The sequence below is a fragment of the Paenibacillus sp. FSL H7-0703 genome (assembly GCF_038003485.1).
GTDB classification, from domain to species: domain Bacteria; phylum Bacillota; class Bacilli; order Paenibacillales; family Paenibacillaceae; genus Paenibacillus; species Paenibacillus polymyxa_B.
The window spans coordinates 3,015,072-3,062,500 of the sequence record NZ_JBBOPF010000001.1 but is presented as its reverse complement, the minus strand read 5'-3'; the positions used below and the strand labels follow the sequence as shown (position 1 = coordinate 3,062,500).

40 protein-coding genes, 9 tRNA genes, 1 rRNA gene and 1 other RNA gene (2 of these 51 cut by a window edge) are annotated in these 47,429 nt (G+C 46.3%); 49 read left to right on the top strand and 2 right to left on the bottom strand.

Annotated features, from left to right (window positions below; translation table 11 throughout):
• The 34 genes from MHB46_RS13470 to MHB46_RS13305 form a co-directional block, all read left to right on the top strand.
• Positions 1 to 1,443, top strand: a 23S ribosomal RNA gene (locus tag MHB46_RS13470); it begins 1,485 nt to the left of the window's first position.
• Between the two features lie 129 nt (positions 1,444 to 1,572).
• A tRNA-Ser gene (locus MHB46_RS13465) sits at positions 1,573 to 1,664 on the top strand.
• A 31-nt stretch (positions 1,665 to 1,695) separates the two neighbouring features.
• Positions 1,696 to 1,772 (top strand) — tRNA-Met (locus MHB46_RS13460).
• Positions 1,773 to 1,782: 10 nt separating this feature from the next.
• Positions 1,783 to 1,858 (top strand) — tRNA-Val (locus MHB46_RS13455).
• Positions 1,859 to 1,862: 4 nt separating this feature from the next.
• Positions 1,863 to 1,938: transfer RNA gene (locus MHB46_RS13450), tRNA-Thr, on the top strand.
• Positions 1,939 to 1,961: 23 nt separating this feature from the next.
• A tRNA-Asp gene (locus MHB46_RS13445) sits at positions 1,962 to 2,038 on the top strand.
• Between the two features lie 78 nt (positions 2,039 to 2,116).
• Positions 2,117 to 2,189, top strand: a tRNA-Phe gene (locus MHB46_RS13440).
• A 9-nt stretch (positions 2,190 to 2,198) separates the two neighbouring features.
• Positions 2,199 to 2,284: transfer RNA gene (locus tag MHB46_RS13435), tRNA-Tyr, on the top strand.
• Positions 2,285 to 2,291: 7 nt separating this feature from the next.
• Positions 2,292 to 2,364, top strand: a tRNA-Lys gene (locus MHB46_RS13430).
• 159 nt (positions 2,365 to 2,523) lie between these two features.
• The gene (locus MHB46_RS13425) at positions 2,524 to 3,666 is read left to right on the top strand and encodes a PucR family transcriptional regulator (protein WP_341162585.1); all 1,143 of its coding nucleotides are present in this window, start codon (positions 2,524 to 2,526) and stop codon (positions 3,664 to 3,666) included.
• A gap of 103 nt (positions 3,667 to 3,769) precedes the next feature.
• Positions 3,770 to 4,894 carry an ABC transporter ATP-binding protein gene (locus MHB46_RS13420; protein WP_165179522.1) on the top strand — a complete coding sequence of 375 codons (1,125 nt, stop codon included), beginning with the start codon at positions 3,770 to 3,772 and terminating at the stop codon, positions 4,892 to 4,894.
• Positions 4,895 to 5,243: 349 nt separating this feature from the next.
• Positions 5,244 to 6,182 (top strand): HPr(Ser) kinase/phosphatase, encoded by a 939-nt coding sequence (hprK, locus tag MHB46_RS13415; protein WP_013308232.1) that lies wholly within the window; start codon positions 5,244 to 5,246, stop codon positions 6,180 to 6,182.
• Between the two features lie 47 nt (positions 6,183 to 6,229).
• Positions 6,230 to 7,285 (top strand): prolipoprotein diacylglyceryl transferase, encoded by a 1,056-nt coding sequence (gene lgt / locus MHB46_RS13410; RefSeq protein ID WP_209949910.1) that lies wholly within the window; start codon positions 6,230 to 6,232, stop codon positions 7,283 to 7,285.
• Positions 7,282 to 7,935 (top strand): pyrophosphatase PpaX, encoded by a 654-nt coding sequence (gene ppaX, locus MHB46_RS13405; RefSeq protein WP_061830201.1) that lies wholly within the window; start codon positions 7,282 to 7,284, stop codon positions 7,933 to 7,935. The genes lgt and ppaX overlap by 4 nt, the downstream gene beginning before the upstream one ends.
• A complete protein-coding gene (locus tag MHB46_RS13400) occupies positions 7,932 to 8,426 on the top strand; it encodes an acyltransferase (protein ID WP_081330710.1) in 495 nt (164 codons plus the stop codon). Before ppaX ends, MHB46_RS13400 begins: the two co-directional genes overlap by 4 nt.
• A 146-nt stretch (positions 8,427 to 8,572) precedes the next feature.
• The gene (locus tag MHB46_RS13395; protein WP_341162584.1) at positions 8,573 to 9,724 is read left to right on the top strand and encodes an acyltransferase; all 1,152 of its coding nucleotides are present in this window, start codon (positions 8,573 to 8,575) and stop codon (positions 9,722 to 9,724) included.
• A gap of 341 nt (positions 9,725 to 10,065) precedes the next feature.
• On the top strand, positions 10,066 to 11,271 hold the full coding sequence (locus MHB46_RS13390) for an ATP phosphoribosyltransferase regulatory subunit (RefSeq protein ID WP_341162583.1): 1,206 nt from the start codon (positions 10,066 to 10,068) through the stop codon (positions 11,269 to 11,271).
• Positions 11,268 to 11,912, top strand: coding sequence for an ATP phosphoribosyltransferase (gene hisG, locus MHB46_RS13385; RefSeq protein ID WP_341162582.1), 645 nt, complete (start codon positions 11,268 to 11,270; stop codon positions 11,910 to 11,912). The genes MHB46_RS13390 and hisG overlap by 4 nt, the downstream gene beginning before the upstream one ends.
• A 68-nt stretch (positions 11,913 to 11,980) precedes the next feature.
• Positions 11,981 to 13,294: a histidinol dehydrogenase gene (gene hisD, locus MHB46_RS13380; RefSeq protein WP_341162581.1), complete on the top strand. Its 1,314-nt coding sequence runs from the start codon at positions 11,981 to 11,983 to the stop codon at positions 13,292 to 13,294.
• Entirely contained in the window at positions 13,278 to 13,886 is a 609-nt protein-coding gene (gene hisB, locus MHB46_RS13375; protein WP_341162580.1) for an imidazoleglycerol-phosphate dehydratase HisB, read from the top strand. The genes hisD and hisB overlap by 17 nt, the downstream gene beginning before the upstream one ends.
• Positions 13,887 to 13,889: 3 nt before the next feature.
• Positions 13,890 to 14,519: an imidazole glycerol phosphate synthase subunit HisH gene (gene hisH / locus MHB46_RS13370; protein WP_235306901.1), complete on the top strand. Its 630-nt coding sequence runs from the start codon at positions 13,890 to 13,892 to the stop codon at positions 14,517 to 14,519.
• 90 nt (positions 14,520 to 14,609) lie between these two features.
• The gene (hisA, locus tag MHB46_RS13365; RefSeq protein ID WP_023986478.1) at positions 14,610 to 15,341 is read left to right on the top strand and encodes a 1-(5-phosphoribosyl)-5-[(5-phosphoribosylamino)methylideneamino]imidazole-4-carboxamide isomerase; all 732 of its coding nucleotides are present in this window, start codon (positions 14,610 to 14,612) and stop codon (positions 15,339 to 15,341) included.
• Positions 15,342 to 15,352: 11 nt separating this feature from the next.
• Positions 15,353 to 16,111, top strand: a complete 759-nt coding sequence (hisF, locus tag MHB46_RS13360; protein ID WP_013308248.1) for an imidazole glycerol phosphate synthase subunit HisF — start codon at positions 15,353 to 15,355, stop codon at positions 16,109 to 16,111.
• Entirely contained in the window at positions 16,108 to 16,848 is a 741-nt protein-coding gene (gene hisIE, locus MHB46_RS13355; RefSeq protein ID WP_341162579.1) for a bifunctional phosphoribosyl-AMP cyclohydrolase/phosphoribosyl-ATP diphosphatase HisIE, read from the top strand. The genes hisF and hisIE overlap by 4 nt, the downstream gene beginning before the upstream one ends.
• Before the next feature lie 36 nt (positions 16,849 to 16,884).
• Positions 16,885 to 17,709 (top strand): histidinol-phosphatase HisJ, encoded by an 825-nt coding sequence (gene hisJ / locus MHB46_RS13350; RefSeq protein ID WP_341162578.1) that lies wholly within the window; start codon positions 16,885 to 16,887, stop codon positions 17,707 to 17,709.
• 237 nt (positions 17,710 to 17,946) lie between these two features.
• Complete coding sequence (locus MHB46_RS13345; protein WP_160788553.1) at positions 17,947 to 19,716, top strand: tetratricopeptide repeat protein; 1,770 nt, start codon at positions 17,947 to 17,949, stop codon at positions 19,714 to 19,716.
• Positions 19,717 to 19,755: 39 nt separating this feature from the next.
• Positions 19,756 to 20,709: a thioredoxin-disulfide reductase gene (gene trxB / locus MHB46_RS13340; protein ID WP_013308252.1), complete on the top strand. Its 954-nt coding sequence runs from the start codon at positions 19,756 to 19,758 to the stop codon at positions 20,707 to 20,709.
• Between the two features lie 294 nt (positions 20,710 to 21,003).
• On the top strand, positions 21,004 to 21,954 hold the full coding sequence (locus MHB46_RS13335) for an ROK family glucokinase (protein ID WP_013308253.1): 951 nt from the start codon (positions 21,004 to 21,006) through the stop codon (positions 21,952 to 21,954).
• A 66-nt stretch (positions 21,955 to 22,020) separates the two neighbouring features.
• Positions 22,021 to 22,920, top strand: coding sequence for an RNase adapter RapZ (gene rapZ, locus MHB46_RS13330; protein ID WP_013308254.1), 900 nt, complete (start codon positions 22,021 to 22,023; stop codon positions 22,918 to 22,920).
• Between the two features lie 12 nt (positions 22,921 to 22,932).
• Positions 22,933 to 23,919 carry a gluconeogenesis factor YvcK family protein gene (locus tag MHB46_RS13325; protein ID WP_023986485.1) on the top strand — a complete coding sequence of 329 codons (987 nt, stop codon included), beginning with the start codon at positions 22,933 to 22,935 and terminating at the stop codon, positions 23,917 to 23,919.
• 5 nt (positions 23,920 to 23,924) lie between these two features.
• The gene (whiA, locus tag MHB46_RS13320; protein WP_061830212.1) at positions 23,925 to 24,869 is read left to right on the top strand and encodes a DNA-binding protein WhiA; all 945 of its coding nucleotides are present in this window, start codon (positions 23,925 to 23,927) and stop codon (positions 24,867 to 24,869) included.
• Between the two features lie 136 nt (positions 24,870 to 25,005).
• Complete coding sequence (locus MHB46_RS13315; RefSeq protein ID WP_013368811.1) at positions 25,006 to 25,275, top strand: HPr family phosphocarrier protein; 270 nt, start codon at positions 25,006 to 25,008, stop codon at positions 25,273 to 25,275.
• Between the two features lie 274 nt (positions 25,276 to 25,549).
• Positions 25,550 to 26,311: an SIMPL domain-containing protein gene (locus MHB46_RS13310; protein WP_341162577.1), complete on the top strand. Its 762-nt coding sequence runs from the start codon at positions 25,550 to 25,552 to the stop codon at positions 26,309 to 26,311.
• A 240-nt stretch (positions 26,312 to 26,551) separates the two neighbouring features.
• Positions 26,552 to 27,661, top strand: a complete 1,110-nt coding sequence (locus MHB46_RS13305) for a PdaC/SigV domain-containing protein (protein WP_341162576.1) — start codon at positions 26,552 to 26,554, stop codon at positions 27,659 to 27,661.
• Positions 27,662 to 27,787: 126 nt separating this feature from the next.
• On the opposite strand, the gene clpP is transcribed toward MHB46_RS13305, so the two are convergent.
• Both clpP and MHB46_RS13295 read right to left on the bottom strand, forming a co-directional pair.
• Positions 27,788 to 28,384: an ATP-dependent Clp endopeptidase proteolytic subunit ClpP gene (gene clpP / locus MHB46_RS13300; RefSeq protein ID WP_013368815.1), complete on the bottom strand. Its 597-nt coding sequence runs from the start codon at positions 28,382 to 28,384 to the stop codon at positions 27,788 to 27,790.
• Positions 28,385 to 28,594: 210 nt separating this feature from the next.
• Positions 28,595 to 28,669: transfer RNA gene (locus tag MHB46_RS13295), tRNA-Arg, on the bottom strand.
• A gap of 269 nt (positions 28,670 to 28,938) precedes the next feature.
• On the opposite strand from MHB46_RS13295, the gene MHB46_RS13290 reads away from it, so the two are divergent.
• From MHB46_RS13290 to MHB46_RS13220, 15 genes are all read left to right on the top strand, one after another.
• Entirely contained in the window at positions 28,939 to 29,976 is a 1,038-nt protein-coding gene (locus MHB46_RS13290) for a sugar-binding transcriptional regulator (protein WP_341162575.1), read from the top strand.
• A gap of 94 nt (positions 29,977 to 30,070) precedes the next feature.
• Positions 30,071 to 31,081: a type I glyceraldehyde-3-phosphate dehydrogenase gene (gene gap, locus MHB46_RS13285; RefSeq protein WP_023986488.1), complete on the top strand. Its 1,011-nt coding sequence runs from the start codon at positions 30,071 to 30,073 to the stop codon at positions 31,079 to 31,081.
• 120 nt (positions 31,082 to 31,201) lie between these two features.
• Positions 31,202 to 32,383 carry a phosphoglycerate kinase gene (locus MHB46_RS13280; protein WP_341162574.1) on the top strand — a complete coding sequence of 394 codons (1,182 nt, stop codon included), beginning with the start codon at positions 31,202 to 31,204 and terminating at the stop codon, positions 32,381 to 32,383.
• 59 nt (positions 32,384 to 32,442) lie between these two features.
• Positions 32,443 to 33,195: a triose-phosphate isomerase gene (gene tpiA, locus MHB46_RS13275; RefSeq protein ID WP_023986490.1), complete on the top strand. Its 753-nt coding sequence runs from the start codon at positions 32,443 to 32,445 to the stop codon at positions 33,193 to 33,195.
• Position 33,196: 1 nt separating this feature from the next.
• Entirely contained in the window at positions 33,197 to 34,741 is a 1,545-nt protein-coding gene (gene gpmI, locus MHB46_RS13270) for a 2,3-bisphosphoglycerate-independent phosphoglycerate mutase (protein ID WP_341162573.1), read from the top strand.
• A 63-nt stretch (positions 34,742 to 34,804) separates the two neighbouring features.
• Positions 34,805 to 36,091 carry a phosphopyruvate hydratase gene (gene eno, locus MHB46_RS13265; protein ID WP_013308266.1) on the top strand — a complete coding sequence of 429 codons (1,287 nt, stop codon included), beginning with the start codon at positions 34,805 to 34,807 and terminating at the stop codon, positions 36,089 to 36,091.
• 340 nt (positions 36,092 to 36,431) lie between these two features.
• Positions 36,432 to 36,665, top strand: a complete 234-nt coding sequence (secG, locus tag MHB46_RS13260; RefSeq protein ID WP_013308268.1) for a preprotein translocase subunit SecG — start codon at positions 36,432 to 36,434, stop codon at positions 36,663 to 36,665.
• 195 nt (positions 36,666 to 36,860) lie between these two features.
• Positions 36,861 to 39,476: a ribonuclease R gene (rnr, locus tag MHB46_RS13255; RefSeq protein WP_341162572.1), complete on the top strand. Its 2,616-nt coding sequence runs from the start codon at positions 36,861 to 36,863 to the stop codon at positions 39,474 to 39,476.
• 269 nt (positions 39,477 to 39,745) lie between these two features.
• A complete protein-coding gene (gene smpB, locus MHB46_RS13250) occupies positions 39,746 to 40,225 on the top strand; it encodes an SsrA-binding protein SmpB (RefSeq protein ID WP_013308270.1) in 480 nt (159 codons plus the stop codon).
• A gap of 250 nt (positions 40,226 to 40,475) precedes the next feature.
• Positions 40,476 to 40,840: a transfer-messenger RNA gene (gene ssrA / locus MHB46_RS13245) on the top strand.
• Positions 40,841 to 40,880: 40 nt separating this feature from the next.
• Positions 40,881 to 41,600, top strand: coding sequence for a hypothetical protein (locus MHB46_RS13240; protein ID WP_341162571.1), 720 nt, complete (start codon positions 40,881 to 40,883; stop codon positions 41,598 to 41,600).
• An 857-nt stretch (positions 41,601 to 42,457) separates the two neighbouring features.
• Entirely contained in the window at positions 42,458 to 45,424 is a 2,967-nt protein-coding gene (locus MHB46_RS13235) for a DNA/RNA non-specific endonuclease (protein WP_341162570.1), read from the top strand.
• Between the two features lie 7 nt (positions 45,425 to 45,431).
• A complete protein-coding gene (locus tag MHB46_RS13230) occupies positions 45,432 to 45,917 on the top strand; it encodes an antitoxin YezG family protein (protein WP_341162569.1) in 486 nt (161 codons plus the stop codon).
• Positions 45,918 to 46,089: 172 nt separating this feature from the next.
• Positions 46,090 to 46,599 (top strand): hypothetical protein, encoded by a 510-nt coding sequence (locus tag MHB46_RS13225; RefSeq protein ID WP_341162568.1) that lies wholly within the window; start codon positions 46,090 to 46,092, stop codon positions 46,597 to 46,599.
• Positions 46,600 to 46,749: 150 nt separating this feature from the next.
• A protein-coding gene (locus MHB46_RS13220) for an AAA family ATPase (protein WP_341162567.1) crosses the window boundary here: on the top strand, positions 46,750 to 47,429 show its 5' portion. It continues 322 nt past the right edge of the window; only the first 680 of its 1,002 coding nucleotides appear in the window; the start codon lies at positions 46,750 to 46,752; the stop codon falls past the right edge of the window.

The following is a 47,429-nucleotide window of genomic DNA, read 5'->3' as shown; positions in this document are numbered from 1 at the left end:
GGTAGTGACGCGGACTGATGGATGTCCGTCTAAGCAGTGAGGCTGATGTGTAGGCAAATCCGCACATCGTTAAGGCTGGGCTGTGATGGGGAGCGAAAATTGTAGTAGCGAAGGTCATGATCTCAGACTGCCAAGAAAAGCCTCTAGCCAGGAGAAGGTGCCCGTACCGCAAACCGACACAGGTAGGCGAGAAGAGAATTCTAAGGCGCGCGGAAGAACTCTCGTTAAGGAACTCGGCAAAATGACCCCGTAACTTCGGGAGAAGGGGTGCCTCGGTAGGGTGAATAGCCCGAGGGGGCCGCAGTGAAAAGGCCCAAGCGACTGTTTAGCAAAAACACAGGTCTGTGCGAAGCCGCAAGGCGAAGTATACGGGCTGACGCCTGCCCGGTGCTGGAAGGTTAAGGGGAGTGGTAAGCCCTTCGGGGCGAAGCTATGAACCGAAGCCCCAGTAAACGGCGGCCGTAACTATAACGGTCCTAAGGTAGCGAAATTCCTTGTCAGGTAAATTCTGACCCGCACGAATGGCGTAACGACTTGGGCGCTGTCTCAACGAGAGATCCGGTGAAATTTTAATACCTGTGAAGATGCAGGTTACCCGCGACAAGACGGAAAGACCCCATGGAGCTTTACTGCAGCTTGATATTGAATTTGGGTACGATCTGTACAGGATAGGTGGGAGCCGTAGAATCTTGAGCGCCAGCTTGAGAGGAGGCATCCTTGGGATACCACCCTGATCGTATCTAGGTTCTAACTTGGTACCGTGATCCGGTGCGAGGACAGTGTCAGGTGGGCAGTTTGACTGGGGCGGTCGCCTCCTAAAGAGTAACGGAGGCGCCCCAAGGTTCCCTCAGAATGGTTGGAAATCATTCGAAGAGTGCAAAGGCAGAAGGGAGCTTGACTGCGAGACCTACAAGTCGAGCAGGGACGAAAGTCGGGCTTAGTGATCCGGTGGTACCGCATGGAAGGGCCATCGCTCAACGGATAAAAGCTACCCTGGGGATAACAGGCTTATCTCCCCCAAGAGTCCACATCGACGGGGAGGTTTGGCACCTCGATGTCGGCTCATCGCATCCTGGGGCTGAAGTAGGTCCCAAGGGTTGGGCTGTTCGCCCATTAAAGCGGTACGCGAGCTGGGTTCAGAACGTCGTGAGACAGTTCGGTCCCTATCTGTCGTGGGCGTAGGAAATTTGAGAGGAGCTGTCCTTAGTACGAGAGGACCGGGATGGACGTACCGCTGGTGTACCAGTTGTTCCGCCAGGAGCACCGCTGGGTAGCTATGTACGGAAGGGATAAGCGCTGAAAGCATCTAAGCGTGAAGCCCCCCTCAAGATGAGATTTCCCAATTAGTAAGACCCCTTGAAGACGACGAGGTAGATAGGTTGGGGGTGGAAGTGCAGTAATGCATGGAGCTGACCAATACTAATCGGTCGAGGGCTTATCCTAAAATAAAACGCAAATGAGTTTCGGATCCAGTTTTCAGGGTGTAACCTTGAAATTGCGCTTGATATTCCAAATCACTTTGGTGAGATACAGAATAACTTGCGGAGTTTTGCTAAGCGAGTCCATTTATATGGAGAGATACCCAAGTGGCTATAAGGGGACCCTCTGCTAAGGGGTTAGACTGCGAAAGTGGTGCGAGGGTTCGAATCCCTCTCTCTCCGCCATTTAGGACAAGCTAGCGAAATATTATGTTATGGCGGTGTAGCTCAGCTGGCTAGAGCGTACGGTTCATACCCGTGAGGTCGGGGGTTCGATCCCCTCCGCCGCTACCATACATACCCAGGAGGCTTAGCTCAGCTGGGAGAGCATCTGCCTTACAAGCAGAGGGTCGGGGGTTCGATCCCCTCAGCCTCCACCATTGTGCCGGTGTAGCTCAACTGGTAGAGCAACTGACTTGTAATCAGTAGGTTGGGGGTTCAAGTCCTCTCGCCGGCACCATTTTTGAATTTTGAAAAATCTAGGGAACTGTGGTGTAGAGGCCTAACATGCCTGCCTGTCACGCAGGAGATCGCGGGTTCGAATCCCGTCAGTTCCGCCATTTTTCAATTCAATAGTTTTTCCGTACTAAAGTGGGAAGGGGTATCCCTCCGCACTTTATTTTTTTGTTAATGGGTATGGCTCGGTAGCTCAGTCGGTAGAGCAGAGGACTGAAAATCCTCGTGTCGGCGGTTCGATTCCGTCCCGAGCCACCTTTATATGGAGGATTAGCGAAGTGGCCAAACGCATCAGACTGTAAATCTGCTCCCTTACGGGTTCGGTGGTTCGAATCCATCATCCTCCACCAGTTTTACGAGCCATTAGCTCAGTTGGTAGAGCACCTGACTTTTAATCAGGGTGTCGAAGGTTCGAGTCCTTCATGGCTCATCAGAAGTCATCAACCTATAGTTGATGGCTTTTTTTGTGTTGTTTTAAGTTATGTTTTTATATAGCTTTTTTATTTTACGGTATCGACAGGTTATAATGAGTTCATTATGTTCGCTTAGTGCTTATTCTATATTCTAAAAAAAGTGAAGTGGTGATCGCGTGACTCTGAATACAGAATGGATTCAGCAACAGCTTCAGAATATTATTCAAGCGCCTTTTACCATAGTGCCCTGGTGCCCGGAAATGATGGCAGAGGGAGAGACAGCCGATTCAGTTATACCGGATAGATCGTTTGTCCATGACAACAAGCTATATTTTCCGTTTCGTGCGTCGGCAGGTGAACTGGCTGCCTTTGTGGTAGAGGCCAGATATTTGACGGATCGAGAACGGAAACTGGTAGAAGCGCTATTGGGGAACATGGAGCAGGTCTGGCAGAACGGTCCACAATTGTCGGATAACCCAGTTTATAGCGAGGAAGAGCGGATGAATCGTTTTGGACAATGGCTCATACAGCAGGCTGCCAATCTAAACAGGGAAGAAGAGGTTCCTGATGAATTGCAGCTTCGTGATTCGCTATCAGCGTGTATGGTTCCGATTTTACTGAATGGCGAGGGAACACAGGAGGGGGCTATTACCTATACGCAGCTCCATCGATTGTTCGCGAGCTATTTTGGAGGGGAAGTGCTGCTTACTCCATTGGACGAACAGTCTTGGCTGATTATGGCTAAAAAGGAGCTTTTATTAGGAGCGGACGATGAACGGGATAAAGACACTGAATCCAGGGATGCAGATTTTACGGAATCGCTGGAGGAGGTTCTTACAGCTTTTAGCTTGGGCCTATATGAGCTTATTGCGAATGAGTGGGTGGGTGTATTCCATTTGGCGGTTTCTAAGCCTTCGATCCCTTTGCAAAGTCTTCCCCAAGAGCTGAATTTGTTATGGGAGACGATACATCTGGGCAAGATTTTTCATGTAACAGAGCACATCCACTTTTCATGGGAGCTTCATTTAGAAAGGCTATTAAGCCGCATTCCCAAGGAACAACGTGTACTATTTTTAGAACAGGTAATGAAATCATCTGTCATACTGGAAGACTCAGAAACGATGGCTACATTAGATATCTTTTTTCAATTGGATTGTAATGTGAGTGAGACAGCTAAGCGTCTGTATGTGCATCGAAATACGTTAATTTACCGTTTAGACAAGATCAAACAGGAGACCGGATTGGACGTGCGGACGTTTAATGATGCGGTTTTGGTCAAGCTCTATCTCCTATTGTACAAAGTGACAAAAAGGAAATAGCATTTTTGTGCAGTTTGCGAATAGCCACGCTACGTGGACTAGGGTAAGATACAAGTAAGAAATGTATTCGATTTCATAACTTGATCTTAGGGAGGCAAAAGCTATGGCTGGTGTACGCTTAGAGCATATTTTCAAAAAATATCCGGGTGCAGATAAAGCTACGGTTGTTGATGTCAATTTGGACATTCGAGATAAAGAATTCCTCGTATTGGTTGGTCCCTCCGGTTGCGGGAAGTCTACTACACTTCGTATGATTGCTGGTCTGGAGGAAATTTCAGATGGTAAATTGTACATTGGGGATCGTGTTGTGAATGACGTGGCTCCAAAGGACCGCGATATCGCGATGGTATTCCAATCCTACGCCCTGTATCCGCACATGAGCGTGTACCAGAACATGGCGTTCGGTCTGAAACTGCGCAAAGTGAAGAAAGAAGAAATCGACAAGAAAGTACGCGAAGCTGCCAAAATCCTCGATATCGAGCACTTGCTGGAACGTAAACCTAAGGCGCTGTCCGGTGGTCAACGCCAACGTGTCGCTCTGGGCCGTGCGATCGTCCGCGATCCTCAAGTCTTCCTGATGGATGAGCCGCTCTCCAACTTGGATGCTAAACTTCGTGGTCAAATGCGTGCTGAAATCACTAAACTGGTTAAACGCCTTGAAACCACTTGTATCTATGTAACACATGACCAGATTGAAGCCATGACGATGGGTGATCGGATTGTAGTTATGAAGGATGGTATTATCCAACAAGCTGCTTCCCCAGATGAACTGTACAACCGTCCAGTGAATCTGTTCGTTGCTGGTTTTATCGGCTCTCCTACGATGAACTTTATCACAGGTAAGCTGGTTGAAAAAGAAGGTGCATTGCATTTTACTGCGCCAGGTCTAGATCTGTTCGTACCAGAAGGTAAAGGACAGATTTTAAAAGCGAAGGGCTATATCGGCAAAGAAGTGATCTTGGGTATCCGTCCTGAGGACATTCATGAAGAGCCTGTATTCTTAGAGGCTTCTCCGAATACGATCTTTACATCCACTGTGGATGTAACGGAAAATCTCGGTCATGAAATGCTGTTGTACTTGAGCGGTGCCGGAAATGATACGATTATTGCCCGTGTAGACGGACGTTCCAATACTCGTGATGGTGTTAAAGCGAAGTTGGCTGTTGATATGAACAAGGTTCATATTTTTGATAAGGAATCGGAATTGAGTATTCTGGTTGGCGAATAAAATTTGCCTCTGGAAGAGAGTCGCAGTTTTCCCCAAGCGGAGAACTGCGACTCTTTTTGTATATCGCATACGGCTACTAGCTTCGGCATTGCATTCATTGGAAAATTCCGATACGATGGGTACAATGGTACAGGTCTAGATGCAGGCAAGGTTCGTTGGCAAGGGTCCTAGATGGGATCAATCCAGCTGTCGGAATAGAGTTAGCCTGGAACCATAGTGTTAAATCAAGTGGAGTGTGGATTGATGCAGTGCAGCATAGACTGGCGTTGGGCTGTATGGTTAATAGGGTAAAGCTACATAAATCAAATGACGTATAGAATCCGGTGTTGCAGATGAAGGGGAGAATACAATGGCTAAACAGGTAAAGGTATCCGAGCTTGTACAGCAGTTTCAAATGGAAGTTATTTCCGGTGAAAAAGGTCTGCGAAGACTGATCACAGTGGACGATTTGAATCGCCCAGGTCTGGAGATGGCCGGGTATTTTGAATATCATACACAGGAGCGGGTACAGCTTCTGGGAAGGTCTGAGTTGGCTTTTCTGGGGATGCTGCCACCTGAGGAGCGACGGGATCGGATGGAGCGTCTGTGTACAGAGCTGACTCCATGCATTATCATCACACGTGGTCTGGAGGTACCGGCTGAGTTAGTGGAGGCGAGCGCAGAACGAGATATTCCTGTACTGCGTACTAATATGGCGACGACGATTTTATCAAGCCGCATCACAGGCTTTCTCGAAAGAAAGCTGGCTCCTACGGCGACTATTCATGGTGTACTGTGTGACGTGTATGGCGTGGGAATGCTTATCACAGGAAGTAGTGGAATTGGTAAAAGTGAAACAGCACTGGAACTGGTTAAACGTGGACATCGCTTGGTAGCAGATGATGCGGTAGAAATTCGGCAAACGTCCGATTTTCAGCTGCATGGTACAGCACCTGAGCTGATCCGTCACCTGTTGGAAATTCGTGGCGTGGGCATTATTAATGTGATGACGCTGTTTGGTGCTGGTGCAGTTCGTAACAACAAACGGATTACATTGGTTGTCCGTCTGGAGGCATGGCAGCAGGACAAGCAGTATGACCGTCTTGGTCTTGATGAGGAAACGACACGCATTATTGATACAGATGTTCCACTGGTTACGATCCCAGTTCGTCCGGGCCGAAACTTGGCTGTTATTATCGAGGTGGCGGCGATGAACTATCGTTTGAAACAAATGGGCGTTAATGCTGCCCTGCAATTTACAAACAAGCTGACTGCTACGATTTCTGAAGATATGGAAGAGATGGATTAAGGTTGATTTGTTCGTTTGCAAGGAAGAACGAGGAGTGAGAGAAACATATGTCAACGGCAACATTACTGCTGAATCCGATCGCTTTTTCAATCGGGGCAATCAAGGTCCACTGGTATGGACTTATTTTGGGGCTGGCGGCGCTTGTGGGTCTATATCTTGCCATCCGTGAAGGAAAAAGATTCGGTATTCCGCAGGACTTTTTTATGGATATGCTGCTTCTGGGTGTTCCATCAGCAATTATTGGAGCGCGTATTTATTATGTAGCCTTCAAATGGGAAGACTACCGAGATAATCTATGGGATGTTTTCAAAATTTGGAATGGCGGTATTGCGATATACGGTGCCTTGATCGGGGCCATTATATGTGCGGTCATTTATTTCCGGTATAAAGGGTATAATTTCTGGCGTATCGCTGATATTTGCGCACCAGGTCTACTAATCGGTCAAGCGATTGGACGCTGGGGTAATTTTGTCAATCAGGAAGCCTACGGTGGACCGACGGAAGAGACTTTTTTGCGAAATCAACTGCATCTGCCGGACTTCATTGTGAATCAGATGAACGTTAACGGGGTGTTCCATCACCCTACATTTTTATATGAATCACTGTGGAGTATTGTAGGTGTGATTTTGCTGCTCGTCATTCGTCGTATGAAATTTGTACGTGCAGGCGAAATGTTTGCTTTTTACTTCATTTGGTACTCGATTGGTCGTTTTTTCATCGAGCGTGTACGGACGGACAGTTTGGCTTTTCAGGGACCGGATTGGCTGGCTTCCTTTGTGAATGCTTTGTGGTCTCCTATGGTGTGGTTAGGGTTTGAACCAGGGCATCTGGACCCGAGTTACGGTAATGTACGGATCTCGCAATTGCTGCCTATTTTCATTGTGGTAGCTGCCGTGATTTTCATTTTGGTTCGTCGCCGGAAGGGCACATCTGTTGCTCGGTATAGCGATCCGATTATCTCCAGTAAAGCGGGGATTGATCAGGTACCTGACGTGACGCCAGAACAGGTATCCCGTCCAGGACAGGACGTGGTTCCTCCAACAGCTACGGCGGATAAGCTACCTAAGGAAGACACGGACGAGGACAAGAAGGAGCATCTATGATAAATACGATTTTGTTTGATTTAGACGGCACCATCATGGATACGAATGAGTTGATTATCAGCACATTTCTACACATTTTGAATCATCCGGATGCTGATCCGCTGACGCGGGAGCATATTATTCCTCATATGGGTGGAACGCTGGACGATCAACTCCGTACTTTTTCGGGATTAACGGATGTATCTGGGTTAGTTAAGGACTACCGTGCTTATAATCAGATTCATCATGATCAAATGGTGAAGCCATTTCCATATGTCATTGAGGTTATTCAGGAGTTGCGTGCGAGAGGAATTAAGCTAGGGGTTGTGACCACTAAAATACGACCATCCACGATACGTGTACTTAATCTGTTCAATCTGACTTCCTCTATGGACTATATTGTGACGGTGGACGATGTAGAGCATCCTAAGCCACACGCTGAGCCAGTCCTTAAGGCCTTAGCAGGCTTGAATGCTGAAGCAAAGCATACATTGATGGTCGGAGACAGTTCTTTTGATATTTTGTCAGCTCAGGCAGCAGGTGTGAAATCGGCTGGTGTAGCTTGGTCGCTCAAGGGCGAGGAAACTCTACGCGGATATGGGCCTGACTACATGTTGCATGATATGCGGGATTTGCTGAAGCTGGAGCTTCAAGGTGTCAATGTATCGTGAGAAAGGTGAACCGCTATCCTGTAGAAGGTCCCAATGCGTTGTGGCAGATTTATCGGACGGTGAGCCGCTGGAAAGGCATTAAGAACTTTATTTTTATACAGATTGCCCGGTATTGTCCTGTGCTTTCTCTGAAAAACGTCATTTACCGCAGAATGCTGGGGATGAAGGTGGGGCAACATGCGGCCTTTGGCCTGATGGTGATGGTGGATGTTTTTTTTCCAGAGTATATTACGATAGGGAACAATTCGGTCATTGGATATAACACGACGATACTGGCTCACGAATACCTCATTGAGGAGTATCGTATCGGTAAAGTGGTGATTGGTGATCATGTGCTGATCGGCGCCAACACAACCATTCTGCCGGGTGTCACCATTGGTGACGGAGCTATCGTAGCGGCTGGAGCGGTCGTGCATAAAGACGTGCCCGCAGGTGCATTTGTGGGTGGCAATCCGTTGCGTGATTTAAGACGCTCTGGTGTGGATGAGTAGTAAATAGCACAATAAGGAAGGCCCCTTATGTATTAAGGGGTCTTTCTTGTGTTGTTTTTCTGTATAATAAGTGGGGTAATGCATGTTGATTATGTTTAAAAATTGATAAAAGACATATTTGCAAGGCGATATGGGAGCGTGTTGATTTGGTCAAAAAAGAACGTATACCAGAGCTTGATATTTACCGGGGAATATTAATTGCAGCCGTTGTTACCATTCATGCGACTTCAATGGCTTTAATTGATGCGCGTCATTCTCTATTGTTTTATCCTTTTTTATTTTTAAATGTGTTTAGTAGCTTTGCAGTGCCAGTATTTATTTTTGTGAGCGGGTTTGTTTTATTTTACAATTATGTCGATAGGCCGCTTCGTGGTAAGAATATGCTTGTGTTTTTCCGAAAAAGACTGATGTTTATTGTGTTACCGTACGTTTTGTTTTCTCTTGTGTATTATTTGACCTTGGTAACACGCGGGTTGATGCCGCTCAGTGATCTTCCGCTCGTGCTGTTAACGGGAAAGGCGTACACACATTTGTATTATGTCATCATCATCATCCAATTTTATTTGGTCTTCCCGCTGTTGTTGTGGGGAGTGCAGCGCTTATGTCATTGGATATCGAGTCCACGGAGAGCAGCCTGTATCATTTTGGCAGTAGGGTTAGTCATTCAATGGGGGTTTGTATTGCTGAACAAATACGTTTGGCAAGAGGAAAGAGGAAGTCTTGCGATTACGTATATCAGTTATTTTGCCTTGGGCGCAGCTGTAGCGATTGGATATGAAGGGTTTAAAAAGTGGCTTTTTCCAGTGTCAGGTACAGTAATTAGACGTGGTCAGTTGATCAGTTGGTGGGGGTTGTGGGCGGCTTGGCTACTCGTGGGTATAGCTTATGTACAAATATGGTTTGTAGCATATCGCAAAGGCATCTATGCAGACTCACTGATCTATGAACTACTCCGTAATGCACATGCCCTCGTATCTGCATTAGTGTTGTTTCAGTGCTCGGTTTTATTATATCGTCATACTAATGATAGGCTGCGAATGTTAATCAGTTGGTTGGGGGCATGTTCTTTCGGTATTTATTTACTTCACCCGGCGTTACTGCGGGTGTATCGCAAGTTAGATTTGCATGGAACACCGATAGAATATATCTTCTCCGTTGCCGGTGGATGGTTGTTGGCGCTGTTTGGCTCATGGCTGATTGTGACGTTGTGTTTTCGATATGTTCCATTTGCATGGATCGGTTTGGGCACGGTTCCGAAGTTTCCTTTCCGGAGTAAAGATGAACAGGTGAATAGCTAAATATTTTGATTTGGACTGTTAGCTTAAAGCTGGCAGTCTTTTTTTAGAGTATAGAGTTTTTAAATTTTCAGTGGAGCTGAACAACTCTATATGCACAAAAAAAATTAACGTAGGCGTGGTCTTGCTCCGTGAAAATACGTTGATAGATGTTTTTCATATAGGATTCATGTATTTTGCATTGGATAAAATATAGAGAGGGGCAGCAGCTTGGCGAATCTGTAAAAAAGGGCTGCGTCGTTCGGTTGACGTTCACAAGTAGAGCATGATAATATATCGAATATACTTTAGTTTGTTAGCACTTTACCATGATAAAGATATTGTGAAATCATGAGGTGATAGAGATGTCTAAGCCAAAAGGATTCGAGATCCCTGTAGGGGTTCGAGATTATCTTCCGCGTGCAGTGTCGAAGCTGCGGGCCATTGAACTGAATGTACTCGAATGCATGGAGCGTTGGGGTTACCGCCAGATTATGACGCCTACGATGGAATACTACGATACGGTGGGAGTGGCTAGTTCTACTTCCGATCGGAAGCTGTTTAAATTACTCAATAACCGGGGGACCACGTTGGTGCTGCGATCGGATATGACCGCTCCAATTGCACGGGTGGTATCTTCGTTGCTAAAGGAAGAGGAAGTACCTCTCCGACTTTCCTATCACGCAAATGTATTTCGGGCGATTGAGGAAGAAGCAGGAAGAGAAGCGGAGTTTTTTCAGACGGGTGTGGAGCTGGTGGGTGATGATTCGCCTGAGGCTGATGCAGAAGTTGTAGCATTGGCAATTGCATCATTACAGGCAGCAGGGGTGACCTCTTTTAAAATTGCCATGGGGCATGTAGGATTCCTGAACGGCTTATTTGAGGAAATCATTCCCGGCCGTCAGGCTGAACAACAAGCGCTAAAGGAACTGTTGCTCAGTCGTGATGTAGTGGGCTACCGAACAGCGATTGGAGCTTTGGGCTTGGCTCCCGAACATCGGGATAAACTTGAGGCTATTCTGCGGCTGCGCGGTGGAAAAGAAATTTGTGACCAGGCTACCCGTCTTAGTGTGGAGCAGCAGACGATTCAATCCATTGCACATTTGTGCGAGGTATGGGAAGTGCTGGAGGCTTACGGCGTATCTGAGCATGTGTTAATCGACCTTACCATGATCGGGGATTTTTCATATTATACAGGAATGACTTTTGAGGGCTATGCGGCGGAGATTGGGTTCCCGGTATGCAACGGAGGCCGCTATGACAATCTGCTTCAGCAGTTTGGTCGATCCGTACCTGCAACAGGATTTGCATTGAAAACGAACCGGATCGTCGATGGTGTGGATGGTATTCAAATGGAGGCGAAGCTTCCTGTACTTATCCGCTATGACGAACAGGGACGCCAAGAGGCGTTGTCCGTAGCGGCAGAGCTACGCGCAACAGGCCTTACTGTGGTAACAGGGCTCACGGACGGACCGGAAGATCGACGTCGTGAGCAGCGGGGCCTGTACGCAGAGGTATACAGCTATACAGCTGAAGGAAGACAGCCAGTACAAAGGAGGGAATTGCCGTGACGGAAACATTGAAGGTAGCCATGCCAAAGGGACGGATTTATAAGCAGGCTTCTGAGCTATTTCGCCGAGCGGGGGTTCCCATTCCGCTGGATGTGGACGAGACGCGCAAGCTGGTCATCCCACTGCCCGAGCTGGGCATGGAATTTATTATGGCGAAGCCCGTTGATGTTCCTACGTATGTGGAGTACGGGGCGGCGGACATTGGCATTGTGGGCAAGGATGTTTTGCTGGAAGAAAACAAGGATGTGTATGAACTGCTGGATCTCGGGATTGCCCGTTGTCGGATGTCGGTGATTGCTTTACCAGATTGGCAGCCAGGTATTCGTCAGCGGGTCGCTACAAAATATCCGAATGTGGCTTCCCAGTATTTTCGGGAGCAAGGCCAGCAGGTGGAGGTTATTAAGCTGAATGGCTCCATTGAGCTGGCGCCGTTAATTGGTCTGGCAGACCGCATTGTTGATATGGTAGAAACGGGGCAGACCTTGCGGGAGAATGGATTGGTCGAGCAAATCAGCATACTGGATATTACCAGTCGTCTGATTGCCAATCGGGTCAGCTACCGGATGAAAAACAGCTCGATTCAGGCATTGTGTGATCGATTGCATCAGGTGATTCCAAGTGCGGTGGCACCCCAGGAGTAAATGAACTAAAGGAATAAGCCAATGGTTAATGGGCATTCTGCAAGCTGCAAGTAAGGGGGAATGGACAAATGAAGATCGTATCAGCCCGTGATTTCAGTCTCCAACGGGAGGTGGATTACGGCACACCTGAGCAAAATGAGGCTGTGCGTACCATTATTCAGTCGGTACGCCAAGAAGGGGATGAGGCTGTCCTGCGGTATACGCAATCGTTTGATGGTGTATCGCTGATAGCAGAGCAACTTCGTGTGACGGAGGAAGAATTGAAGGCGGCATATGAAAAGGTAGAGCCTTCTTTTTTACAGGCGATTCGAGAGGCGGCGGATAATATCCGTGCTTTTCACATGAAGCAAAAACGTAATTCGTGGATGGATTTACAGCCGGATGGTAGCTTGCTCGGCCAAATTATCCGACCGTTGAAACGTGTAGGCGTGTATGTTCCGGGCGGTAAAGCAGCCTATCCATCCTCGGTGCTGATGAATGTTATTCCCGCTCAGGTGGCTGGTGTACCGGAGATTGTCATGGTGACACCCCCGGCGACAGGCGGCAAGGCAGGGATAGATCCATATACACTGGTAGCTGCGGCAGAGGCTGGTGTAACGGAAATATATAGGGTTGGCGGAGCGCAGGCGATTGCTTCTCTCGCTTACGGAACACATAGCATTGAACCAGTCGATAAAATTTGCGGTCCTGGCAACATTTATGTAGCACTGGCGAAACGCGAGGTTTACGGCGCGGTGGATATCGACAGTATAGCGGGACCAAGTGAAATTGTTGTGTTGGCTGACGATACAGCAAATGCCTCTTATGTGGCAGCTGACCTGCTTTCACAGGCAGAACATGACGAAATGGCCTCAGCCATACTGGTTACGCCTTCGCAACGCTTGGCCGAAGAAGTATCGGCTGAAGTACAGCGCCAATTGGCGGAGCTGCCGCGCAGAGATATTGCTGCTGCATCGGTGGAGGCATACGGGGCTATCATTGTCGTCGACACTTTGGAAGAGGGCATCCATATTGTAAACCGACTGGCACCGGAACATTTGGAAATTATGACAGAGCAGCCGATAGAGCATGTGGGTCTGATTGAAAACGCGGGAGCTATTTTCCTGGGAGCATACAGCTCGGAGCCAGTAGGCGATTATTTTGCTGGACCTAACCATATTATCCCGACGAATGGAACGGCGCGGTTTTCTTCGCCAGTGGATATTGATGATTTTATCAAGAAGTCGAGTATGATCTATTACAGCAAGGAAGCACTGCTGCGCAATGGAGAGACGATTATGCAGCTTGCCCGCCATGAAGGACTGGAAGGACACGCACGGGCGATACAAGTTCGATTGGACAATGAAAAGAAGGCGGTGGATGGCGATGGGGAACGAAAATAAAGTAACAGGACGTACAGGCAGCGTCAGCCGAAAGACGAACGAAACAGATATTCAGCTATCTTTTGCAGTAGACGGCACAGGGCAAGCCGAGATTGAAACGGATGTTCCTTTTCTGAATCACATGCTGGATTTGTTCACCAAGCACGGACACTTTGACCTGAATGTACAGGCCAGAGGGGATGTTGATATCGACGATCATCATACCGTAGAGGATATTGGTATTTGTCTGGGGCAAACCTTGCTGGAAGCGTTGGGTGATAAAAAAGGAATCAAGCGCTATGCCAGCGTCTTTGTACCGATGGATGAGGCGCTCGCGCAGGTTGTCATTGATCTGAGTAACCGCCCTCACTTTGAGTATCGTGCCGAGTATCCGTCACAGCAGGTAGGGAGCTTTTCGACGGAGCTGGTGCATGAATTTCTGTGGAAATTTGCGTTGGAGGCTCGCATGACGCTACACATCATCGTTCACTACGGGCAAAATACCCACCATATGATTGAGGCGGTGTTCAAAGCGCTGGGACGTGCACTGGATGAAGCGACATCCATTGATCCGCGGGTGACGGGAGTGCCTTCAACGAAGGGAGTGCTGTAATCCATGTCCATTGCCATTGTGGATTACGGCAGAGGCAATCTGCATAGTGTGAGCAAGGCCGTTGAACGTCTTGGCTATGAGGCTGTAGTAACGGGAGATGCCCAAGTGATTCGTTCCTCCAGCGGTGTGATTTTGCCAGGTGTAGGGGCATTCGGGGACGCTATGGAGCATTTGCGTTCCAGCGGATTGGATCGGGTAATTCAGGAGGTTGCTAGCGCTGGACAACCACTGCTCGGTGTTTGTCTAGGAATGCAACTATTGTTCACTCGTGGTGAAGAATACGGCAGTCACGAAGGGCTTAATATTTTACCAGGCGAGGTCGTTCGATTTGCTCCTGATCTGGGGGTTAAAGTGCCGCATATGGGCTGGAATCGTCTGTGTATGACTCAGCCGGATCACCCGTTGTTACAGGGCTTGGAGGAAGGACATGTGTATTTTGTACATTCCTATCATGCGAAGCCGGAGGTCGAAAGTGACCTGCTGGCGGTGACCGATTATGGTGGGCCCGTAACAGCTATCGTAGGCAGAGGCCATGTATATGGCATGCAGTTCCACCCAGAGAAAAGCGGGGAAATGGGGATGCGACTGCTTCGTCAGTTTTTGGAACTAGCGGAAGCGGAAAAGCGAGCGTAACGATTCATGGGTCTGCAGTTGGTGGCAACTTTGGTCGTTGATGGATGTAATGGCATATAGATGTTGAATAGCTCACAAGGGGGTCATACTTTGTTCACGATATACCCGGCGATTGATATTCGCGATGGCAAATGTGTACGACTAGTACAAGGAGATTATAACCAGGAGACGATATACAACGAAAACCCGGTGGAGGTTGCCCAAGAATGGGAGCGTTTGGGCGGCTCCTACATTCACTTGGTTGATTTGGACGGTGCTAAAGCAGGTCAACCGGTGAACGATGAGCTCATTGGGCGCATCGCTTCTGCGGTGCAAGTGCCTGTACAAGTGGGTGGCGGCTTGCGTACACGTGAACATGTAGAGCGACTGTTGTCGCTGGGCGTGAGCCGTGTGATCTTGGGTACGGCAGCGATTGAGGACCGTGCTTTTACGGAAGCAGTATTGGGTACCTACGGTGATCGGATCGCCATTGGTCTGGATGCACGGAATGGCTATGTGGCCACCCGCGGATGGCTTGAAACCTCGGAGGTTCGAGCGGACGAATTGGCTGCTGAGTTGGCCTCCAAGGGAGCGGAAACGTTCATTTTTACAGACATTTCCCGCGACGGAATGATGCAAGGTCCGAATGTGGAGGCGATCGTAGCGCTTGCGAAAAGCAGTGGACGAACCGTGATCGCTTCCGGCGGTGTCAGCAAGATGGACGATCTAATCACGCTGAGCACCTATGCGAAAGAGGGTGTAGGCGGTGCTATTGTTGGTAAGGCATTGTATACGGGCAGCATTGATTTACAGGTCGCCGTACAAGCTGTAGCAAAGGCATAGGGGGAGTAGGCATGCTGGCTAAACGTATTATTCCCTGCTTGGATGTAAAGGATGGCAGGGTGGTTAAGGGCGTTAATTTTGTGAACTTACGCGATGCAGGCGATCCGGTGGAATTGGCGGCACTTTATGATCGGGAAGGGGCGGACGAAATCGTATTTCTGGATATTTCTGCTTCAGTTGAAGGGCGTGCCACCATGGAAGAAGTAGTTCGTCAGACAGCCGGGGAAATCGCCATTCCTTTCACCGTAGGTGGCGGGATATCTCATGTCGATGATATGAAACGAATTTTGCGTGCCGGAGCTGATAAAATTGGCGTAAATACGGCAGCTGTCCGTAACCCTCAGCTGATTGCGGAGGGTGCGCGCAGCTTTGGCTCACAATGTATCGTTGTTGCCATTGATGCCAAGTACAACGAAGCGTGGGGCGAGTGGGAAGTGTATACGCACGGAGGCCGCACGCCATCTGGTATCCGAGCCTTAGCCTGGGCCAAGGAAGCTGAACAGTTGGGAGCCGGTGAGATTCTGCTGACCAGCATGAATGCGGACGGAACCAAGGACGGCTTTGACCTGCCGCTGACTTCCGCGGTATCGGATACCGTCGGGATTCCAGTTATCGCTTCTGGCGGAGCAGGCAAACAGGAGCATTTCTATGACGTGTTTACGGCGGGCAAAGCGGATGCTGGATTAGCAGCAACGATTTTTCACTATAAAGAAATAGGAATCCCTGAGCTAAAACGGGATTTGAAGCGCAGAGGAGTGGAGATACGATGAGCAACGAATTGAACCAACAGCTATCTCTGGAGCAGATACTGGATAATGTACGCTGGAATGAGGCAGGACTTGTCTCGGCGATTGTGCAGGATGATGCTACGCTTCAGGTGCTTACGCTGGCCTACATGAACCGCGAGTCGCTGAAACTATCTTTGGAGTCGGGAGAGACCTGGTTCTGGTCACGTTCCAGACAGGAGCTGTGGCACAAGGGGGCTACTTCGGGGAATACGCAAAAAATCACCTCCATCCAGCTGGATTGTGACGGTGATGCTTTGTTGGTACGTGTCATTCCGAGCGGTCCTGCCTGTCATACAGGAGCAACGAGCTGCTTTTTCCGTGATATTTCCGCGCCAGGAACGGCTGTAGCACCTGTTGCAGGGAATGCAGGAGACCACATGTTGGTAAATCAAACCGATCATATTTCCAGTGCTTCAGCAGACCGCTTTGAGGTGCTTGCCCAGCTGGAGGCGATTATTAAGGAGCGCGAAGAGACACGTCCTGAAGGTGCCTATACGACTTATCTTTTTGATAAAGGTGTAGACAAAATCTTGAAAAAGGTTGGCGAAGAAGCATCCGAGACAATCATTGCCGCCAAAAATAAAGATAATGACGAACTGCGCCTGGAGGTCAGCGATTTGATTTATCATCTACTGGTGCTGTTGCAGGAGCGCAAGCTACCGCTCGATGACGTGCTGGCTGAGCTGAATCGCCGTCATGAACGTCCTCGTCGTGATTAGTACGGTTTGTTGTAGTGTTGAAAGGGGGAGGGCCGCATGAAAATTGACTATCATACGCATCACGCCCGCTGCGGGCATGCCATAGGGAGTCTGGAAGAGTATGTACAGCAGGGAATTCGGCTAGGGCTGGATCAGCTCGGCTTGTCCGATCACATGCCACTACTGCATGTAAAACCGGCTGACTATTACCCAGAAATGGCAATGCCTATGGAGGAGCTTCCCCGATACGTGGAAGAATGTTTGGAACTGAAGGAACGTTTTAAAGGGCAAATTGATATTCGTGTTGGCTTGGAAGGCGACTACATCGAGGGCTGGGAACGAGAAATCGAAGACATCATCACCGCGTATCCCTGGGATTATGTGATTGGTTCCGTCCACTTTCTCGGTGAATGGGATGTCACGGACTTCCGTCAGGTACACCATTGGGAAGGCAAAAATGTGCTTGAGGTGTACCGCACGTATTATGATGCGGTTTCCAAGGCGGCAGCTACCGGTTTGTATGACATCATGGGTCATTTGGATGTCATTAAGCGCTTCGGCTATCATCCGAGGCCGGAGGAAATGGAGGAGCTGCGTGAACTGGAGCGTGCCGCAATTTCAGCCGTTGCCCGTAGCGGTCGGGCGATGGAACTGAATGCATCAGGGCTTTCGAAGCCCTGTGCCGAGATGTTCCCTAGCCGCCACATGCTGGAAGAAGCTTTTTCGCTAAGCATCCCGCTGACCGTAGGATCGGATGCTCATGATCCGGCGAAGCTGTCCGAGCACTTGGAGAAGGCACGCGCTCTTCTATATGAAGTCGGCTATCGCGAGCTTGCCGTATTTCAGCATCGCGAGCGCTCGCTGGTGCCGCTGACGCTTTAATTATTACGTTTATTGGGTCTAAGTATCATTTCCAGTGGTTAGCCGAACGCTCCCTATTTATACAGGGAAAAAGCGCTCGGCTATTTAGCGTATTGTTATATACATATCTATAGGTATACAAGAGTGTATCCGATTTTTGGAATGAGGCAGGATCGACTGTCAAGTCGTTTTGAAGTTGTGGTATACTGAAGGGTATGAACATGCCAGTTACTTTTAAAGGAGGTGCCTTGGTTATTTATGAAAGGGAAACATCTGCGAGTATCGGAACCTAGCCCTAAAATTATTGCTTTGCGTTTCGACGCATCTTTCTTTTTTGAGAAAGCTGTGCGCTCGCTTGATCGCAATCATTATGACAAGGCATTGAAATATTTTCGCAAAGCCGTTGAATATGAACCGGATAATCCGGTGAATCATTGCAATATGGCGGGTATATTATCAGAGATGGGGGATTATGCAGGTTCGAATGAGATCCTGTCCTCTGTTCTGAGTGACGTAGACTCGTCGATGACAGAGTGTTATTTCTATATGGCGAATAATTACGCTAATATGGAGCAGTTTGAAGAAGCGGAGAAAGCATTGGTCACGTACCTGGAGGAGGACGAAGAAGGCCAGTTTCTTGATGAAGCGGAGGAAATGATGGAGCTGCTCTATTATGAGCTGGACCGTCCAACGAAGCTGAACCGCATTAAGGCCCGGCAGGGAGTAGTAGAGCATGATCAGGCTCGTGTCCTGCTGGAGGAGGGGAAATTTGCTCAGGCAGCCCAGTTGCTCAAGCAAATTTCAGAGGAACAACCGGATATGTTCGCTGCGCGGAATAATCTGGCGCTGGCGTATTACTACATGGGATTGTTCCAAAATGCTAAGGCTACCATTATTCAAGTGCTGGAAGATGAGCCGGGTAATTTACACGCATTGTGCAACTTGGCGATCTTTTATCAGCACGAGGGCGGCGGCCCGGAATTGGATCGTCTGGTGCAGACTTTGGCGGTTACTATACCGTTTCAGGAGGAGCAGGTATTCAAGCTGGCGACCACTATGGGGATTCTCGGACGCCATGAGGAGGCCTACAGACATTTCCGCAGGTTGCTTCATGGCGATGGAGAGAACAATGCGGATGCTTCTTTGTACCATTATACGGCGGTAGCTGCCAGCAATACCGGAAGATATGCGGAAGCTCGGCGGTTGTGGAGTCATTTGCAAAAGCAGGATGCTTCCTCGGAAGTTCCGCGGTTTTTCCTGTCCCGACTGGAGGAACTCCAGCAGGAGGGGACACCGCTGCAAGTGCTCAGCTATCATTATCATCTCCCGTTTGAGGAGCAATTCCGCATGTGGGAGAAGTTTGGTGCTGATCAGGTGCCTGACAGTATGAAGAAGGACCCGCTAATCCGGTCATCCTTCTTCTGGGCCTTGCGCCACGGGGACCGGGCGACTCAGCTTCAGGTCATTCAGGCGTTAAGCTTGATCGGTGATGATGAGGTGCGTCAGGCACTGGAGTCCTTCGTAGAAGACCCGGACCAGGAGGATGAGCTGAAACGCCGTGCCTTGCAAGTATTGCAAGAGCTAGCGGAGCAGGGTGAGCAGAAAATGTACCCGGAAACGGAACATTCTGATCAGTTGGAGGTTGAGAACGATCCGCATACAATTGAAGGTGATGTATCTGCTTCCCCGGTCGATCCACAATGGCAGGCAGTGCTGGATAAGGTACTGACCGTCATGAGCAAGCCATCAGATCCGGCCATGCAGCACGATTTGAGATCGCTTTGGCTGGAGTATTTGGATCGGCTTGCCCCGGAAGTTCCGATGGTTCAGCATACTGAGGGATGGGCAGCGGCGCTGGAGTATTTGACAGCTAAAATGCATCATCATTCAGTCACCTATCAGGAAGTAGCCGATCGTTATGGTATTTCCGTATCGACCGTAAGCCGCTATGCACGCCAGATTGACAGCGTGTGTGGTATCAAACAGAAGCTGAAGCAGCCGCTCTCCACGTTTAAAAAGCAGGTCTGAGACCTGCTCCAAACATCACTTAAAGGAGGCAACAAACGTATGTATAAATCCATAATTATTGGTACAGGTCCTGCAGGCTACACAGCCGCTATTTATTTGGCACGCGCTAACATGAATCCGCTAATCATTGAAGGGATGCAGCCCGGTGGGCAGCTTACTACAACGACCGAAATTGAAAATTTCCCGGGTTTTGAGCAAGGTATCCTCGGGCCTGAACTGATGGATAATATGCGCAAGCAGGCTGAACGTTTTGGCGCTGAATTTACTTCCGGTTGGGTTGAGGAAGTGGATTTCAGCAAACGTCCTTTTAAAGTGAAGGTAGAGGGTAAAGGCATCATTGAGGCGGAGTCGGTCATTATTGCTACAGGTGCGTCCGCCAAATATCTAGGCATTCCGGGTGAGCAAGACAATGTAGGTCGCGGAGTCAGCACGTGCGCAACTTGCGATGGCTTCTTTTTCCGCGGGAAAAAGATTGTCGTGGTTGGTGGTGGCGATTCAGCCATGGAGGAAGCGAGCTTCTTGACCCGTTTTGCTTCCAGCGTAACCTTGGTCCATCGTCGCGATGAGTTGCGGGCATCCAAAATTATGCAAGATCGTGCGCGTGAGAACGAAAAAGTACATTGGGCATTAAACCGGACTCCTCTGGAAGTTGTGACGGGAGAAGCTGGCTTAAAGGGTTTGAAGGTACACAATAATGAAACCAATCAGGATGAGCTGATTGAGGTAGATGGCGTGTTCGTAGCCATCGGGCACACACCGAACACAGGTTTCCTGAACGGACAAATCCATACCGATGAACACGGCTATATTGTAGTGAAGCCAGGCACAACAGAAACGAACATCCCCGGAGTTTTTGCCTGTGGGGACGTACAGGATAACCGTTACCGTCAAGCTATCACGGCTGCGGGAACAGGCTGTATGGCGGCTATGGACTGCGAGAAGTATCTCGAAGGCAGTGCTGTTCACGACTGGAGCGAAACACTGGATCAGTAAAAGCGTGTCTATAGTACACAAAAAGGCTAACGGGAGAGCGAAGGAAACCTCTGTTATGCCGCATCTTTTGTTCAGGAGGAGAAAGCCTGCTGCATTTTTGCACAGGCTTTCTCCTTTTTATGGGTGCGTGAGGTTAAAAGTTCCGCTAATCGTACACTTTTCAACAAGGAAGTGTCCTTGACCGTAACGGGGGCTTCAATTATAGTTGGAACGTAGGATTACTATTATGAAGTAGGAATTGTAAGCATATATTTCATACCAGGTTTTTAAGTAAACATAAAGGTGGCTTGGAACATGTCTGAAAGTATCTATGTAGGTGTCGATTTGGGCGGTACCGCGATTAAAGTCGGCATTTGTAATGAAAACGGACAGCTTTTGCACACATATGAGGGACCAACCGAAACCGATAAGGGTGTAGACGTTGTCATCGGTAATATCGAAAAATATGTGCGGCATATTGTTGAGCAATCTCCTTATGAGTGGGATCAACTAAAGGGTGTCGGTGCAGGCGTTGCAGGTTTTACGAATGTTCGTGATGGTATTATTGTCCTCGCTCCTAATATTGGCTTTCGTGACGTACCGATCCGTGCGCTCCTAGAGAACCGGATTGGCAAGCCTGTGAAAATAGACAACGATGCGAATGTTGCTGCGCTGGGTGAGGCTTGGGCTGGTGCAGGCAAAGGCATCGAAAACTGCGTATGCTATACCCTGGGAACAGGCGTAGGTGGCGGTATTATTATAAACGGTAAAATATACCAAGGTTCTTCGGGCATGGCCGGAGAAATTGGCCATATCAGTGTCGTACCTGATCTGGAGGCTATTCAGTGTGGATGCGGCAAAATGGGTTGCTTGGAAACTGTATCCTCCGCAACAGGCATCATTCGTATGGCCAAGGACGCTGTGGAACGTGGCGACCGGACCTCTCTGGCGCTGGAAGATCAAATTGCTGCCAAGGAAGTATTTGATGCTGCTAAAGCTGGAGATGAAGTCGCGCTGCGTATCGTGAACCGGGCTGCCTTTTATTTGGGGAAATCCATGGCAGCGGTTGCCGCTGTGCTTAATCCAGAGTTGTTTATTATAGGCGGCGGTGTTTCTAAAGCAGGCGACTTTTTATTTGAAGAGATGCGTCGCGTATACGCCAAGCTGGCACCTGAACCGCTTCAAAAGGGTGTATATATCGTACCAGCGGTGTTAGGCAATGACGCAGGTATTGTAGGGGCTGCAGGGTTGCTGCTACGTTCCTGATCCACAGGTTATTGATAATACGGGTACTGGCATAGAGCGAAGAAGCAAAAGGAGAGGGAAGTCCATATGACAGACAACCTAAAAAATGCTGCGCCGTGGGCAACGCTCATTATTATTACGGGGATGTCAGGTGCAGGGAAGACCATTGCGGTTCAGAGCCTGGAAGACTTGGGCTTCTTCTGCGTTGATAATTTGCCCCCTGTGCTGATTCCTAAATTTGCCGAGTTGATTGAGCAGTCTAACGGTAAAATAGGCAAGGTGGCACTCGTAATTGATTTACGCGGACGAGAATTTTTCACTGCCTTGTCGGAATCGTTGAATTATATTAAAGATCATTTTACGATTCATTGTGAAATTTTATTCTTGAATGCGAATGACGGCGTTCTCGTACAGCGGTACAAGGAAAGCCGTCGACGTCATCCGTTGGCTCCAGACGGCATGCCTTTGGATGGGATTCGGTTGGAGCGCAAGATGTTGGAAGAACTAAAAAGCTCAGCTACACAGGTTATTGATACAAGTGTGATGAAGCCTGCAACCTTAAAGGCGAGGATTATTTCACGATTTTCTCATCTGGAGAGCAGTATGCTTTCCGTGAACATTACTTCTTTTGGCTTCAAGTATGGTATTCCCATTGATGCCGATCTTATATTCGATGTGCGCTTCCTGCCTAATCCCCACTATGTGGACCAACTACGTCCCCACACGGGACAGGATAGCGATGTATATGATTATGTCATGAAATGGCCCGAGACTCAGGCATTCTTGACCAAGTTGCTGGATATGTTACACTTTTTGATTCCGCAATATCGCAAAGAAGGCAAAAGCCAGGTCATTATCGGCATTGGCTGTACTGGCGGTAAGCATCGTTCTGTTGCAATATCGGAGTATTTAGGAAAAATGCTGGGTGCCAGCGAGACAGAATCTGTTTCTGTTTCGCATCGGGATGCTGATCGGGACCGGCATTAATGAGGTGAAATCATGAAAGAGACCGGATCACAACGGGAGCGCCCACGTATTGTTGTTATGGGCGGCGGAACCGGCTTGTCCGTCATGCTGCGGGGCTTAAAGCAAAAGCCGCTAGATATTACGGCTATTGTTACAGTCGCTGACGATGGCGGAAGCTCCGGGATTTTGCGCAGTGAGCTGCAAATGCCCCCTCCAGGGGATATTCGCAATGTGCTGACTGCCTTGGCTGACGTAGAACCAGTGATGTCAGATATGCTGAAATACCGTTTCGGTGCGGGATCAGGATTGTCAGGCCATAGTCTGGGTAATCTGATTTTAGCAGCGATGACCGATATATCGGGAGATTTTGTAACGGCGGTGCGTGAGCTTAGCCGTGTATTTGCTGTCCGGGGACGTGTGCTGCCGGCAGCCGAGGAAGGCGTTGTGCTAAGCGCCGAGATGGAGGATGGCACGGTGATTACCGGGGAGTCCAAGATCCCGGAAGCGGGCGGACGAATCAAACGCGTCTTTCTTGAACCGACTCACGTGGAGCCGTTGCCTGAGGCTGTAGAGGCCATTAATGAAGCTGATGCCATTTTGATTGGCCCCGGCAGTCTATATACCAGCATATTACCGAATTTGCTTGTACCTAAACTCGCTGAAGCTGTAGTAAAATCAGACGCTATCAAAATATTTGTCTGTAACGTTATGACCCAGCCTGGCGAAACCGATGGTTATACGGTAGGGGATCACCTGCAAGCTATTTTTGAGCATGTAGGGCATCATCTCTTCGACTATGTCATTGTAAATAATGGAGAAATTCCACCCCAAGTTCAGGAAATGTATGCTGAGCAGGGAGCCAAGCCAGTTCAAGTAGACATGGGCGAGCTGACCGACCGGGGATATAAAGTGGTGGCAGATACATTAGTTCTGTTCCGCACGTATTTACGGCATGATGCCGACAAATTGAGCCAGCATATTTACCAATTGGTACAAAACTGGATATTAAGAAGGAGGTGAGTCCCTTGTCCTTTGCGGCACAAACGAAAAAAGAGCTTACGATGATTGAAAGCCAGTCCTGCTGTGAGAAAGCGGAACTATCTGCGCTCATACGTATGCTCGGATCCGTACAACTGTCGAATAAAAGGGTGATATTGGACGTGTCTACAGAAAATGCCGCGATTGCAAGGCGGATTTACTCCTTGATCAAGAAGCATTTTCAACTTCATATCGAACTGCTTGTACGGAAAAAAATGCGCTTGAAAAAAAATAATGTGTACATTGTCCGTATTCCCAATGGTGTGCAGCAACTGCTAAAGGATCTTTATATCGTCACAGAAGGTTTCTTATTCACTGACGGGATTAATCGGGATATCGTTCGGAAAAACTGTTGTAAGAGGGCTTATTTGCGGGGCGCCTTTATGGCAGGTGGCTCTGTCAACAATCCTGAAGGATCGTCTTACCACCTTGAAATTTCTTCGATGTATGAGGAGCATTGTCAGGCCCTCGTTGATCTTGCGAATGAATTTCATCTAAATGCTCGCTGTATTGAGCGAAAAAAAGGTTTTATTCTCTACATCAAGGAAGGCGAGAAGATCATTGAGCTGCTTAGCATCATTGGGGCGCATCAAGCCTTGTTCAAATTTGAAGATGTACGCATTATGCGCGATATGCGCAATTCCGTAAATCGCATTGTCAATTGTGAAACGGCTAATTTGAATAAGACGATCGGAGCTGCTGTCCGGCAAATTGAGAATATTAAGTTGCTGGAGAGGGAAGTTGGTTTGGAGACCTTGCCGGATAAACTGCGTGAAGTGGCAGAAATTCGGCTCGCTCATCCCGATTTGAATTTGAAAGAAGTCGGGGAAATGCTTAAAGGGGTCGTGAGTAAATCGGGTGTAAATCATCGGCTTCGCAAAATTGATGAGATGGCTGACAAAATTAGAGGCGAAAATGGCCTGATTCCGTAAAAAGAGTGTCCATGGGGCTTTTAGCCCCGGTTTTTTTAGTTTTTTTTCTAGTGTCTGTCCCGGGTTAATGTTATAATGTGATAAATAAAATGGAGTAAGTAGTGTCCAGATTTATTTGATGAGGGGGTAAGCTGACATGTCAAAACATCCGGTAGTCGTACGCTTGAAAACAGGACTGCACGCCAGACCTGCTGCGTTGTTCGTACAGGAAGCGAATAAATATTCATCTGAGATTTTTGTGGAAAAAGAAGACAAAAAGGTTAATGCCAAGAGCATCATGGGTATTATGAGTCTTGCCATCAGTACAGGTACTGAAATCAATATAAGTGCTGAAGGTGCGGACGCCGAACAGGCTGTAAACGCTTTAGTAAGTCTGGTTAGTAAGGTAGAGCTGGAAAATCAATAAACAAAGATTTGCTTTGTAATATGGTGTATGCTCTTAGTGAAAAGCCCCCTTTGGGGCTTTTTTTTGTATCCAGAAAAAAGTCTTCGAACGCTCCTCCGTTAACTGTTCTATGTGTGGATTTGTTGAATATAGAGACTGTATTAAGTTCAAGTTATAAATAATTAAAATTTCCATGGTCATGCTCTGTTTCGGAAATATGGATGCTTGGCTGCAACCTTTTTCCGTCATTTCCGTCTGGAAGGTACAAACATTTACAAGAAAGAGGTTGAATTCAATGAGACTTTGGACAAAAACAGTAGCCACGGCAGTTCTCGCAGGAGCATTAATGGCAGGGGGAGTAGCAGGAGGATTATGGACAGGGGCAGATCGTGCCTATGCTGCGTCAACAGCTTCGACGGTAAACGGAGTAATTAATGTGACTGGAAGCGGGGAAGTATTGGCGAAGCCCGATATTGCTTATCTCTCTATCGGTGTACAATCGGAAGGGAATACGGCAGCCGCTGCTCAAAAAGCCAATGCTACAAAATTGAACAAGGTTACACAACTGCTGAAAGAAAAGTGGAGCATCAAGGCAGGTGACATTCAGACCAGCCAATTTTATGTACAGCCTAACTATACCTATAACGAAAAAGAAGGGCAGAAGCTCAAAGGCTACACTGCCAACCATACACTTTCCGTCAAATACCGCGATTTGGATAAAATCGGTCAGTTGTTGGATGAGGCGACCAAGTCCGGAGCCAATAACGTAGATAATATACGTTTTTCCGTGGAAGATCCTTCGACTTATGAAGAAGAAGCCATTACTAAGGCATTGGGAAGCGCACAATCTAAAGCCAGTGCTGTAGCTAAAGCAGCCAAACGCGGGTTAGGTGCTCTTGTGAATGTGACGGTAGATGGCGGAGAAGCACAAGTCTTTACACAACGTGAAAATGCCATGTCAAAATCGCTCTTGGATGTAGCAGGTGGCGGGACAGAGATACAATCGGGGCAAGTAACAGTGAAAGTTCAGGTATCGGCTCAATACGAAATGAACTAATACAGATCATCAAACGAAGCCACAAGCGGCCTGCATCATGTGCAGGTTGGCTTGCTGGCTCTTTTTGTATACCGAAACCTTTTTGTAATGAGTCTGTCATAGCTAAGGGTTATTAGGTGTACATATTGAAATCGGAGAGTGTACAGATTGTAAACTACATACAATAGGGTATAGATATAATAAGAAAAGTGGTTATCACACATAGACAATACAGATCATATAACAGGAGGAATACTTAATATGAGTAAGCGTACGAAAAAATGGGGTTCAGCACTGCTGGCAGCAGGGATTTTAGCAGGAGTCGCAGCTGTTCCCGTTTCCTATATCCAGGCAGCATCGACCAAACAGCAGCAAGCGGCAACACAGCAACCAGGAATCGCCATCCAATGGAATGGTAAAACGTTACCCGCTAAAGGTGTTCAAGTGAACGGGAGTACAATGGTTCCGGTGGCCGCACTGCGTGACAGCTTGGGGATTCCAGTAAGCTATGATGCGAAAACAACGACATATACCGTAGGTAGTGGTTACAATAAACTTTACATTATGGCTTCTTCCTCGGATGCCTACGTCAACGTCAATGGAATCAATACACGTAGCATGGATGCCAAACAGATCGCTGGGAAGCTATACATTCCTATGAGTCTGCTGAAAGACTATCTAGGCATAGATGCTCAATGGAACGCAGCTCAGAAAACAGTAACGCTTAGTAAAAGCCAGCTAAATCCGATCACAATTGCGTCTCAAACACTTCCAGCATCGAGTAATGCGAAGGTGTCCTACAAGATTAAGTATCCGCAAATCAGCGGCAGCCAACTGAATCCTGAGGCTCAACAGGCCATTAACAATGTGCTTAAAAAGCATGCAGAGGGTATATTGGCAGCAGGTAAAAAGATGATGGCTGAGGGAGAGGCTACAACAGAAAGACCGTATGAGTTCGGAAATGATTTTGCGATTGCCTATAACAAAAATGGTATTCTGAGTGTGATTATGCAGGATTACTCGTATACGGGTGGCGCACATGGCATGACGGCACGTAAAGGATATACGTTCTCGCTCGCTGATGGTAAACTGCTGCAATTGTCTGACGTTTTGAAGGCAAATCCGAACTACAAAAAGTTCCTCAATGCTGATTTGAAGAAAAAAGTCGATGCGATTCAGGCTGGCGAAGGATTCGGCAAATTTAAAGAGCTGGCGGCAGATCAGAATTTTTATGTGACGAGCAGTGGAGTAACAATTGTGTTTGATTTGTATGATTATGCGCCATACGCGTATGGAATTCCGGAGTTTACCTACTCGTTCGGTAAAGTGCTGCCTCAAGGCGGAAAGCCTTTTGCGGGACAGAATGAATAGTAGAAATAAACAAGTTCAATTGTCTATAACCTAAAAAAACAACAAAGCAAAAAAGCTGCCTACCGGATAAGAACATCCGGAGCAGCTTTTTTCATTTACCAGCTATCGAGAGGTGAATTTCTTCTCTTATACACCTTCTGGAGAGGAGCTAGTTAGCACTTTATCAATAATACCGTATTCCTTGGCATCATCAGCGGACATGAAGTAGTCACGGTCTGTGTCTTTTTCAATGCGCTCCAGTGGTTGGCCTGTGCGATCTGCGAGAATGCGGTTCAGTTTATCACGCATTTTCAGAATGCGGCGTGCGCGGATTTCAATATCCGTTGCCTGGCCTTGTGCACCGCCCAGTGGTTGGTGAATCATAATTTCACTGTTTGGCAAAGCGAAACGTTTACCTTTGGCGCCTGCATTCAGCAAGAACGCGCCCATGGAAGCCGCCATACCTACGCAAATCGTAGATACGTCAGGTTTAATGTATTGCATCGTATCGAAAATGGCCATACCAGCTGTAATGGAACCGCCAGGACTGTTAATATACAAGTGAATATCTTTTTCAGGATCTTCGGCAGCCAAAAACAGCATTTGCGCAATAATAGAGTTGGCTACAACGTCATTGACGTCCGAGCCTAACAAAATAATGCGATCCTTCAACAGTCTGGAATAAATGTCATAGGCGCGTTCGCCGCGGTTACTTTGTTCTACTACCATAGGAACATAGCTCACGTCAAAAAACCTCCCTTAAATATCGTTAGTGGATTTGGTGGACATGCCGATTACACGTCCCTTATTTATAAACTGTTACCGTATTAACCACATGATAAACAATTTCAAACAAAAAGTCAAAGAAAGTCAAACTAATGATTAAAAAAAAGAGCCCTCAGCGCTCTTATGGGTTAAAACATTATGTAGAAGCATTTATGCGTTCATTTAAAATGGCGCGCCCGCGAGGAATCGAACCTCGATCTCAGGCTCCGGAGGCCTACGTCATATCCGTTGGACCACGGGCGCATAGTTCAATCAATGCAAACAACTAACTAATTAAACAGCTAATTGGAAACAAAGATGATTATATGATATACAGCAGTGAATTGCAAGCTTTTATTAAATGCGCATATTCAGGCAAATGGTTGAGAAATATAGGTTCAGATAGACTTGCATGTGGAGCAAATATTGGTTAAGATATACGTGGGACTTAAAAAGTTATCCCGGGACGTTTTAAGACCAGTTAGAGATAGAGCATTAGAGACAGAACTTAGAAGTGTGCGGGAGTGGAAAGCATGCGAAAGATATTAGAAATACAGAAGCAGCTTCTGCCCGACCTCATGGATGTTTTGAAAAAAAGGTACACGATCCTGCATCAGATTATGCTGTCCGATGTTGTTGGACGCAGAACACTGGCAGCTTCACTGAACATGACTGAGCGCGTGTTGCGCGCCGAAACCGATCTTCTTAAAGCTCAAGGGCTAATTGAGATTGAGAGTGTAGGCATGAAGGTGAGCAAAGCAGGACTGGATCTGCTGGAACAGCTGGAGCCGATTGCGAACAACTTGTTCGGCCTGTCCCAATTGGAGGACCAGATTCGTCAAGCCTATGGTTTGAGGAAGGTGGTTGTCGTTCCAGGGGATTCGGATGCTTCTCCGTTAACAAAGCAGGAGCTGGGGCGCGCTGGAGCAAAAGCGTTGCTGAGTGTTATGGACGACGAGGATGTGGTCGCTGTAACAGGTGGCACGACGATTGCCGACGTGGCGGAACAACTGGCACTACCTTCTAATGGCCCACTTAAGGGTGGGTGGTTTGTACCGGCACGCGGGGGTTTGGGAGAAAGCATGGAAATGCAGGCCAACACAATTGCTTCCACAATGGCTCGCAAGGTAGGCGCTCAATACCGTCTGCTCCATGTACCGGATTTGCTCAGCAATCATGCTTACAACTCCTTGCTTGAAGATACGAACATTCAGGATATATTGAACCTGATTCGCGAGAGTCGTATCATCATTCACGGGATAGGCAACGCCATAGCGATGGCACATAGACGTAAACTTGATCCCGAAACCTTTGCCCAGATCAGCAGTGAGGGGGCCGTTGCCGAATCGTTTGGTTATTACTTTAACGAAGATGGCGTCGTTGTTCACAGAATGCTGACGCTTGGACTCCGATTGGAGGACATCAGGCGAACCGATACCGTTCTAGGTGTAGCTGGAGGCAAGAGCAAGGCGGCCGCTATTCATGCGGTACTGCGTTTCGGGCAAGAGGACATTCTAGTCACCGACGAAGGCGCTGCTGTTGAGATTGTAAGTCGTTATTTAAATGATTAATATTGGATTTATGAATAGTGTTGTCTTGACGGGCTTTCGGGTCTGTCTTGAATATATAAAACTAAACTAAACGAACTTTGGGAGGAACTCACTCATGACAGTTAAAGTTGGTATTAACGGTTTCGGACGTATTGGACGCCTTGCTTTCCGCCGGATTCAAAATGTGGAAGGTATTGAAGTAGTAGCAATCAATGACTTGACAGATTCCAAAATGTTGGCACATTTGTTGAAATATGATACAACACAAGGTAATTTCCAAGGACAAGTAGAAGTACATGATGGCTTCTTCAAAGTAAACGGTAAAGAAGTTAAAGTTTTGGCTAACCGCAACCCTGAAGAACTGCCTTGGGGAGACCTGGGTGTAGACATCGTTCTGGAATGTACAGGTTTCTTCACAACTAAAGAAGCTGCTGAGAAACATTTGAAAGGCGGCGCTAAAAAAGTTGTTATCTCCGCTCCAGCTACTGGTGACATGAAAACTGTCGTTTACAACGTAAACCATGAAATTCTGGATGGAACTGAAACTGTAATCTCTGGTGCTTCTTGCACAACGAACTGCCTGGCTCCTATGGCTAAAACACTGCAAGATAAATTTGGTATCGTTGAAGGCTTGATGACTACAATTCATGCTTACACTGGCGACCAAAACACTTTGGATGCTCCACATGCTAAAGGTGACTTCCGTCGTGCTCGTGCAGCAGCTGAAAACATCATCCCTAACACAACTGGTGCTGCTAAAGCAATCGGTTTGGTTATCCCTGAGTTGAAAGGTAAATTGGATGGCGCGGCTCAACGTGTTCCAGTACCTACAGGTTCCCTGACTGAGCTGGTAACAGTTCTGGAGAAAAACGTAACTGCTGAAGAAATCAACGCTGCGATGAAAGAAGCTTCCGATCCTGAAACTTATGGATACACTGAAGATCAAATCGTTTCTTCCGACATCAAAGGTCTTACTTTCGGTTCTTTGTTTGATGCAACTCAAACTAAAGTTCTGACTGTTGGCGACAAACAACTGGTGAAAACTGTAGCTTGGTATGACAATGAAATGTCTTACACTGCACAATTGATCCGCACGTTGGAATACTTCGCAAAACTGGCTAAATAAGAACAGTCTTATTGAGCAACAACATAGAGCGGAAACAGGTTATTGTTTCCGCTCTTTATATATCAAATGTGCCTTGAATTCCTGATTCGTAAAATTATAAGGGTGCGGAGGAATATGGAGATGAACAAAAAGAGCGTACGTGATATAGAACTGAATGGAAAACGGGTGTTTGTTCGTGTAGATTTTAACGTTCCGGTTGAGGACGGTAAAATTACGGATGACAAGCGTATTCGTGAAACCTTGCCAACCATTAACTACTTGATTGAAAAAGGTGCAAAAGTTATTTTGGCGAGTCACTTTGGACGTCCAAAAGGTCAGGTTGTTGAATCCATGCGTCTGACTCCTGTTGGCGTACGTTTGTCTGAGCTGCTGAAAAAGCCAGTAGTTAAAGTGGACGAATCGGTAGGCGAAGCTGTTAAAGCGAAAGTGGCTGAACTGCAAAACGGCGACGTGCTGTTGCTTGAAAATGTACGTTTTTATGCAGGAGAAGAAAAGAATGATCCTGAATTGGCGAAGCAATTTGCTGAATTGGCCGACGTTTTCGTGAATGACGCATTTGGTGCAGCACACCGTGCTCATGCTTCCACAGAAGGTATCGCGCATCTTCTTCCGGCTGTTTCCGGCCTGCTGATGGAGAAAGAATTGTCTGTAATCGGTAAAGCTCTATCAAACCCAGATCGTCCTTTTACAGCCATTATCGGCGGTTCCAAAGTAAAAGACAAAATCGACGTGATTGACAACCTGCTGAACATTGCAGATAACGTAATCATTGGCGGCGGTTTGGCTTATACATTTTTTAAAGCTCAAGGTCATGAAGTGGGTCAATCCCTACTGGATGAATCCAAACTGGACGTAGCTCTTGGATTTATTGAAAAAGCGAAGAAGCTCGGCAAAAAATTCTACCTTCCGGTGGATATTGTCATTTCTGACGATTTCAGCGCTACGGCGAATACTAACATTGTGGACATCGATGGTATTCCTGCAGATTGGGAAGGCGTGGATATCGGACCGAAAACACGTAAAATCTATGCAGATGTTATCAAAAACTCCAAATTGGTTGTTTGGAATGGACCAATGGGTGTATTTGAAATCGAACCTTTCGCTGGTGGTACTCGTGAAGTAGCGGAAGCTTGCGCAACAACTGAAGCATACACCATCATTGGTGGCGGTGATTCAGCGGCTGCGGCTGAAAAATTCCACTTGGCTGACAAAATGGATCATATCTCCACTGGCGGCGGCGCATCTCTGGAATTTATGGAAGGCAAAGCACTTCCGGGTGTTGTTGCACTGAACGATAAATAATCAAACGCACTATGCGTGAATAAAGCTTTAGGGCACCTAATAGTTAGGAGTTGAAACCATTGAGAACACCGATTATCGCGGGTAACTGGAAGATGTTTAAAACCGTACCAGAAGCTAAAACTTTCATCGAAGAGATCAAAGGCAAAGCAGAGGTTGCAGGAGTGGAAAGCGTGATTTGCGCACCATTTACGAATCTTCCTGCTCTGGTTGAAGCAGTAAAAGGCACGTCTATTAAAATTGGCGCACAAAACCTGCACTTTGCAGAAGATGGCGCATTTACAGGTGAAATTAGCGGTGGAATGCTGAAAGATCTGGGCGTAGACTACGTTGTGATCGGACACTCCGAACGTCGTGAATATTTTAATGAAACAGACGAAACGGTGAACAAAAAGGTTCATGCAGCATTCCGTCATGACCTGACTCCAATCGTATGTGTAGGCGAAAAGCTGGAAGATCGTGAAGCTGGACAAACCAAAGAGGTTGTAAAAGTGCAAACTGTAGCAGCTTTTGCTGGTTTGGCTAAGGATCAGGCAGCACAAGTAGTTGTTGCTTATGAGCCAATCTGGGCCATCGGAACAGGCAAATCTTCCACTTCGCAGGATGCGAATGAAGTGATTTCCTATATCCGTAGTCTGATTAAAGAGCTGTATGATGAAAATACAGCAAATGCTGTACGTATTCAGTATGGTGGCAGTGTAAAACCTGAAAATGTTACTGAGTACCTGGGTCAAAGCGATATCGACGGCGCGCTCGTGGGCGGTGCCAGTCTTCAACCGGCGTCGTACATCGCGCTTGTTGAGGGGGCGAAGTAAGATGACAGCACCAAAACCGGTAGCTTTAATTATTATGGACGGGTTCGGATTGCGTGACACCGTAGAAGGTAATGCGGTTGCGCAGGCCAACAAACCGAATTACGACCGGTATTTACAACAGTATCCTCATACAACGCTGACGGCTTCTGGCGAAGCAGTGGGTCTGCCTGAAGGACAAATGGGTAACTCCGAAGTAGGTCACTTGAACATCGGCGCAGGCCGAATTGTATATCAAGACTTGACTCGTATTTCGAAGTCCATCCGTGAAGGTGAATTCTACGACAATGAAACACTGGTTAAAGCAGTGCAACATGCCAAGAAGAACAACACGAAACTTCACCTGTACGGACTTCTGTCCGACGGCGGCGTGCATAGCCATATCAGCCATCTGTTCGCTATGCTGGATTTGGCGAAAAAAGAAGGCTTAACAGAAGTGTACATTCATGCTTTCATGGATGGACGCGACGTTATGCCTGACAGCGGCGTAGGCTTCATGCAGGAGCTGATCGCTAAAATTCAAGAAGTGGGCGTAGGCAAAATTGCGACTGTACAAGGACGCTATTATGCTATGGACCGCGACAAACGTTGGGAACGTGTAGAGAAATCCTACCGTGCAATCGTGTACGGAGAAGGCCCTCAATACACAGACCCAATGGAAGCATTAAAAGAATCGTATGAAAAATCAGTGTTCGACGAATTTGTGGAGCCAACGGTTATTGTGAAGGCTGACGGCAGTCCTGTAGGGCTGGTCGAAAGCAATGACTCTGTTATCTTCCTCAATTTCCGTCCTGACCGTGCGATTCAACTGTCTCAGGTATTTACAAACGCGGACTTCCGTGGTTTTGACCGTGGTCCGAAATGGCCTAAAGATCTGCACTTTGTTTGCCTGACGTTGTTCAGCGAAACGGTTGAAGGCTTTGTAGCTTACGAACCGAAAAACCTGGATAACACGTTTGGTGAAGTGTTGGTTCAAAACAACAAAAAGCAATTGCGTATTGCTGAGACTGAAAAATATCCGCACGTTACTTTCTTTTTCAGTGGCGGACGCGATGTGGAGCTTCCTGGCGAAACTCGTATTTTGATCAACTCGCCTAAAGTGGCTACATATGACTTGCAGCCGGAAATGAGTGCGTATGAAGTAGCGGATGCTGCTGTTAAGGAAATCGAAGCCGACAAGCATGATGCGATTATCCTGAACTTTGCCAATCCGGATATGGTTGGACACTCCGGTATGCTGGAGCCAACGATTAAGGCGGTAGAGACGACGGATGAATGTGTTGGACGTGTTGTAGATGCGGTTAAAGCCAAAGGCGGCGTGGTTATTATCATTGCTGACCATGGTAACGCGGATATGGAAATTGATGAGCAGGGACGTCCGTTCACAGCTCACACAACTAATCCGGTTCCGTTCATTTTGACTGACGAAAATATCGTTTTGCGTGAGCATGGAATACTGGCTGACGTAGCTCCAACGCTTCTCGATTTGATGCAACTTCCGCAACCTGCGGAAATGACAGGAAAATCTATGATTGCATCCCGCAAGTAAGCTTGATTTAATAAGTATAGGCTTGACCAATAAATCATGATTCACAAAGGAGATTAAGTACAAATGACTATTATTTCTGACGTGTACGCTCGCGAAGTCCTCGACTCCCGTGGTAACCCTACGGTTGAAGTTGAAGTATATCTGGAATCCGGTGCTATCGGTAGTGCTATCGTTCCTTCCGGTGCCTCCACAGGCGCTCACGAAGCTGTAGAGCTTCGTGATAACGACAAATCCCGTTACCTGGGTAAAGGCGTTCTGCAAGCTGTTAAAAACGTGAACGAAATTATTGCTCCTGAAGTAATCGGCTTGGATGCTGTGAACCAAGTAGAAATCGACACGTTGATGATCAAATTGGATGGTACACATAACAAAGGTAAATTGGGTGCAAACGCAATTCTGGCTGTATCCATGGCTGTAGCTCGCGCTGCTGCTGAAGCTCTGGGCTTGCCACTGTACACTTACCTGGGCGGATTCAATGCTAAACAATTGCCAGTACCAATGATGAACATCGTTAACGGTGGCGCTCATGCCGACAATAACGTTGACGTACAAGAGTTCATGGTTCTGCCTGTAGGCGCTCCTACATTTAAAGAAGCTCTGCGTGTAGGCGCAGAAATCTTCCACAACCTGAAATCCGTACTGAACTCCAAAGGTTTGAACACAGCTGTTGGTGATGAAGGTGGTTTTGCTCCTAACTTCAAATCTAACGAAGAAGCTCTGTCCACTATTATCGAAGCGATCGAAAAAGCTGGTTACAAACCAGGTGTTGACGTATTCCTCGGTATGGACGTTGCTTCCACTGAGTTCTTCAAAGATGGAAAATACACTTTGGAAGGCGAAGGAAAATCCTTCACTTCTGCTGAGTTCGTTGACCTGCTTGCTTCTTGGGTTGATAAATACCCAATCATCACTATTGAAGATGGTTGCTCCGAAGATGACTGGGAAGGTTGGAAATTGCTCACTGAAAAATTGGGCAACAAAATCCAATTGGTTGGTGACGACCTGTTCGTAACAAACACAGAGCGTCTGGCTAAAGGTATCGATGAAAACATCGGTAACTCCATCCTGATCAAAGTAAACCAAATCGGTACGCTGACTGAAACATTCGATGCTATCGAATTGGCTAAACGTGCAGGATACACAGCTGTTATCTCTCACCGTTCCGGTGAATCCGAAGACAGCACAATCGCTGATATCGCTGTTGCAACAAATGCAGGCCAAATTAAAACAGGTGCTCCTTCCCGTACTGACCGTATTGCGAAGTACAACCAATTGCTCCGCATTGAGGATCAACTGGGTGAACTGGCTCAATACCACGGCCTGAAATCTTTCTACAACCTGAAAAAATAATATTGCGCAAAAATGCTGATGGCGTCTCTTGACTCATGGTTTATGATCATGAAGTCTGAACGCTCAAAGCTTTTTCGCATGAATAAAACAGGCCTACTCGCCACCGCGAGCAGGTCTGTTTTTTGTTATTATGGATGTGTATGAGAATTTATAACTTTGAAAGGCTTAATGGCTGAGTGACTTGCTATAGCTGTTGTTATCTACTGGAAGCTGTGGTAGAATAAAAATAGTGTTTTGCGTTAATTTCCGGCTATTTATAACATGATATGTACATGTTTTCATAAAAGAGGCTGTGTTGTTTTGCAAAACAGATGTATAAGCTCAGGAGGTGGGATTTTTCATGGAAATCTTTTTGAAAGTGCTGCTCGTTGTGTTCTCGATTGCTGTTATTGCGGTTGTTTTACTGCAAAAGGGGAAAAGCGCAGGTTTGTCCGGTGCCATCTCTGGCGGTGCTGAGCATCTGTTCGGCAAGACAAAAGCTCGCGGTATGGATTTGATTTTACAACGCGCAACTGCTGTTTTGGGTGCGGGTTTCATGATCGTTTCTGTTTTAGTTGCATTTTTCGCAAAATAAGATAAATATGTACCTTAAGCCTTCGTTTCGCGGGAAACGGGGGCTTTTTTTAGATTTTGGACAGGCAGGGATGCCGTCGATTAAATTCGTGTATACTAGGGTATGAGTATATTAAGAGCCTTGTATCAGGAACAGGGAACAAGGACATGCGGATTTATTACTGAAAATTAAAGGTCACCCGAGGTGGACAATATTATGATAACAGAGCAACAACTACTCGATTTTATGCGCGAGACCGCATACAAACCCATGACTTACCAGGAGCTGGAGCAGCACTTTGATATTAAGGATGCGGAAGATTTCCGTGAATTTCTTAAGCTTTTGAATGCTTTGGAGGAAGAGGGGAAAATTCTGCTGACCCGCACAAATCGTTATGGTGTGCCGGAACGAATGGATTTGCAGCGTGGGCGTTTGCAGGCTCATGCCAAGGGATTTGCTTTTTTGATTCCAGAGGACCGGGAGCACCCGGATGTATATATTCATGCTAACGACTTAAAGAGTGCGATGAATGGAGATACGGTACTGGTAAGAGTGACGTCGAAGGGACCTGCGGGTGGCCGATTAGAAGGCGAAGTTGTGCGGATCGTGAAGCGCGCAGTGCTTCAAGTAGTAGGCGTGTTTCAGAGCCACGAAGCATACGGTTTCGTTTTGCCGGATGATAAGCGTATTAACCGGGATATTTTCATTCCAAAAACAAGCTTCAATGGAGCTGTAAACGGTCAAAAGGTCGTTGTGCGTATTGTGAGCTATCCAGAAGGACGAGCAGCAGCGGAAGGTGAAGTGTTGGAGGTTTTGGGTCATAAGGATGATCCGGGCGTCGACATTTTGTCAGTTATTCGTAAGCATCAGCTTCCGGAAGCTTTTCCAGATGAAGTGACAGAGGAAGCGGAGAATGCTCCCGACGCGATTACGGAAGAAGAGATTGTACGTCAGGGACGGCGCGATCTGCGTGATAAGATCATTGTTACCATTGATGGTGAGGATGCCAAAGACCTGGATGATGCTGTCAATGTAGAGCGCTTGCCGAACGGAAACTACCGTCTGGGCGTTCATATTGCCGACGTAGGGTATTATGTGCGTGAGAACTCCAAGCTGGATCAGGAGGCATATAACCGCGGTTGTAGCGTGTATTTGGTTGACCGTGTCATTCCTATGCTTCCACATCGACTTTCGAACGGAATATGTTCTTTGAATCCACAGGTGGATCGACTGACTTTATCCTGTGAGATGGAATTCAATGAGCATATGAAGGTTGTAAAGCATGATATTTTCACCAGTGTGATTAAAACGAAGGAACGGATGACGTACACTAACGTTCGCAAAATCCTCGAAGAGGAAGATGCTGAACTGATGGAACGGTACAAGGATCTCATTGATGTATTCAGCACGATGAAGGAATTGGCATTGAAGCTGCGTGCTAATCGAATGCGCCGAGGTGCGGTTGATTTTGACTTTGATGAAGCCAAAGTGATTGTGGATAATGAAGGCAAAGCTGTCGATATTGTAAAGAGAGATCGCACGATAGCTGAACAAATTATTGAAGAGTTTATGTTGGCGGCCAATGAAACGGTAGCCGAACATTTCCATTGGCTCAAAGTACCTTTCTTGTACCGGATTCATGAGGACCCAGATCCAGAGAAGCTGCAAAACTTTATGGCTTTCGCAGCTAATTTTGGGCATCAGATCAAAGGTAGAGGAAATTCCATTCATCCGCGTGCTCTGCAAACGTTGCTGGAAGACATTCAGGGTACGAAGGAGCAAACCGTGCTTAGCACGATGATGCTGCGTTCGATGAAGCAGGCAAAGTATGATGCGGAGTCGACAGGACATTTTGGATTGGCAGCGGAGTATTACTCTCATTTTACATCGCCGATCCGTCGTTACCCTGACTTGGTGATTCACCGTGTCATTCGTGAGGTATTGGAGAATGGCGGGGCTTTAACAGCCGAGCGTCAGGAATATTTGACTGCACGTATGCCTGATATTGCGCAGCAATCTTCCGAGCGTGAACGTGTAGCTGTGGATGCAGAGCGTGATACAGAGCAGATGAAAAAGGCTGAATACATGCTGGACAAGGTCGGCGAGGAATTCGAGGGGATCATCAGCAGTGTAACCAGCTTTGGGATGTTCATTGAGCTGGACAATACAGTGGAGGGCCTGACGCGTCTGAGTGCGCTTACGGACGACTATTATCACTTTGACGAGCAGCATATGGCGTTGATTGGCGAACGCACCTCCAAGGTGTTCCGCATTGGGGATGAGGTTAAAGTTCGCGTCGCGCGTGTGAATATGGAAGATTACACAATTGACTTTGAACTTGTCGATATGAAGCAACGGCAACGCCGTGAACGGACTGGCGGTACAGGACAGGGTGGAGACTTTGCGCGTGGCGAGAGCCGTGGTAAAGGCAAAGGCCGAGAAGGGCGTGACCGCAAGGGCGGCAAGGACAAGACTGGCAAAGAGCGTAAAGGCGGTCGTGATGTTACCGGGAAGCCAAAAGAAGCTGGCGCTGGTAACGGAGGGATTAGCACCGCAGGTCGTTCAGGGCGCGGCGGCGGAAGCGGTGCTGGGGCTGGCTCAGCTAGCAGCTTCGGCTTTGGCAGTGGTAAGGGCGGGTATAACTCGCCAACATCCGGGGCAAGCAAGCGACGGAAGAAGACGTCTGCCAGCGGTATTTTCATCGGCGGAGCAGCTACACCAGGTAGTGATGCCAGACCAAACGGTGAAGGCGCAGCACGTCGCAAGCGGAAGAATAAGGGCGGAAGTGTCGGCAATAGCACCGCGGGCTTTGTGCGGAAAAAGAAGAAGTAGGTAGCTAGAGCTTACTTACTTTGAAGGCTGGAGCTTCCATTGCAGTGAATGAAGCTGACTTGAAGCATAAGTTATACGGGCGGTTTCTGTCTGCTGTATTGGATGGAAGCCGCTTTGTTTTAAGTGTGATGTAAGTGTAAGTTAGCTTGACCTTTCTTGCTTTTACCATCTGAAATTTGTTACAATATATTTCTAGGCGGCTCTTTGTAGCCAGATTTTGATGCCTAGATTTCAAGAGTGAATTACGTTATTCATAAGGAGTGGTATTCATGGGTAAGAAGGCAGACGGGAAAGTGCTCGCCCAGAACAAAAAAGCTTCCCATGACTATTTTATTGAGGACACCTACGAGGCGGGCATGGTATTAACGGGAACGGAAATTAAGTCTCTACGGAATGGTCGCTCCAATATAAGTGATGCATTTGCTACGATCCGTAATGGCGAAATTCATATTCACAATATGCATATCAGTCCCTTTGAGCAAGGCAATCGTAATAATCCTACTGATCCGACGCGTACGCGTAAGTTGCTATTGCATAAAGAGCAGATTCGCAAGCTTATCGGTTTGTCCAAGCAGGAAGGCTACACGATTGTACCGCTCAAGATTTACGTTCGCAACGGTTATGCCAAGCTTTTGCTCGGATTGGGCAGAGGTAAAAAGCAGTATGATAAACGTGATGCTGCGGCTAAACGCGATGCACAACGTGATATCCAACGCGCTTTGCGTGAGAAGCAGAAAATTGCAAGATAAGTTGCTGTATTATTGGGTATGGTACAAATTACGTGGAGAAGTTACTTGTTCCTGTAATGGTGCTATTTTATAAGGCTTAAATAGCTTCATTTCGTTTCGTAATGACCTGTAATATGGTATACTAACGAAGTAGTCAGTTTTAAAGCTTTTAACTTTGTTCGAGTGTTGAATCCTAGGATTCAGCTTTTGATATTATGCATGCTTATGCTCCGGTATTTCCGGTTTTATCCGTGGAGCCCTTTTATAATAAGGGGGCGTTTATGGATTCGACGGGGATAGTTCGAGCATGGGTAGCGGGTAGTGGGGACGCGTCCGCTTCATCAACGCTAAAGCCTATTAAACGGCAAACAACAAAACAACTACGCTTTCGCAGCCTAAGAAACTGTGTGCGTGCTTCTACCCAGCATCGTCCATGTGACTGGGATAGGGGCTAACAAATAGTGGAATACGCTGTCTCATCTCCGCCTGCGGTGAGCTGAAGAAGATAATCAGGCTGACCCGAAGGGAATCCGGTGACAGGGAGTTTCTAGGGTGACATCAAAACTGTCACTACACCCGTAGAAGCTTATGTGTCGTTATCTTCGGACAGGGGTTCGACTCCCCTCGCCTCCATTGCTATCTTTAAAAAAGACACCATTAAGGTGTCTTTTTTTGTATGCAAATCTATTATTCTGGTGAAACAAATTACTATAATATTAGATTTGGAGTGAGGATAATGACCTTAATGACTACTGAAAAGGAAAAACAATTTCAGATTGCGGATTACAAGAATTTAATTGAAAAACTAATCAAGAGGGGATCTTTGTTTACTTTATTCAAATTTCAAACTGAAATGATACGAGAGATAACTGCTGATGATCCAGACTTCACACAAAATAGAATTGTTGATTTTCTAAGAATATTAAAGGAGGTAACTGATGATTGCTTAACATGCACAAAATGCCATCAACCATATAATTTTAGGATCTGCACTGGGCTAAGTTATAAAAAAGATAATGCAATTGAGCTAACTTGTAATGGGTGTGGTGATTGTTTTACGCATTCGGAGAAGAGAAGTCATGTAACATATTTTAATTTCGAGGCTTGGAGAGAAGTAGACAATTTAAGGAAAAGGTCTAGAGGATTCACGATAAGTTATCGACTTAGTTATTCACCTAAGAAGGCACTTCTTTATATATACGATAATAAAGAGATGCGTCCTGAATTATGGGTTAATGGCTACCAAATCTTTGAAGCGGAAGAAGTGAAGAGTTACTGGAACTACTCAAAAGGGTTAATAAAACAATGGAAAAAGGATGAGGAACTACAATCAGCGTGTATTCAAATTGAGAATGCAAAGATCTACACACTGGATGAAGTTTCAAAGGGTGATTAAATTAGGTTGGAGTTGGCGAAAGAAGTAGTTGTTTTTGACAGGAATCTAGTTTGGTGATTGGAGAGTTTCAAGTGAGGTGCTGTTTTTACACAAGGTTTCGTTCTCTCGCTTTACATTAAGGTACTTAAAGCCATCAACCAGTGTCTGGTTGGTGGCTTTTTATTATGGCTTTAATAATTGAGATGAAGAGGTTTTACAATTGATTTTTTACTACAGGCGTACATAGAAATATCAATGCCAATTCAGGAGGAACACATTGATTTTGGTACCACTTATAGTTAGGTCTTGATAGTTGTTTTCCATCCACTGTCTGGAAACCAGTCATTAATCCAGCGATTTCACGTTGGACCGATTTCTTCAGAAGACCCAAAATGAACTGTCACTGCATATAACCCTTCCGTGATGAGTACTCCTGTAAATCGGATGTGTTATCAAAATCAGAATCTACAGTTATTACTGCGTACGATATTTTGTCCTTCGGTAGTATCTTGGGTGAATGGTCAGGAAATACAGACATCCTCTCTTTTGCGTGTGGATATAGCTCATGTTAAGGAAAATAAGGCTTCACCGATAATAGGAGCCTTTCAAAGTAATAATATCTATTTTCTTTTAGGTGGAAGATGGTTTTGGGGTTTCATATATTCATTCGTTAGCTATATTAATTCAAAATAACAGATCGGATGGAGCTTTCTGTAAACAAAATCACTAATCTATCCGATACATACATAAGAATGTTTTGCTGTTAAAAATAACCTCTTAAACTTGAAATCTGAATTGTATAGTAGCTACGAACACATGTAAATACAAGGTAGATGGCGAACGCGCCTTGTGCTGCTAGAAAGGAGATATGAAAGAATTTGGAAGTACTGCAAAACGGAATAGGGTATGAAAGTCTACACTTATACGGTCCTTTTCAACCTCAGCATATGGAACAATTGCGAATTACCAGGGCCGTTAACGATCATGCATACCTGTATGTGAGCGGCATGCTGTCGGAAGAACAGGGAGCCGCGTGTGTTGGACAGGACATGGAGCAAGAGCCGATTGTTATACGTCAGCTAGATGAGCAAGGACAGTCGAACAGAAGATTGTTTCACGGGCTGGTTACACGCATGTCAGTACACTGCATAAGGGGAGTATATACCTTCGAACTGGAGGCAGCCTCGCATTCCTATCAAATGGATATCAAGACGAAAAGGCGCTCCTATCAGGATATTCATCGTACCTATGATGATCTGGTCACTACAATGGTTCGGAAGTACATGTATGGAGATGCCATTGATACCGTAACCAACTATGCCCAGTTAGGTGCTTTTGTTTTACAATATGAAGAAACCGATTGGGCCTTTTTAAAGCGTCTTGTCTCTCGCTTTGGTTCGGTACTTGTGCCGGAGGTCACGGCTGCATCACCTAAGGTTTTCTTTGGAATGCCAGAAGGCAAGCAGTACAAGGTGGAACGAGATGTATTTTACAGGGTACGAAAAACGTTTCATGAGTTAGATACAGGAAAACCAGGGGAACGTGCTGGCGCTTATGTCACCTACACGATTGAAAATCTGCAATACTATGCGCTGGGTGATTTGATTACGTTACCCATCGGACAAGGCAAAGAGCTGGTCGTTGTGAGGGCAGTTACAGAGTTAAAGGACGGTCTACTCCAAACTCGTTATGATCTCCAAACCGAACAAGATATTCACTATGCTCGGTATGAAAATGATCAAGCTATCGGGATTTCACTCACGGGAACGGTGTTGAAAGTACAACAGGATTTCGTACAACTTCAACTGGAAATTGATCCGAAGCAAGACCCAGCTAAAGCCTGCTGGTTTCCCGTAGCCACCCGTTATGTAGCGGAAGAGCATAGCGGCTGGTACGACATGCCTGAAGTTGGGGAACAAGTGGAGCTGTATTCACCTACACACTGTGAACAGGAAGCCTATGTGACCGATTCCTTGCGACAGCATCGCCACGCCAATGGACAGCTAGATGTGAAGGTATGGAAACACGTACAAGGTAGCGGCATAGAAATGTCTGAGCAAGAGCTGATCCTGTCCACTTCCGATGGGTTTTCGATTACACTACATGAGGATACGGGCATTACCGTCAACAGTCCGGGGAATGTACAGATTCAGGGTAGTCATGTAAAGCTGGATGCAGGTCAGGAACTATCACTGGAAGCTGGGACCGCACTATATTTAAAAGGTGGAGCCAGCAGTATGGTGCTGGATGGTGAGACGGACACCAAAGCCCCAGTGATTTATCAGGAAGGTACGGTGAAGGCTCCTGTTTTCGTAGCTGACCTCCCTCCTGTACCTGAGCCTCCATTGATGAGTATTAAAGCGTATGAAGCGGCTCAAACTGCAGCAACAGCCAAAGCCCCATCCAGCAACACTCCTACCGCGAAAGTCACAAGTCCGGCAGCCCTTCAACAGGCTAAAGCCTTGATGGGTACGGTGTCTAAGCTTTTAGGCTCCATTCCGGTGATGGGAAAAGTGACTGGTGCTGTTATAGGAGCACTAAGTGGACCTGCGGCGGGTGTCATTCTGAAAGCAACTGCAGCGATTCCTGTTCGAAGTAAAGGAACACCTACGGTTGGGGGAGGCGGTAAGGGGAGTCCTCATCCGCTGAAGTATTTGGCCAGCTTGGCGTTACAAGGACTCATTAGCCAGTACGAGCACGAGCAAGCCAGAGATGCCTATTATAAAAAGTGGATACTGGGGAAGGTATATACGAATGCACGTGGATTCGGTTTACCCACTTCATTGGAGGATATGGTTCCTTATATACGGAAGCTTGCAAATGAACTGGGGGGAGCATACCAACAGATTCCTGCGGATTTGAGACAACGCTGGAAGGCGAAGTCCGAAAATCACATGGAGGAGCAAAAGGAAAAGGAGAAAGTTAAAAAAACCTACAACTTTGATGAGTATCATAAACAAGAAATATGGGGTGTGAAAATACTTAGTAAAGAGGGGGTCTCGGGTCAGGAAGCAGCCGCAGCTAGCATTGCCTATAGAGATGAACAAATCAGAATAAACAGCGAATCAGATCACGTGGATATTAACCAAAAACAATTAGAAGCGGCTTTTGAAGGCTATGATTATTTAACGGGAAGAAAGATAAGCATATTAGAAGCTATTCCTATTATCAGTACTGGTTTAATTATGAATTTTCACGGGCTTAGAAATGCCAATAGGAATATAGGGATAACCTCTAAACCATTTAACATCTCAAAAGTAAAAAAACCGATAATGGGGAAGGTTACGCCTCCAAAGCCAATTGAACCACCCAAAATTGAGGTAACGGGTGTAGTAGATAGTAAGGCTGAAGTTTCTTATGGAACACAGATTGGTAGAAGTGGCAATAAAAAAGTGTTACAACCTAATGTAAAGTACACAACTCCAGAAGGCTATACTTATGAAACAAATAAATTTGGTCGTATTGATAGCGTCGAGGCTGATTTACAACTTGGCACAGGACCAAGAAATAAGTACGCTCAAAGCAAAGTGGGGGGAGAAGATAGAATCCGAGGTGATTATCCACAGAGAGATGATGGTGGTCATTTAATCGGTAGTCAATTTAAAGGTTCTGGAGACATTGATAACTTAGTGCCAATGAATTCTCAAATTAATCAAGCTGGTGGGAAATGGCACACAATGGAACAAGAATGGGCAGCAGCATTAGGGCGGAAAGAAAGCGTAAAAATAAAAATAAAACCCCAATATATTGATGATTCTGCTAGACCTGATAGTATCATAGTGGAGTACTCAATTGATGGTGGTAGAACTCAAAAAGTCACAATAAAAAATCAAAACGGAGGTTGAGAAGGCTATGGAGAAACAAATGGATCAGTTATATCCTCAAATTGCAGAGCATGTTTTAGATATGATACCTGAAGACAAATGGCATGAGATTTATTTGTATGCTGAAATATTAGGTGACTCTAGTAATGTATACTTTTATTTTAATACGTCTGAGAACGGAGATTTTATATACTCTCATGATATCCCCGAAAAATATGGTGTGAGTGAGAAAATTTATGATGACTTGCTATTAGGGTTACAATCCAAATTTGAAAAGCTAAGAAAAATATTTATTGATAATGATCAAGAGGCGTGGACAAATTTAACCTTAGTACTGAAGTATCCTGGTAAATTAAATATTCAATATAATTATGAAGATATAATAGCTTCAAAAGTAACGCCAACTCAACGACAAATGATCTTTGAATATCAACATTTAGGATTATTACCTATAAGTGAGAGAAACAGACAGTTTTTAGAGGGATATTTAAATAATCAAGATAAGTATCAGTAGAGCCAAACCCACTTTGACATAATATGTCATTGTGGGTTTTTATAATGTACTCGGCTTTCCTATAACCTGGCGATGAAAGAGCGCTACATGCTGGGCAGGAGGGGATATAAATAGGATGAAGTAGAATAAATAAAGCGAATCCTCCTTCTAAACCTAAAAAAGGGAGACCATAATGAAGCCTATAATGATAACTAAAGGATGGAATAAACACGATCTTTGGAAGGGATGTATACTTTCATCTATTGCGCACGCAATTATGGTGGCCCATTATCCTGAACTGTCCTATGAACATTCTTGGGATAGAATGAACTATAGTGTTATTGACGGAACAGGTGGGAGAGCAACAATTACATTCAGTGAAAAGCATTGTGTTGCAGCATTCCGAAATGACAATGTTACTCGTTCTGATGTTACAGCTGCTATTGATTTTTTTGAAGGAGCACCCGATGAAGTCTTGGAGCTAGCGAGAAACGAAATTTTGGAGTATCTGCTGGAGGAATTGCTGAAATCCCTGACACATGATATTCGAGTGATGATCGGGATGCTGGACGTGAAGTGCAGCATCCGCAGTTGCGGTGCATCGGGAGACGAAGCAGGTGCATATGACAGTAGAACTGCGGGATGTGGAGCGGGCATTGTACCGAAAAACTGTGATTGCAGAGTTTTAAAGCTTGCACATTGATATAAAGAATTTTGTGAAGGGCCGACAATTATTTTGACAACTCAATTCATGCTGTGAGAGTATGAATACAAGGAAGTTGTTGACGGCTCTTCATAAAATTTTCTTTAATTTTTAGTTACACAGCTTTATTTTAGAAAGGATAAATAAACCATGAATGCTGACTTGTATAAGCGGCTCTTTAAAGCGATTTTTTCAGAAGATGTTGCCTCATTAAAAAAAATTGCCGATCTTATTATTTCAAGCGAAAGAGAAAAAAAACACAAAGTGCTAGCTGACTCACTTGAAAAAATAAAGTATACAGAGAAGCCTAAATCCAAGAATCCGATCACACAATACAACAAGGAGAAAAATACTGCAAGCGGTATGGGAGCATTACCTACTAGTAAACGCAATGACATACAACTAGTATCTTATATACCTAGAGAGCAACTAAAGCATCATATGATTTTAAGCGACGAGATTGAAAGTAGATTATTGACTATTGAAAAGGAATATGCTGCGAAAGAGCGTTTAGCCAAATTCAATCTTGTTCCAAAAAAGAAAGTTTTACTTTACGGTGATCCTGGCTGTGGAAAAACATTGGCTGCTGAAAGGTTAGCTTGGAATTTGGGATTGCCTTTATTGAAGGTACGATTTGATTCTTTACTATCTTCTTATTTTGGAGAGTCTGCTTCCAATTTAAGAGCTGTTTTCGATCATAGTAAAAATGAACCTGTCGTACTTTTGCTTGATGAATGTGATTTTATTGCTAAGTCTAGGACAACTGGTCAAGATGTGGGTGAGGTTCCACGCATCGTTAATATGTTACTAACATTACTAGATGAATACAG

Coding starts and splice junctions, on each gene's coding strand:
- MHB46_RS13420 (WP_165179522.1), top strand. CDS start 3,770: ATGGCTGGTGTACGCTTAGAGCATATTTTCAAAAAATATCCGGGTGCA.
- hprK (WP_013308232.1), top strand. CDS start 5,244: ATGGCTAAACAGGTAAAGGTATCCGAGCTTGTACAGCAGTTTCAAATG.
- lgt (WP_209949910.1), top strand. CDS start 6,230: ATGTCAACGGCAACATTACTGCTGAATCCGATCGCTTTTTCAATCGGG.
- ppaX (WP_061830201.1), top strand. CDS start 7,282: ATGATAAATACGATTTTGTTTGATTTAGACGGCACCATCATGGATACG.
- MHB46_RS13390 (WP_341162583.1), top strand. CDS start 10,066: ATGTCTAAGCCAAAAGGATTCGAGATCCCTGTAGGGGTTCGAGATTAT.
- hisD (WP_341162581.1), top strand. CDS start 11,981: ATGAAGATCGTATCAGCCCGTGATTTCAGTCTCCAACGGGAGGTGGAT.
- hisB (WP_341162580.1), top strand. CDS start 13,278: ATGGGGAACGAAAATAAAGTAACAGGACGTACAGGCAGCGTCAGCCGA.
- hisH (WP_235306901.1), top strand. CDS start 13,890: ATGTCCATTGCCATTGTGGATTACGGCAGAGGCAATCTGCATAGTGTG.
- hisF (WP_013308248.1), top strand. CDS start 15,353: ATGCTGGCTAAACGTATTATTCCCTGCTTGGATGTAAAGGATGGCAGG.
- hisIE (WP_341162579.1), top strand. CDS start 16,108: ATGAGCAACGAATTGAACCAACAGCTATCTCTGGAGCAGATACTGGAT.
- hisJ (WP_341162578.1), top strand. CDS start 16,885: ATGAAAATTGACTATCATACGCATCACGCCCGCTGCGGGCATGCCATA.
- MHB46_RS13345 (WP_160788553.1), top strand. CDS start 17,947: ATGAAAGGGAAACATCTGCGAGTATCGGAACCTAGCCCTAAAATTATT.
- trxB (WP_013308252.1), top strand. CDS start 19,756: ATGTATAAATCCATAATTATTGGTACAGGTCCTGCAGGCTACACAGCC.
- MHB46_RS13335 (WP_013308253.1), top strand. CDS start 21,004: ATGTCTGAAAGTATCTATGTAGGTGTCGATTTGGGCGGTACCGCGATT.
- rapZ (WP_013308254.1), top strand. CDS start 22,021: ATGACAGACAACCTAAAAAATGCTGCGCCGTGGGCAACGCTCATTATT.
- MHB46_RS13325 (WP_023986485.1), top strand. CDS start 22,933: ATGAAAGAGACCGGATCACAACGGGAGCGCCCACGTATTGTTGTTATG.
- MHB46_RS13315 (WP_013368811.1), top strand. CDS start 25,006: ATGTCAAAACATCCGGTAGTCGTACGCTTGAAAACAGGACTGCACGCC.
- MHB46_RS13310 (WP_341162577.1), top strand. CDS start 25,550: ATGAGACTTTGGACAAAAACAGTAGCCACGGCAGTTCTCGCAGGAGCA.
- MHB46_RS13305 (WP_341162576.1), top strand. CDS start 26,552: ATGAGTAAGCGTACGAAAAAATGGGGTTCAGCACTGCTGGCAGCAGGG.
- MHB46_RS13290 (WP_341162575.1), top strand. CDS start 28,939: ATGCGAAAGATATTAGAAATACAGAAGCAGCTTCTGCCCGACCTCATG.
- gap (WP_023986488.1), top strand. CDS start 30,071: ATGACAGTTAAAGTTGGTATTAACGGTTTCGGACGTATTGGACGCCTT.
- MHB46_RS13280 (WP_341162574.1), top strand. CDS start 31,202: ATGAACAAAAAGAGCGTACGTGATATAGAACTGAATGGAAAACGGGTG.
- gpmI (WP_341162573.1), top strand. CDS start 33,197: ATGACAGCACCAAAACCGGTAGCTTTAATTATTATGGACGGGTTCGGA.
- eno (WP_013308266.1), top strand. CDS start 34,805: ATGACTATTATTTCTGACGTGTACGCTCGCGAAGTCCTCGACTCCCGT.
- secG (WP_013308268.1), top strand. CDS start 36,432: ATGGAAATCTTTTTGAAAGTGCTGCTCGTTGTGTTCTCGATTGCTGTT.
- rnr (WP_341162572.1), top strand. CDS start 36,861: ATGATAACAGAGCAACAACTACTCGATTTTATGCGCGAGACCGCATAC.
- smpB (WP_013308270.1), top strand. CDS start 39,746: ATGGGTAAGAAGGCAGACGGGAAAGTGCTCGCCCAGAACAAAAAAGCT.
- MHB46_RS13240 (WP_341162571.1), top strand. CDS start 40,881: ATGCAAATCTATTATTCTGGTGAAACAAATTACTATAATATTAGATTT.
- MHB46_RS13230 (WP_341162569.1), top strand. CDS start 45,432: ATGGAGAAACAAATGGATCAGTTATATCCTCAAATTGCAGAGCATGTT.
- MHB46_RS13225 (WP_341162568.1), top strand. CDS start 46,090: ATGAAGCCTATAATGATAACTAAAGGATGGAATAAACACGATCTTTGG.